The organism is Serpentinimonas raichei (assembly GCF_000828895.1).
Classification (GTDB): Bacteria; Pseudomonadota; Gammaproteobacteria; order Burkholderiales; family Burkholderiaceae_C; genus Serpentinimonas; species Serpentinimonas raichei.
In genome coordinates, this window is record NZ_AP014568.1 from 2,073,598 (window position 1) to 2,129,211 (window position 55,614).

Annotated in this window: 52 protein-coding genes, 4 tRNA genes and 1 riboswitch (2 of these 57 cut by a window edge); of the genes, 35 read left to right on the forward strand and 21 right to left on the reverse strand. The window is 65.7% G+C overall.

Annotated features, from left to right (window positions below; all coding sequences use genetic code 11):
- A protein-coding gene (locus SRAA_RS09660; protein WP_144318747.1) for a TonB-dependent receptor plug domain-containing protein crosses the window boundary here: on the reverse strand, window positions 1–276 show its start. Its footprint begins 1,815 nt before the window's first position; 276 of the gene's 2,091 nt are visible here — the first part of the coding sequence; the start codon lies at window positions 274–276; its stop codon lies off the left edge, out of view.
- A 201-nt stretch (window positions 277–477) separates the two neighbouring features.
- Between SRAA_RS09660 and SRAA_RS09665 the strand changes: the two genes are divergently transcribed.
- The 3 genes from SRAA_RS09665 to SRAA_RS09675 all read left to right on the forward strand — a co-directional run bounded on the left by SRAA_RS09665 (window position 478) and on the right by SRAA_RS09675 (window position 2,650).
- A complete protein-coding gene (locus tag SRAA_RS09665; RefSeq protein ID WP_045532379.1) occupies window positions 478–1,320 on the forward strand; it encodes an AAA family ATPase in 843 nt (280 codons plus the stop codon).
- A 25-nt stretch (window positions 1,321–1,345) separates the two neighbouring features.
- On the forward strand, window positions 1,346–2,536 hold the full coding sequence (locus SRAA_RS09670) for a vWA domain-containing protein (RefSeq protein WP_045532380.1): 1,191 nt from the start codon (window positions 1,346–1,348) through the stop codon (window positions 2,534–2,536).
- Between the two features lie 39 nt (window positions 2,537–2,575).
- Window positions 2,576–2,650: transfer RNA gene (locus SRAA_RS09675), tRNA-Arg, on the forward strand.
- A 6-nt stretch (window positions 2,651–2,656) separates the two neighbouring features.
- Here the strand turns inward: SRAA_RS09675 and SRAA_RS09680 are convergent.
- Both SRAA_RS09680 and SRAA_RS09685 read right to left on the reverse strand, forming a co-directional pair.
- Window positions 2,657–3,895, reverse strand: coding sequence for an HD-GYP domain-containing protein (locus SRAA_RS09680; RefSeq protein ID WP_045532381.1), 1,239 nt, complete (start codon window positions 3,893–3,895; stop codon window positions 2,657–2,659).
- A gap of 104 nt (window positions 3,896–3,999) precedes the next feature.
- The gene (locus tag SRAA_RS09685) at window positions 4,000–5,640 is read right to left on the reverse strand and encodes an ABC transporter permease (protein ID WP_045532382.1); all 1,641 of its coding nucleotides are present in this window, start codon (window positions 5,638–5,640) and stop codon (window positions 4,000–4,002) included.
- A 42-nt stretch (window positions 5,641–5,682) separates the two neighbouring features.
- Between SRAA_RS09685 and SRAA_RS09690 the strand changes: the two genes are divergently transcribed.
- Window positions 5,683–6,798 carry an ABC transporter ATP-binding protein gene (locus tag SRAA_RS09690; RefSeq protein WP_045532384.1) on the forward strand — a complete coding sequence of 372 codons (1,116 nt, stop codon included), beginning with the start codon at window positions 5,683–5,685 and terminating at the stop codon, window positions 6,796–6,798.
- Between the two features lie 165 nt (window positions 6,799–6,963).
- Window positions 6,964–7,794, forward strand: coding sequence for an urease accessory protein UreD (locus tag SRAA_RS09695; RefSeq protein WP_045532385.1), 831 nt, complete (start codon window positions 6,964–6,966; stop codon window positions 7,792–7,794).
- Between the two features lie 34 nt (window positions 7,795–7,828).
- On the opposite strand, the gene urtE is transcribed toward SRAA_RS09695, so the two are convergent.
- The 6 genes from urtE to SRAA_RS09725 form a co-directional block, all read right to left on the reverse strand.
- Complete coding sequence (urtE, locus tag SRAA_RS09700) at window positions 7,829–8,533, reverse strand: urea ABC transporter ATP-binding subunit UrtE (protein ID WP_045532387.1); 705 nt, start codon at window positions 8,531–8,533, stop codon at window positions 7,829–7,831.
- A 12-nt stretch (window positions 8,534–8,545) separates the two neighbouring features.
- Window positions 8,546–9,421: an urea ABC transporter ATP-binding protein UrtD gene (gene urtD / locus SRAA_RS09705; protein ID WP_045532389.1), complete on the reverse strand. Its 876-nt coding sequence runs from the start codon at window positions 9,419–9,421 to the stop codon at window positions 8,546–8,548.
- Window positions 9,418–10,557, reverse strand: a complete 1,140-nt coding sequence (gene urtC / locus SRAA_RS09710) for an urea ABC transporter permease subunit UrtC (RefSeq protein WP_045532391.1) — start codon at window positions 10,555–10,557, stop codon at window positions 9,418–9,420. Before urtC ends, urtD begins: the two co-directional genes overlap by 4 nt.
- 10 nt (window positions 10,558–10,567) lie before the next feature.
- Entirely contained in the window at window positions 10,568–12,190 is a 1,623-nt protein-coding gene (gene urtB / locus SRAA_RS09715) for an urea ABC transporter permease subunit UrtB (RefSeq protein WP_045532393.1), read from the reverse strand.
- An 18-nt stretch (window positions 12,191–12,208) separates the two neighbouring features.
- A complete protein-coding gene (gene urtA, locus SRAA_RS09720; protein WP_045533670.1) occupies window positions 12,209–13,492 on the reverse strand; it encodes an urea ABC transporter substrate-binding protein in 1,284 nt (427 codons plus the stop codon).
- A gap of 164 nt (window positions 13,493–13,656) precedes the next feature.
- The gene (locus SRAA_RS09725) at window positions 13,657–14,673 is read right to left on the reverse strand and encodes a LuxR C-terminal-related transcriptional regulator (protein ID WP_045532395.1); all 1,017 of its coding nucleotides are present in this window, start codon (window positions 14,671–14,673) and stop codon (window positions 13,657–13,659) included.
- 130 nt (window positions 14,674–14,803) lie between these two features.
- Here SRAA_RS09725 and SRAA_RS09730 point away from each other — a divergent pair, with 130 nt between their 5' ends.
- The 10 genes from SRAA_RS09730 to SRAA_RS09770 all read left to right on the forward strand — a co-directional run bounded on the left by SRAA_RS09730 (window position 14,804) and on the right by SRAA_RS09770 (window position 22,373).
- The gene (locus SRAA_RS09730) at window positions 14,804–15,106 is read left to right on the forward strand and encodes an urease subunit gamma (protein WP_034113608.1); all 303 of its coding nucleotides are present in this window, start codon (window positions 14,804–14,806) and stop codon (window positions 15,104–15,106) included.
- A 17-nt stretch (window positions 15,107–15,123) separates the two neighbouring features.
- Window positions 15,124–15,297 carry a hypothetical protein gene (locus SRAA_RS12615; protein ID WP_171820239.1) on the forward strand — a complete coding sequence of 58 codons (174 nt, stop codon included), beginning with the start codon at window positions 15,124–15,126 and terminating at the stop codon, window positions 15,295–15,297.
- 10 nt (window positions 15,298–15,307) lie between these two features.
- The gene (locus SRAA_RS09735; RefSeq protein WP_034113610.1) at window positions 15,308–15,613 is read left to right on the forward strand and encodes an urease subunit beta; all 306 of its coding nucleotides are present in this window, start codon (window positions 15,308–15,310) and stop codon (window positions 15,611–15,613) included.
- A 33-nt stretch (window positions 15,614–15,646) separates the two neighbouring features.
- Complete coding sequence (gene ureC, locus SRAA_RS09740) at window positions 15,647–17,392, forward strand: urease subunit alpha (RefSeq protein WP_045532396.1); 1,746 nt, start codon at window positions 15,647–15,649, stop codon at window positions 17,390–17,392.
- A 19-nt stretch (window positions 17,393–17,411) separates the two neighbouring features.
- Entirely contained in the window at window positions 17,412–17,927 is a 516-nt protein-coding gene (gene ureE / locus SRAA_RS09745) for an urease accessory protein UreE (protein WP_420834916.1), read from the forward strand.
- A gap of 12 nt (window positions 17,928–17,939) precedes the next feature.
- Window positions 17,940–18,659, forward strand: a complete 720-nt coding sequence (locus SRAA_RS09750) for an urease accessory protein UreF (RefSeq protein WP_045532399.1) — start codon at window positions 17,940–17,942, stop codon at window positions 18,657–18,659.
- Complete coding sequence (ureG, locus tag SRAA_RS09755; RefSeq protein WP_045532401.1) at window positions 18,656–19,312, forward strand: urease accessory protein UreG; 657 nt, start codon at window positions 18,656–18,658, stop codon at window positions 19,310–19,312. The genes SRAA_RS09750 and ureG overlap by 4 nt, the downstream gene beginning before the upstream one ends.
- An 89-nt stretch (window positions 19,313–19,401) precedes the next feature.
- Window positions 19,402–20,490 carry a DUF3616 domain-containing protein gene (locus SRAA_RS09760; RefSeq protein ID WP_045532402.1) on the forward strand — a complete coding sequence of 363 codons (1,089 nt, stop codon included), beginning with the start codon at window positions 19,402–19,404 and terminating at the stop codon, window positions 20,488–20,490.
- A gap of 40 nt (window positions 20,491–20,530) precedes the next feature.
- The gene (locus tag SRAA_RS09765; protein ID WP_231849279.1) at window positions 20,531–21,493 is read left to right on the forward strand and encodes a diacylglycerol/lipid kinase family protein; all 963 of its coding nucleotides are present in this window, start codon (window positions 20,531–20,533) and stop codon (window positions 21,491–21,493) included.
- Window positions 21,494–21,572: 79 nt separating this feature from the next.
- Window positions 21,573–22,373: a metallophosphoesterase family protein gene (locus tag SRAA_RS09770; RefSeq protein ID WP_045532404.1), complete on the forward strand. Its 801-nt coding sequence runs from the start codon at window positions 21,573–21,575 to the stop codon at window positions 22,371–22,373.
- Here SRAA_RS09770 and SRAA_RS09775 read toward each other — a convergent pair whose 3' ends face one another.
- On the reverse strand, window positions 22,374–23,726 hold the full coding sequence (locus SRAA_RS09775) for a glycerate kinase type-2 family protein (protein WP_082040013.1): 1,353 nt from the start codon (window positions 23,724–23,726) through the stop codon (window positions 22,374–22,376). It abuts the gene before it with no gap.
- A 384-nt stretch (window positions 23,727–24,110) separates the two neighbouring features.
- Here SRAA_RS09775 and SRAA_RS09780 point away from each other — a divergent pair, with 384 nt between their 5' ends.
- From SRAA_RS09780 to SRAA_RS09795, 4 genes are all read left to right on the forward strand, one after another.
- Window positions 24,111–24,347, forward strand: a complete 237-nt coding sequence (locus SRAA_RS09780) for a type II toxin-antitoxin system Phd/YefM family antitoxin (protein WP_045532406.1) — start codon at window positions 24,111–24,113, stop codon at window positions 24,345–24,347.
- A 3-nt stretch (window positions 24,348–24,350) separates the two neighbouring features.
- A complete protein-coding gene (locus tag SRAA_RS09785; protein WP_045532408.1) occupies window positions 24,351–24,794 on the forward strand; it encodes a PIN domain-containing protein in 444 nt (147 codons plus the stop codon).
- A gap of 108 nt (window positions 24,795–24,902) precedes the next feature.
- A complete protein-coding gene (locus tag SRAA_RS09790; RefSeq protein WP_045532410.1) occupies window positions 24,903–25,202 on the forward strand; it encodes a nucleotidyltransferase family protein in 300 nt (99 codons plus the stop codon).
- Window positions 25,199–25,516, forward strand: a complete 318-nt coding sequence (locus tag SRAA_RS09795) for a hypothetical protein (RefSeq protein ID WP_197538508.1) — start codon at window positions 25,199–25,201, stop codon at window positions 25,514–25,516. Before SRAA_RS09790 ends, SRAA_RS09795 begins: the two co-directional genes overlap by 4 nt.
- A gap of 78 nt (window positions 25,517–25,594) precedes the next feature.
- On the opposite strand, the gene SRAA_RS09800 is transcribed toward SRAA_RS09795, so the two are convergent.
- Both SRAA_RS09800 and glnK read right to left on the reverse strand, forming a co-directional pair.
- Window positions 25,595–27,028 carry an ammonium transporter gene (locus tag SRAA_RS09800; RefSeq protein ID WP_045532412.1) on the reverse strand — a complete coding sequence of 478 codons (1,434 nt, stop codon included), beginning with the start codon at window positions 27,026–27,028 and terminating at the stop codon, window positions 25,595–25,597.
- A 35-nt stretch (window positions 27,029–27,063) separates the two neighbouring features.
- A complete protein-coding gene (gene glnK / locus SRAA_RS09805) occupies window positions 27,064–27,402 on the reverse strand; it encodes a P-II family nitrogen regulator (protein WP_045532413.1) in 339 nt (112 codons plus the stop codon).
- Between the two features lie 302 nt (window positions 27,403–27,704).
- On the opposite strand from glnK, the gene SRAA_RS09810 reads away from it, so the two are divergent.
- Together SRAA_RS09810 and SRAA_RS09815 are read left to right on the forward strand one after the other, a co-directional pair.
- Window positions 27,705–29,252 (forward strand): YifB family Mg chelatase-like AAA ATPase, encoded by a 1,548-nt coding sequence (locus tag SRAA_RS09810; protein WP_045533676.1) that lies wholly within the window; start codon window positions 27,705–27,707, stop codon window positions 29,250–29,252.
- 62 nt (window positions 29,253–29,314) lie between these two features.
- The gene (locus tag SRAA_RS09815) at window positions 29,315–31,858 is read left to right on the forward strand and encodes a GspE/PulE family protein (protein WP_082040105.1); all 2,544 of its coding nucleotides are present in this window, start codon (window positions 29,315–29,317) and stop codon (window positions 31,856–31,858) included.
- 40 nt (window positions 31,859–31,898) lie between these two features.
- On the opposite strand, the gene metH is transcribed toward SRAA_RS09815, so the two are convergent.
- Both metH and tyrS read right to left on the reverse strand, forming a co-directional pair.
- Entirely contained in the window at window positions 31,899–34,646 is a 2,748-nt protein-coding gene (gene metH / locus SRAA_RS09820; protein WP_268747373.1) for a methionine synthase, read from the reverse strand.
- A gap of 41 nt (window positions 34,647–34,687) precedes the next feature.
- The gene (gene tyrS, locus SRAA_RS09825) at window positions 34,688–35,965 is read right to left on the reverse strand and encodes a tyrosine--tRNA ligase (RefSeq protein ID WP_082040014.1); all 1,278 of its coding nucleotides are present in this window, start codon (window positions 35,963–35,965) and stop codon (window positions 34,688–34,690) included.
- 227 nt (window positions 35,966–36,192) lie between these two features.
- Between tyrS and SRAA_RS09830 the strand changes: the two genes are divergently transcribed.
- Both SRAA_RS09830 and SRAA_RS09835 read left to right on the forward strand, forming a co-directional pair.
- Window positions 36,193–37,560, forward strand: a complete 1,368-nt coding sequence (locus SRAA_RS09830; RefSeq protein ID WP_045532417.1) for a M23 family metallopeptidase — start codon at window positions 36,193–36,195, stop codon at window positions 37,558–37,560.
- Between the two features lie 43 nt (window positions 37,561–37,603).
- The gene (locus SRAA_RS09835; RefSeq protein WP_045532419.1) at window positions 37,604–38,740 is read left to right on the forward strand and encodes an anhydro-N-acetylmuramic acid kinase; all 1,137 of its coding nucleotides are present in this window, start codon (window positions 37,604–37,606) and stop codon (window positions 38,738–38,740) included.
- Between the two features lie 25 nt (window positions 38,741–38,765).
- Here the strand turns inward: SRAA_RS09835 and erpA are convergent, their stop codons facing one another.
- The 3 genes from erpA to rplM all read right to left on the reverse strand — a co-directional run bounded on the left by erpA (window position 38,766) and on the right by rplM (window position 40,173).
- Entirely contained in the window at window positions 38,766–39,131 is a 366-nt protein-coding gene (erpA, locus tag SRAA_RS09840) for an iron-sulfur cluster insertion protein ErpA (protein WP_034112812.1), read from the reverse strand.
- Window positions 39,132–39,339: 208 nt separating this feature from the next.
- Window positions 39,340–39,732: a 30S ribosomal protein S9 gene (gene rpsI, locus SRAA_RS09845; RefSeq protein WP_045532422.1), complete on the reverse strand. Its 393-nt coding sequence runs from the start codon at window positions 39,730–39,732 to the stop codon at window positions 39,340–39,342.
- A 9-nt stretch (window positions 39,733–39,741) separates the two neighbouring features.
- Entirely contained in the window at window positions 39,742–40,173 is a 432-nt protein-coding gene (gene rplM / locus SRAA_RS09850; protein WP_029461849.1) for a 50S ribosomal protein L13, read from the reverse strand.
- Window positions 40,174–40,417: 244 nt separating this feature from the next.
- On the opposite strand from rplM, the gene SRAA_RS09855 reads away from it, so the two are divergent.
- Window positions 40,418–41,326 (forward strand): 23S rRNA (adenine(2030)-N(6))-methyltransferase RlmJ, encoded by a 909-nt coding sequence (locus SRAA_RS09855; RefSeq protein ID WP_045533681.1) that lies wholly within the window; start codon window positions 40,418–40,420, stop codon window positions 41,324–41,326.
- Window positions 41,327–41,405: 79 nt separating this feature from the next.
- Here the strand turns inward: SRAA_RS09855 and metF are convergent, their stop codons facing one another.
- Window positions 41,406–42,233 (reverse strand): methylenetetrahydrofolate reductase [NAD(P)H], encoded by an 828-nt coding sequence (gene metF / locus SRAA_RS09860; RefSeq protein WP_045532423.1) that lies wholly within the window; start codon window positions 42,231–42,233, stop codon window positions 41,406–41,408.
- Window positions 42,234–42,252: 19 nt separating this feature from the next.
- The gene (gene ahcY / locus SRAA_RS09865) at window positions 42,253–43,689 is read right to left on the reverse strand and encodes an adenosylhomocysteinase (protein WP_045532425.1); all 1,437 of its coding nucleotides are present in this window, start codon (window positions 43,687–43,689) and stop codon (window positions 42,253–42,255) included.
- A gap of 73 nt (window positions 43,690–43,762) precedes the next feature.
- A riboswitch (S-adenosyl-L-homocysteine riboswitch) is annotated at window positions 43,763–43,870 on the reverse strand.
- A gap of 269 nt (window positions 43,871–44,139) precedes the next feature.
- On the opposite strand from ahcY, the gene SRAA_RS09870 reads away from it, so the two are divergent.
- The 10 genes from SRAA_RS09870 (at window position 44,140) to SRAA_RS09915 (ending at window position 54,216) form a co-directional block, all read left to right on the forward strand.
- Window positions 44,140–45,069, forward strand: a complete 930-nt coding sequence (locus tag SRAA_RS09870; protein WP_045533683.1) for a polyprenyl synthetase family protein — start codon at window positions 44,140–44,142, stop codon at window positions 45,067–45,069.
- A gap of 27 nt (window positions 45,070–45,096) precedes the next feature.
- Window positions 45,097–45,173 (forward strand) — tRNA-Pro (locus tag SRAA_RS09875).
- 244 nt (window positions 45,174–45,417) lie between these two features.
- Window positions 45,418–46,656: a tyrosine-type recombinase/integrase gene (locus SRAA_RS09880; protein ID WP_045532427.1), complete on the forward strand. Its 1,239-nt coding sequence runs from the start codon at window positions 45,418–45,420 to the stop codon at window positions 46,654–46,656.
- Window positions 46,657–46,764: 108 nt separating this feature from the next.
- Window positions 46,765–47,493, forward strand: coding sequence for a hypothetical protein (locus tag SRAA_RS09885; protein ID WP_045532429.1), 729 nt, complete (start codon window positions 46,765–46,767; stop codon window positions 47,491–47,493).
- A 129-nt stretch (window positions 47,494–47,622) separates the two neighbouring features.
- Window positions 47,623–47,871: a helix-turn-helix transcriptional regulator gene (locus SRAA_RS12330; protein WP_082040015.1), complete on the forward strand. Its 249-nt coding sequence runs from the start codon at window positions 47,623–47,625 to the stop codon at window positions 47,869–47,871.
- Between the two features lie 12 nt (window positions 47,872–47,883).
- Entirely contained in the window at window positions 47,884–48,162 is a 279-nt protein-coding gene (locus SRAA_RS09890; RefSeq protein ID WP_045532430.1) for a hypothetical protein, read from the forward strand.
- Window positions 48,159–50,618: a DUF3987 domain-containing protein gene (locus SRAA_RS12335; protein ID WP_082040016.1), complete on the forward strand. Its 2,460-nt coding sequence runs from the start codon at window positions 48,159–48,161 to the stop codon at window positions 50,616–50,618. The genes SRAA_RS09890 and SRAA_RS12335 overlap by 4 nt, the downstream gene beginning before the upstream one ends.
- Before the next feature lie 128 nt (window positions 50,619–50,746).
- The gene (locus SRAA_RS09905) at window positions 50,747–51,469 is read left to right on the forward strand and encodes a hypothetical protein (RefSeq protein WP_045532432.1); all 723 of its coding nucleotides are present in this window, start codon (window positions 50,747–50,749) and stop codon (window positions 51,467–51,469) included.
- Window positions 51,462–51,857 (forward strand): single-stranded DNA-binding protein, encoded by a 396-nt coding sequence (locus SRAA_RS09910; protein WP_144318749.1) that lies wholly within the window; start codon window positions 51,462–51,464, stop codon window positions 51,855–51,857. The genes SRAA_RS09905 and SRAA_RS09910 overlap by 8 nt, the downstream gene beginning before the upstream one ends.
- 1,387 nt (window positions 51,858–53,244) lie before the next feature.
- A complete protein-coding gene (locus SRAA_RS09915; protein ID WP_045532433.1) occupies window positions 53,245–54,216 on the forward strand; it encodes a tripartite tricarboxylate transporter substrate-binding protein in 972 nt (323 codons plus the stop codon).
- A gap of 106 nt (window positions 54,217–54,322) precedes the next feature.
- Here the strand turns inward: SRAA_RS09915 and SRAA_RS09920 are convergent.
- Window positions 54,323–54,398 (reverse strand) — tRNA-Phe (locus SRAA_RS09920).
- 79 nt (window positions 54,399–54,477) lie between these two features.
- On the opposite strand from SRAA_RS09920, the gene SRAA_RS09925 reads away from it, so the two are divergent.
- A tRNA-Arg gene (locus tag SRAA_RS09925) sits at window positions 54,478–54,553 on the forward strand.
- Between the two features lie 46 nt (window positions 54,554–54,599).
- On the opposite strand, the gene purB is transcribed toward SRAA_RS09925, so the two are convergent.
- Window positions 54,600–55,614, reverse strand: partial view of an adenylosuccinate lyase gene (gene purB, locus SRAA_RS09930; RefSeq protein WP_045533691.1) — the 3' portion only. 455 nt of this gene lie beyond the right edge of the window; only the last 1,015 of its 1,470 coding nucleotides appear in the window; the start codon falls outside the window, past its right edge; it ends in the stop codon at window positions 54,600–54,602.

Consider the following 55,614-nt stretch of genomic DNA (forward strand, 5'->3'; position numbering starts at 1 on the left):
GGGTGCGTCGGCCAGCGGCTGCGCCAGCCGCGTCACCGACAACACCTGCTGCGGCGGCTGATCGGAAAAAAAATCGGGCTCGGCTTGCGCGAGCAGTTCCAACGGTGGCATGGGCTGGGCCTGCACCGCCCCACCCGCCAAACCCAGCAGGCCCAAACAGGCCAGCCAAGCCAGCGCATGCACCGGTGCGCGCAAAGCCGAACCGGTGCCCCCGCTGCGACGGCAAAGCCGCAGGCAGGCAGCGGCTGGCTGCGGTATGGGTTGGGTTGGCTCCATGGTGCGCACAGGCAAGTTAAAGGGTTGAATCTATCATTCTATGCCCTATCGGCGCTTAGGCGCTACGCTTAGGCGCTACCATAGCCCACCGTGCAACCTGCCTTAAGCTGGGTCGTGGCAAACTCCACCGCTTTCCTGCCTCACCTGCTCGGCGCCACCCGGCCCTCCCGCCCGCGCCCCCAAAACCCCTTTTGCCTTGCAATGAAATTCACCGGCTCCCCAAACTACGTCGCCACCTCCGATCTGATGCTGGCGGTGAATGCCGCCATCACCTTGCAGCGGCCCTTGCTGATCAAGGGCGAACCTGGCACCGGCAAAACCCTGCTGGCCGAAGAAGTGGCCGCCGCGCTCGGCCTGCCGCTGCTGCAATGGCACATCAAGAGCAGCACCAAGGCGCAGCAGGGCCTGTACGAATACGACGCCGTGAGCCGCTTGCGCGACTCGCAGCTCGGCAACGAGCGTGTGCACGACATCGGCAACTACATCGTGCAAGGCGTGCTGTGGCAGGCCTTCACGGCGGAGCAGCCGCTGGTGCTGCTGATCGACGAAATCGACAAGGCCGACATCGAATTCCCCAACGACTTGCTGCGCGAACTCGACCGCATGGAGTTCCACTGCTACGAAACGCGCCAGACCATCCGGGCGCGGCACCGGCCTCTGGTGTTCATCACCTCCAACAACGAAAAAGAGCTGCCCGACGCCTTTTTGCGGCGCTGCTTTTTCCACTACATCCAGTTCCCCGAACCGGCCACGCTGCGCCGCATCGTGGGCGTGCACTTCCCCGGCCTCAAAGACGAGCTGCTGACGGCGGCGCTCAAAGCCTTTCTGGAGCTGCGCCAACTGCCGGGCCTGAAGAAGAAGCCCAGCACCTCGGAACTGCTGGACTGGATCCGGCTGCTGCTGGCCGAAGACATTCCGCCCCAGGCGCTGCTGGGCAAAGAGCAGCAACTGGTGGTGCCGCCGCTGGTGGGGGCGCTGCTCAAAAATGAGCAAGACGCCGGTTTGCTGGAGCGGCTGGTGTTCATGAACCAGCGCCACCGCTAAGGCGGCCCCGCGGCGCCACCCGGCCATGCTGATCGATTTTTTCTACGCCCTGCGCGCGGCCAAGTTGCCGGTGTCGGTGCGCGAATACCTGACGCTGCTGCAGGCGCTGCAATCGGGCGTGGTCGGCCCTGCCAACCCCGAAGCCGGCTCGCTCGACGATTTCTACTATTTGGCGCGCACCACGCTGGTCAAGGACGAAACCCTGTTCGACCCCTTCGACCGCGCCTTCGCCGCCCACTTCAAAGGCGTGCAGGCGCTGACCAGCGAGGGCACGCGCGACATCCCGGCCGACTGGTTGCGCCAAGAACTCGAACGCTTGCTGAGCGACGAGCAAAAGGCCAACGCCCCCCGGCTCGACTGGGACGAGCTGATGCAGACGCTCAAAAAGCGCCTGGAAGAACAGCAAGGCCGCCACGCCGGCGGCAACAAGTGGATCGGCACCGGCGGCACCAGCCCCTTTGGCCACGGCGGCCACAACCCGCAGGGCGTCCGCATCGGCGGGGCTGGCGGCCAGCGCAGCGCGGTCAAGGTGTGGGAGCAGCGCCTCTGGCGCGACTACGACGACAGCGCCCCGCTGGGGCCGCGCCACCTCAAACTGGCGCTGCGCCGGCTGCGCAAGTTTGCGCGCCAAGGCAGCGCGCTCGAGCTCGACTTGCCCGACACCATCCGCGCCACCGCCGCCAACGCGGGCTGGCTCGAACTGCGCCAGGTGCCCGAACGCCACAACCTGGTCAAGGTGCTGCTGCTGCTCGACGTGGGCGGCAGCATGGACGAGCACGTGCAGCAGGTCGAGGCCCTGTTTGCGGCCGCCAAGGCCGAGTTCAAGCACCTCGAGATTTACTACTTCCACAACTGCGTCTACGACTTCGTCTGGAAGCACAACCAGCGCCGCCACCGCGAACGCACCGCCACCCTCGATTTGCTGCACACCTACAACCGCGACTACAAGCTGATTTTTGTCGGTGATGCCACCATGAGCCCCTACGAAATCCTGCAACCCGGGGGCAGCGTCGAATACGCCAACGCCGAGGCCGGGGCCGAGTGGTTGCAGCGTCTGACGCGCCACTACCCGCGCCACGCCTGGATCAACCCGCAGCCGTTGGGCCTGTGGCCCTACCAGCGCAGCATCGAGCTGATCCAGCAGCTCATGGCCCAGCGCATGTACCCGCTCACGCTGCGCGGGCTCGAAGAGGCGATGCGGGTGCTGTCGAAATAGCGCCCGCCAGCGGGCTTCGGGGATAATCCTTGCCGCACCCCCGCCGTAGTTCAATGGATAGAACGGCCGCCTCCTAAGCGGCAAATACAGGTTCGATTCCTGTCGGTGGGACCACCCAGATCAGGGCTGCGCCAACTCGTCCATCCAGAGCGCGTCGAGGTCGGGAATCTGCCAGTCTTTGGGGTTTTCGCGCTTTTCGATTTGCAAGCGGTTGCCCGGTGCCGAAAGGTCGATCCGTTGGGGGACCACCCGCTCGTGGCTGAGGGTCGAGTACACCGTTTTGACGATCGGCTTGAGCAAGGATGCGCCCGACTGCTCCACCACCAGCGCCAGCTTGCCGTTGCTAAGCCGCACCAGCGAACCCGTGGGGTAAATGCCGAGGCTGCGCACCAAGGCCTGAAAGATTGCGGGATCGAGGTGGCCGTTGGTCCACTGCGCCATTTTGGCCAGCGATTCGGCTGGGTCCCAGCCCTCTTTGTAGGGCCGGTTGGAAGTGATGGCGTCGTACACGTCGCACACCGCCCCCATGCGCGCCATGCGGCTGATGGCCTCGCCCGCGAGCTGCTTGGGGTAGCCCTTGCCATCGATGCGTTCGTGGTGGTGCAGGCAGACGTCGAGCGCAATCGGGTCATCGACTCCGGCGGCCAGCAAACGCCGGTGCCCGTGTTCCGGGTGCAGGCGCACCTGGGCAAACTCGTCTTCGGTCAGGCGGCCGGGTTTGTTGAGCATCTCCAAGGGCACGTCGGCCTTGCCCAGGTCGTGCATCAGGCCCGCAAAACCCGCTGCGCGCGTTTCGGCCTCGCTCAAGCCCAATTGGCGCGCCAAGGCCACCATCAGCGCGCACACCGCCACCGAGTGCATGTAGGTGTAGCCATCGGCGGTTTTCAGGCGCGCCAGGCTGATGAGGGCGCCGCCGTTGCGCAGCACCGAATCGGTGATCTCCTCGGCCACCTGGCGCGCCACCTCCTGGTCGATGGCGCGGCCCATGCGCACCTCGGCAAACATGTGGCGCACCGCCCCGGTGGCGGCTTTGCAGATGGCGGCGGCGCGCTGATACTCGGCGCGCATGGTGGCGGCCTCGGTGTCCGGGACCGGGGGCGGCTGGGGCACTGCCGGGGTCTGTGGCTGCCCGGCGGCCTCGGCGGTGGCGGGCGGCGCCAGCACATCGAGGCCCAGGCTGACGTCGATCAGCACCTCTGTGATCGCGCACTCGTGCACCAGGTGCAACTCGTGCGCGTCGGTGATGACGAACTTGCTGCGCCAAAAGGGGTGATCCATCCACGAGCCGCAAAAGGCCTCGATGTACATACCGAGGCGCACGTCGCGCACCGGAATTTTCTTGAGTTTGGGTTTGGGCATGTGCAACGGTGCCGGCCAACCGGCTTCCTCTCTGTTTCGCCTCAGTATAAGGGGCAAAACCGGGCCTTGGCACGGTGCGCTGATAGACACGTGCCTTGCCGGCCTCAGGTGCGGCGCAAGGTGCGGCTGAGCAAAATCACCGGCACCAGCCCCACCAGCACCAGCGCCAGCGAGGGCAAGGCGGCCTCGCCCAGGCGCTCGTCGCGCGCCAACTGGAACGCCACCACCGCCAGCGTGTCGCTGCCAAAGGGCCGCAGCACGAAGGTGGCGGGCAGCTCCTTCATCACATCCACAAACACCAACAGCGCGGCGGCGGCAATGGAGCGCAGCAGCAGCGGCCGGTGCACCCGCCACAGCAGCGCTGGGCCGGTGCTGCCGAGCATGCGCGCCGAGTCGTCGAGGCTGTTGGGGATGCGCGCGTAGCCGCTTTGCACCGATTGCAGCGCCACCGCCGTGAAGCGCACCAGGTAGGCCCAGACGATGCCCAGCACCGTGGCCGTGACCCAAAAACCCACCCCGCTGCCCGGTGCCGCCGCCTGCAACCAGCCCACCGGCAGCAAAATGCCGATCACGATCACCACCCCCGGCACCGCGTAGCCCAGGCTGACCACGCGCGTGACCAGGCCGCCGATGCGGCTGGGCTGGGCGCGCTGCATGAAGCTCAAGCCGAGCGCGATGGCGCTGGCCAGCAGCGCCGCCAGCCCCGAGAGCCACAGGCTGTTGTAGGCCCACTCCAGAAAGCCGCTCCAGGGCAAAACATCCCAGCCGCCAATAAGCGGGCGCAGCATGAACAGCACCGGCAGCACAAAGCCAAACAAAATCGGCAAACCGCACACCACCCACACCAGCCAGCGGCCCGCGCCCTGCAGGCGCACCGGCTGCGCCTCGGCCTGGCCACCCCGGCCCCCGCGCGGCGCGGCAAAGCGCATGCGCCGCTGCGCCCGCTGCTCCACCCACAGCAGCAGCGCCACCGTGAGCAGCAGCATGGTCGCCAGTTGGGCGGCGGCGTAGCGGTCGTCCATCACCTTCCAGGCGCTCACGATGCCGGTGCTAAAAGTCTGAATGCCGAAGTAAAACGTGACGCCGATATCGGCCAGCGTTTCCATCAGCGCCAGCGCGATGCCCGCCGCAATCGCCGGGCGTGCCAGCGGCAGCGCCACCTCGACGATGCGGCGCCGCATCGGGGCCCCGAGCAGGCGCGCCGCCTCCATCAACTGGGTGGCGCGCTCGCTCAGGGCGGTGCGCGCCAGCAGATAGACGTAGGGGTAGAGCGTGAAGATGAACACCCAGGCCGCGCCCCAGACGTTGCGGATTTCCGGGAACAAGCGCCCCTGCAGCCCGAAGGTGTCGCGCAAGAACACCTGCATCGGGCCCGAGAACTGCAAAAAATCGGTGTAAGCAAAAGCCACCACATAGGCCGGCGCTGCCAGCGGCAGCAGCAGCGCCCACTCAAAAAATCGCCGCCCAGGGAAGTCGTACAGCGTCACGGCGCAGGCTGTGGCCATGCCGATCAGCCCCGCGCCCAGCGCCACCAGCAGGCACAGCAGCAGGCTGGTGGCGATGTAGCGCGGCAGCACGGTATCGGCCAGGTGGCGCAGCAAGTCGATCGACTCGGCATCGAGCTGCCACCAAGCCATGGCCAGCGCCAGCACCGGCAGCGCCAACACCAAGCCCACCACCAGCAGCAGCATTTGCAACAGCGCAGCCGACAGGCGCGGCCAACGGGGGGAATGGGGTGCAGGCATGGGTGTTTGAATGAGAACGACAATTATCTACAATAAGGCACCATGTTTCTGCACCTAAACCAACTTTCCGTTCAGTACGCCCCATCCGCCCAGCCCGCGGTGCGCGAGGTGGCCTTCGGGCTCGAAGCGGGCCAGATCGGCGTGCTGATCGGGCCCTCGGGCTGCGGCAAGACCACCCTGCTGCGCGCCGTGGCCGGGCTGGAGCGCGCCAGCGGCGGCAGCATTGCGCTGGGCGGCGAGGTGGTGAGCAGCGCCGCGCTGCATGTGCCGGCTGAAGCGCGCCGCATCGGCATGGTGTTCCAGGATTACGCCCTGTTCCCGCACCTCGATGTGCGCGCCAACGTGGCCTTTGGCCTGCGCCACCTGCCCAAGCCCGCGCGCCTCGCCCGGGTGCAGGAGGTGCTGGAGTTGGTGGGATTGGAAGGGCTGCACGGGCGCTATCCGCACGAGCTTTCGGGCGGCCAGCAGCAGCGCGTGGCGCTGGCGCGTGCGCTGGCCCCCAGCCCGCGCCTGCTGCTGCTCGATGAGCCCTTTTCCAACCTCGACGTGGACCTGCGCGAGCGCTTGGCGCACGAGGTGCGCGCGATCCTCAAGGCCGCCGGTGCCACGGCGCTGCTGGTGACGCACGACCAGCTCGAAGCCTTTGCCATTGGCGACCTGATCGGCGTCATGCACCAGGGCCAGTTGCACCAGTGGGACAGCGCCTACACGCTCTACCACCGCCCGGCCACGCGCTTCGTGGCCGAGTTCATCGGGCATGGGGTGTTTGCGCCGGCGCAAATTTCGGGCCTAGGCCCCGAAATCATGGTGCTGACCCCGATGGGGGCGCTGCAAGACGTGTCCGAGTGCCCGCTGCCCAGCGCCTACCCCGACGGCCTGTGCGATGTGCTGCTGCGCGCCGACGACATCCTGCACGACGACGACGCACCGGTGAAAGCGCGCATCGTGCGCAAATCGTTTCGAGGCTCCGAATTCCTCTACACCCTGCAACTGCCCAGCGGCGAAACGGTGATGACGCACGTGCCCTCGCACCACGACCACGCCGTGGGCGAGTGGATCGGCATCAAGGCGGCGGTCGATCACGTCGTCACCTTCGAGCGCGGTTCCGCCGCCGGGGCACCGCCGGCGCAGGCGGTGGCCTGCAACAACGGCAACTGAGCCGCCTGTTCGGTGGGGGCGGCGGCGGTGGGCACATCAATTGAGCGCTGCTGCGTGCGGCAGCATGGATAAGCCAAATCCAAACTGGCACCAAAATTGCTTTCCTATAAGCGGGCTGTCCCAGCACAGAACCCATCCCGCGCAACCCTCCAAGCCCACACCCCTATGCCATGGAACGCCACGCTCGACTTGCGCTACCAGCGCCGCCACGAAACCACCACCGTGGCGCACAGGCATCTGGGGCCGTTGCGCATTTTTCACAGCCACTACCCGCAAGGGCCGGGCCTGTGCCACAACGTCTTGATCCATCCACCGGGTGGACTCGTGGGCGGCGACCGTCTGGATATTCGAATCCATGCCGAAGCCGATTGCCACGCTCTGCTGACCACCCCAGGAGCCACGCGCTTTTACCGCTCGCCAGGGCCAGTTGCCACGCAATCCGTCAGCATCCAACTCGAACCAGGGGCCAAGCTCGAATGGCTACCCATGGAAACCCTTGCCTACCCTGGCTGCAACGCCATCAACTCCTTGCGCGCCGAACTGGCACCCGATGCCCAACTGCTGGCATGGGAAGTCACGGCGCTGGGGCTGCCGGTCTCGGGCCAGCCCTTTGATACCGGCTGCCTGCAACAACGCATCGAAATCGTGGATTGCTGGCTCGATCAGGGCCGGCTTGATGCCCTCGACAAGCGCCTGCTCGACTCGCCCTTGGGGCTGGCGGGTTTGCGCTGTCTGGGTACCTTGGTGCTGGCCAGCGGCAGCCCTTGGCCATTGCAGGCGCGCGAGGCGCTGCTGCAAGCCGTGCGGGAGACGCCCGCCCAAAGCCCTGCCGCACCCCACTCTGGCGCCACCTTCCCGCATGACAGGGTGCTGGTGCTGCGGGCGCTGGGCCCGCTGGTAGAGCCGGTGATGCAAACCCTGAAAGCCGCTTGGCGCAGCGTGCGCACCAGCGCTTGGGGGGCGCAGGTGGCAGAGCCCCGCATCTGGCAGACCTGAGCCGGGCCGCCGAGGTCGGTGACGACTGGGCGCCTCAAATGGCCACCAATTTGCTGATGTTGGCCATCTCCATTTCCTCTCCGCTGCCTTGGGCCACCACTTCACCGCGCTGCATCACCACAAATTGGCTGGCCAGCGCCGCAGCAAAATCGTAGTACTGCTCGACCAGCAAGATTGCCATTGGCTGGCCGTCGAGTCCGTTTTTGGCCAAATGCTGCAGCACGCGGCCAATGTCTTTGATGATATTGGGCTGGATTCCTTCGGTGGGTTCGTCGAGCACCAGCAAGCCGGGCGCGGCAGCCAAGGCGCGGGCAATGGCCAATTGCTGCTGCTGCCCGCCCGACAGATCGCCCCCCCGACGCCCGCTCATTTGGGCCAACACCGGAAACAGCTCAAAAAGGACCGGCGGAATGGGTGTCTTGGCGCTTTTGGTTGCCAATCCCATGAGCAGGTTTTCCTGCACCGTCAGGCGGGAAAATATTTCTCGACCCTGCGGCACGTAACCAATACCCGCGCGGGCGCGTTGGTAGGGCGTGGCCTGCACCAGCGAATGGCCGTCGAATTCGATGCGGCCACTGCGGATCGGCACCAAGCCCATGAGAGATTTGAGCAAAGTGGTCTTGCCGACTCCGTTGCGCCCCAGCACCACAGTGATCTCACCCCGGCGCGCCTGCAGGCTGACGCCGCGCAAAATATGCGCGCCGCTGTAATACTGGTGCAATTGCTCAATGATCAACATGGCTGGCTTGCCTCATCGGCCCAGATAAACCTCGATTACGCGTTCATCGGCCTGCACTTCATCGAGCGTGCCCTCGGCCAGCAGCGCGCCCTCGCAAAGCACCGTGACTTTGGAGCAGATGGCGCGCACAAAACCCATGTCATGCTCCACCACGATCAAGGAGTGATGCTGCTTGAGCTTAGACAACAACTCTGCCGTGCGCTCGGTTTCGGAATCGGTCATGCCGGCCACCGGCTCGTCGAGCAACAGCAACTTGGGCTCTTGCATCAGCAGCATGCCGATTTCGAGCCACTGTTTCTGCCCGTGGCTCAAAGAACCCGCCAATGCGTGGCATTGCTGGGTGAGCTCGATCGTGTGCAGCACCTGAGCCAAGCGATCCCGCTGCTCGGCTTTCAATTTGAAGCGCATGCTAGCCCAGACCCCCTTGTGGCAGGCCAAGGCCAGTTCGAGGTTTTCAAACACCGTCAGGTTCTCGAACACTGTGGGTTTCTGGAACTTGCGGCCTATGCCCATGGCGGCGATTTCGGGCTCGCTGTGGCGCAGCAAATCAATGGTGGAGCCGAAATAGACCGTCCCCGCATCGGGCCGGGTTTTGCCGGTTATCACGTCCATCAAGGTGGTCTTGCCCGCCCCATTGGGGCCGATGATGCAGCGCAGTTCGCCGGGCGCAATATCCAGACTGAGCTGGTTGAGCGCCCGGAACCCGTCAAAGCTCACCGTCACGTCTTCGAGGTAGAGAATGCGCCCGTGGCTGACGTCCACCATGCCCGCTTGCAGGGGGTGGGCATAGCCCGCTGCGCGACCGCCCGAGCCACCCGGCTCGGTCTGCGTTCTCGCTTGGGCGGCCTGTATGCGCTGTGCGCCCAGTTCGAGCAAATCGGGGCTCAAGCGCGCACCCTCCTGAGCTTGCTCCAAGCCTGCTGCGCCAGGCCCGCCAGCCCGTTGGGCATGAACAGCGTCACCACGATAAACAAGGCACCCAAGAAAAAGAGCCAAAACTCGGGGAAACTCACGGTCAGTACGCTTTTGGCTCCGTTGACCACAAAAGCCCCCACGATCGGTCCTATCAGGCTGGCGCGGCCGCCGACAGCGGCCCAGATTGCCATCTCGATGCTGTTGGCAGGGCTCATTTCGCTGGGGTTGATGATCCCCACCTGCGGCACATAGAGCGCCCCCGCGACACCGCACATGGCGGCTGAAATGACCCAGATGCTGAGCTTGTAGGGCAAGGGGTTGTAGCCGCAAAACATGACACGGCTTTCGGCGTCGCGGATGGCATGCAAGACGCGGCCAAATTTTGACAGCAACAGCCAGCGTGCCAGCAGCACAAAGGCCAGCAGCACGATACCTGAAATCGCAAACAAAATCACGCGCATTTCGGCTGTGGCCAGCGGAAAGCCCAAAATGCGCCGAAAGTCGGTAAACCCGTTGTTTCCGCCAAAACCGGTTTCGTTGCGAAAAAACAGCAGCATGGCGGCCAAAGTCAGGGCCTGGGTGATGATCGAAAAATACACGCCCGTGATGCGCGAGCGAAACGCCAGATAGCCAAACACAAACGCCAGCGCCCCCGGCACCAGCACGACCAACAGCAGCGTGGCCAGGAAACTGTCCGACAGCGCCCAATACCACGGCAATTCGGTCCAGCCCAAAAACACCATGAAATCTGGCAGGGCGCTGCCGTAAACGCCATCGGCACCGATCTGGCGCATCAGGTGCATGCCCATTACGTAACCGCCCAAAGCAAAAAACAGGCCGTGTCCGAGCGAGAGGATGCCGGCTTGGCCCCAGATCATGCCGATGGCCAATGCGCAAATGGCGTAGGTCAAGATTTTGCCCAGCAGGCCCACCATAAAATCGCTCAAGTGCAGGGCATGGTCTGACGGCACCCACAAATTGAGCACCGGCACCACCACGCACACCAGCAGGGCAGCGCTCAGCAAAGCCGCCCAGCCGGCCCGGCCAAACAGGGGCTTGGAGGGCGGATGCAAGGGGCTGTATGCAGATGGGGGAGGCATGTCGGTCATGGCGCTTGCCCTATGCAGAGCGGCCCTTGAGCGCAAAGAGTCCTTGGGGGCGCTTTTGGATGATCAGGATGATCAACACCAGCACGGCAATTTTGGCCAGCACCGCACCGGCCCAACCTTCGATGAATTTATTGACCACCCCTACGCCAAGCGCGGCATAGACGGTTCCGGCCAATTGCCCCACCCCGCCCAGCACCACCACCATGAAGGAGTCGATGATGTATTGCTGCCCCAAATCGGGCGCCACGTTGCCAACCTGGCTGACTGCCACGCCCGCCAGCCCGGCGATGCCGGAACCAAAGGCAAATGCCAGGGTGTCTATTCGTGCCGTGTTGACGCCCATGCAGGCCGCCATGGACCGGTTTTGCGTCACGCCTCGCACAAACAGACCCATGCGGGTGCGCCCGATGAACAGCGCCACCCCGATCACCACCGCAGCGGCAAATGCAATGATGAAAATTCGGTTCCACGGCAAGGTCAAGCCGCTCATCACTTCAATGCCGCCGCTCATCCATTGCGGGCTCACCACGGCCACGTTTTGCGCCCCAAAGGTGCTGCGCACCAATTGAATCAAGATCAGGCTCAGGCCCCAAGTCGCCAGCAAGGTCTCAAGCGGGCGCCCATAGAGCCAGCGAATCACGCCGCGCTCCATCAGCGCCCCCACCAGCGCGGACGCCATGAATGCAATCGGCAGGGCCGCGAGCAAATACCACTCGAACCAACCCGGCAAAAACTGCTGAAACAAGGCATGCACCACAAAGGTGGCGTAAGCGCCGATCATGATCAGCTCACCGTGCGCCATATTGATGACGCCCAGCAGCCCGTAGGTGATGGCCAACCCAAGCGCCACCAGCAGCAAAATGGAGCCTAGGCTGATGCCTGCAAACACCTGACGCACCACCTCGGCCAGCGCCAGCGAACGGTCTATGGCTGCTACGGCCGTGCGCAAGGCCTGTTGCACCGCTGGGTCGCTCTCCCGCTCCAGTTGCTCGGCCAAGCGGTTGCGCACCAAGGGTTGCCCCAGTTCGGCCAAAACCTGTGCCGCCGCCAAGCGCTGCGGCGCGTCGCTGCTGCCAAGCCTAACCACGGCCTGCGCCTGCTCCAACACCAGCCGCGCCGGTGCCGCCAAGCGCTGCCCGTATGGGGGCGACAAGGCGCGCTCGATCTGTGCCGCCAGCACCGGATCGGGGCGCGTCAACTGGCTCTCGCGCAGCCGCTGCGCCGCCGCCTGCTGGCGCATGGGGTCGGGGTCGAACAGGTCCAGCACAGCCAGCGACTGCTCCAAGGCGTTGCGCAGCCGGTTGTTGAGCATCACCGCTACAGCCCCCGCACCGTCAACCGCCGCCCCGGTTGTGGCATCGATCCAGCGCCCGTTGTCCGCGATCAAAACCTGCTGCCCCTGCACCTGCACCGCTTCGCGCGCCAGCGCCCGGATCAAATCGTGTGCGCGCTGACTATCTGATAACGCCAGCCGATGCAGCGCTTCAATGCGCGTCGCGGTGTCGCCCTCGGCCAAAGCCCAAGCGTCTTCGGGGCTTAGCGCATGCGCCGCAGCCGACCACAGCGCACCGAGCAACAGCAGGCACCAGCCTATGTGCTTTCTGAATGCAAACGGTGTGGGCGTGCCTGACATCGCGGATTCCGACTCGGGTCAGCGGGTGCGCTGCGGGGTCTCGGGGCGGCGGTCGTTGCCCTCGATGAACGGGCTCCAAGGCTGTGCCCGCACCGTGGCGCGGGTGCGCCAGACCACGTTGAATTGCCCGTCGGCACGCACCTCACCAACGAAGACGGGCTTGTGCAGGTGGTGGTTGCGGTCGTCCATGCGCACCTGAAAACCGCTCGGGGCCTGAAAGGTCTGCCCGCGCATGGCCACACGCACCCGATCGACCTCGATCGAACGAGCCTGTTCCACCGCCTGCCGCCACATGTTGATGCCTATATAGGTGGCCTCCATCGGGTCGTTGGTGAGCGGGCGCTCACGGTGACCCGCGATATTGCGGGCGCGCGCAAAGGCCGTCCATTTGCGGATGAACTCGGCGTTGGCCGGGTTTTGCAGGCTCATGAAGTAGTTCCAAGCCGCCAAGTGCCCCACCAGCGGCCGGGTATCGACGCCGCGCAGCTCTTCTTCACCCACGCTAAAGGCCATCACCGGCACATCGGTGGCGCGCACGCCCTGATTGCCCAGCTCGCGGTAGAAAGGCACGTTGGAGTCGCCGTTGATGGTGGAAATGACCGTGGTTTTGACTCCTTGGCCTGCAAACTGCCGGATGCGGGCAATAATGGTCTGGTAGTCGCTGTGCCCAAAGGGCGTGTATTCCTCCATGATGTCGGCGCTGCCCACACCCCTAGTGCGCAAAAATGCGCGCAGGATGCGGTTGGTGGTGCGCGGATACACGTAGTCGGTGCCCAACAACACGAAGCGCCGCGCCGCGCCACCGTCCGGGCTCATGAGGTACTCCACGGCAGGAATGGCCTGCTGGTTGGGTGCAGCACCGGTGTAGAACACGTTCGGGCTCATTTCTTCGCCCTCGTATTGCACCGGGTAATACAGCAGCCCGTTGAGTTCTTCAAAAACCGGCAACACGGCCTTGCGACTCACCGAGGTCCAGCAACCAAACACGGCCGCCACCCGGTCTTGCGTCAGCAGTCGGCGCGCCAACTCCGCAAACAGCGGCCAATTGGAGGCGGGATCGACCACCACGGCCTCCAGCCTGCGGCCCAGCACCCCGCCGCGACCGTTGATTTCTTCGACCGCCATCAGCACGGTGTCTTTGAGCGCCGTCTCGGAAATGGCCATGGTGCCCGACAGGCTGTGCAGTACGCCGATTCGAATCGGCGCATTGGGGTTGGCAAGGGCTGCGCTGGCGCCCAGAGCGCCCACACTGCTGGCGGCCGCTGCGGCAGAAATTGCTTTCAAGGTGGTGCGTCGCTGCATCATTCAAAACTCCGGTTTGCAAGCCAAACATTTACGGCGCGCCTGCGCTGGTAGCAAAGGCAGATGAGCCGTGACCGAGACTTCATGGTAGGCAAGCCAAGGGCTGCTGTCTGTACGCCAGATGGCGTATGCAAATGGGGCTTGGGCTTGGACTGACCCACTTTTCAATGCAGCAATGAACCCGCCTGTCCGCGCCCGCCGCGGCCAAAGGCCATGGCCGCTGCCGCGGTCCGGGTTTCCACACCCAGCTTGGCATACAGCCTCTCGGTGTGCTTTTTCACCGTGGCTGGGCTGGAGCCCAGAATGTCGCCAATGTCGCGGTTGGTCTTGCCTTGCGTAACCCAGTACAGCACCTCGGCCTCGCGCGCGGTCAGGCCAAAGCACTTACCCAGACTTTGCTGCGTCACTGCGATCGATTGCTCAGCCATCACCACCAACCAGCCATCGCTTCGCCCGGGCTCTGGCGGCTCACCCTGCCCGTCCAAGCTGCCATGCAGGCGCAAACTCAAGCGGGAGCCGCCCCGGTCCACATGCAGTTGCGCGGGCTCACCCAGCCGGCCTGGCGCTGCGTCAGCACCCTGCAAGCTTCTTTTCATCCATCGCAGCACCGGCTCGGGCACTATGGGGGGCCGCGTGCCAAAGTAGCGCCACAGCAGGTCTTGCGCCAAGGGGGTTTGCCAGAGCAGGCAGGCATCAGGCAGGCGGATGGTCAGGCTGGCGTAGCCGAAGGCGTCGAGTGCCGACAGCGCCTGCCGGTTCATCTGCGCCTGCTCCCGAGCGGCCCGCGCCGCCCGGCAGTGCACCTGCAAGCGCGCCAGCAAATCGGTCATGCGGGCCGGCATCAGCAAATGATCCCAAGCGCCGGCCCGGTACGCGCTGGCCACGCTGGCCTCGCTTTCGTCGTTGAGCAACAGCAGCACGGGCAGGTGGCTGGTGGCACTGGACTGCCTGAGCCAGCGCACCCAGTCGAGTCCGCTGGCATCGGGCCAGTCGGCCGCCAACACGATCGCATCCGGCTGTGTCTGCGCCGCCCGCTGCGGCACCGAGCTGCCGTCGTGAACGAGGTCCACCTGATAGCCCGATTCTTCGAGCCCCTCCTGCATCGCTTGCAAGGGTTCGCAGGCAGGCGTGGCAAGCAGCAGCACGGGGGGGACACGGCGAGGGATGATCGGTTCTGACATAGCGGCTCCAGCAGAGGCGAATAGAATAGATCAATGCAAAAGTTGGGCCAAGGCCCGCCCGCACCGGCCCTGCGCCACGGCTTCGAGTCAATCGCCTTGGGCTTGGCATGCAGATTGCTAGGTATTGCGCATGGAACTCTCACCGCGTGAAAAAGACAAGCTGCTGATCTTTACCGCTGCCCTGCTGGCCGAACGCCGCCGTGCGCGCGGGCTGGCGCTGAACTACCCGGAGGCGGTGGCGCTGATCTCGGCCGCCGTCATGGAAGGTGCCCGCGATGGCAAAACGGTGGCCGAATTGATGAGCGAAGGCCGCACCATTTTGGGGCGCTCCGACGTGATGGAGGGCGTGCCCGAGATGATTCCCGAGATTCAAATCGAAGCCACCTTCCCGGACGGCACCAAATTGGTGACCGTGCACCAACCCATCACTTGATTGCAGGAGCGATACCGATGAAAACCTTGCGCACCCCGCTGCTGCTGGCGGCCTGTATGCCCCTGACCCCAGCCTGGGCCCATGAAGGCCATGGGCTGAATGGTCCGCACTGGCATGCCTCCGACCTGTTCGGGCTGCTGGCCGCGGCCGCTGTCGTGGTGGTGGCAGCCCTCTGTTGCTTGCGCAAATGAAAGGGCCACGATGATTCCCGGCCAATATTTCCTTGAGCCCGGCGAGATCGAACTCAACCCCGGTCGGCGCACCCTCACGTTGGCAGTGGGCAACAGCGCCGACCGCCCGATCCAGGTCGGTTCGCATTACCACTTTGCCGAAGTCAACCGGGCGCTGGTGTTCGACCGGGCGGCCGCTCGCGGCATGCGCCTGAATATTGCCAGCGGCACCGCCGTGCGCTTCGAGCCCGGCCAGCAACGCACGGTCGAGCTGGTCGATCTGGCCGGCGACCGGGTGGTGTACGGCTTTTTGGGCCAGGTTCAAGGCCCGCTCTGACACCCCCCAACCACCCTAGGAGCCCTTCGCAACATGGCAACCCTCTCTCGCACCGCCTACGCCGACATGCTGGGGCCCACCGTGGGCGACCGGGTGCGGCTGGCCGACACCGATTTGATCATCGAGGTCGAACACGACTGCACCCTGCGCGCCGGCGGCTATGGCGAGGAGGTCAAATTCGGGGGTGGCAAAACCATCCGCGACGGCATGGGCCAGAGCCAGCGCAGCCGGGCCGAAGGGGCGGTCGATCTGGTCATCACCAACGCGCTGATCGTTGACCACTGGGGCATCGTAAAAGCCGATATCGGCATTCGGGGCAGCCGCATCGTGGGCATTGGCAAGGCGGGCAATCCCGATATCCAGTCCGGCGTCGACATTCTCATCGGCCCCGGCACCGAGGTGCTGGCGGCCGAGGGCCTGATCGTCACCGCCGGCGGCTACGACAGCCACATCCACTTCATCTGCCCGCAGCAGATCGAGCACGCGCTGATGTCGGGCATCACCACCATGACCGGCGGCGGCACAGGTCCGAACACCGGCACCAACGCCACCACTTGCACGCCCGGCCCTTGGCACATGGAGCGCATGCTGCAGGCCGCCGATGCCTTTCCCATGAACCTGGGCTTTCTGGGCAAAGGCAACGCCAGCCAGCCGCGCGGCATACTCGAACAAATCGAGGCCGGCGCCATCGGCACCAAGCTGCACGAGGACTGGGGCAGCACCATGGCCGCCATCGACACCGCGCTCGATGTGGCCGAAGCCACCGACACGCAGGTGGCGATTCACACCGACACGCTCAACGAATCGGGCTTCGTCGAAGACTCGATTGCCGCCTTCAAGGGCCGCACCATCCATTCGTTCCACTGCGAGGGCGCCGGTGGCGGGCACGCACCCGACATCATGAAGGTGGTGGGCGAAGCCAACGTGCTGCCGTCCTCGACCAACCCGACCCGGCCCTACACCGTCAACACGCTCGACGAACACGTGGACATGCTGATGGTCTGTCACCACCTCGACCAATCGATCCCAGAGGATTTGGCTTTTGCCGAGAGCCGCATCCGCAAGGAAACCATAGCCGCCGAAGACATCTTGCACGACCTCGGGGCCATCAGCATCATGAGCAGCGACAGCCAAGCCATGGGGCGGGTGGGCGAGGTCATCACGCGCACGTGGCAGACGGCGCACAAAATGAAGCTGCAACGCGGCTGGCTCGCCCCCCCTTCGACAGAGCGCGGTGCGGCTCAGGCCAGCAGCCGCAACGACAACTTTCGCGTCAAACGCTACCTTGCAAAATACACCATCAACCCGGCCATCACCCACGGCGTCAGCCACGAAATCGGCTCGCTGGAGGTGGGCAAGTGGGCCGATCTGGTGCTCTGGAAACCGGCCTTCTTTGGCGTCAAGCCGGCCGTGATCCTCAAGGGTGGTTTGATCGCCGCCGCCGCCATGGGCGACCCGAACGCCTCGATCCCCACACCGCAACCGGTGCATTTCCAACCCATGTTTGCCGCCTACGGTCGCGCCATGCACCAAACCTCCCTGAGCTTTGTCTCGCAAGCCGCCCTGGCCGCCGATGTGGGTCGGCGTTATGGTTTGCAAAAACCGCTGGTGGCTGTTAAGGGCTGCCGAACGGCCACCAAACACTCCATGGTGCACAACGACTACCTGCCGGTGATGGAGATCGACCCCCAGACCTACGCCGTGCGCGCCGATGGCCTGCTCCTGACCTGCGAGCCGCTGCAGGTGCTGCCCATGGCGCAGCGCTATTTTTTGTTCTGAGCGCCAGATGCTGCAAGCCATGCGATGCATTCCCGCAGCCCAAGGGCTCGCGGCCCCTTTGCTCAAGCGTGCGGCCAGCCTCACGCTGGATTGGGACCTGCGCCAAAAGAGCCGCTTCGAATGCAGCGACTCGCAGGGCCGCTCGGTGGCGGTGTTCCTGCCGCGCGGACAGGTGCTGCGCGGCGGCGACGCGCTGCTCACCCAAGACGGCACCCTGTTGCGCGTACTGGCCGCGCCGCAGGCGGTGCTGCGCATCAGCGCCTGCCCACGGCAGGGCCAGCCGCTGGATTTGGCGCGCGCCGCCTACCATTTGGGCAACCGGCATGTGCCCACCGAACTGCAAGCGCAGTGGCTGCAAATAGAACCCGACCATGTGCTGGCCGAGATGTTGACGCAAATGGGCCTGCACCTTGTGGCTTTGCAGGCACCCTTCGAACCCGAGGCCGGCGCCTACGGGCACCCGACCCGCAGCGCTGCGGCGGTGCACACGCACGCCCATGCGCACCCCCACGATTGCGCGCACGACCACGGTTGAGGCGCAGCCGCCATGCCACCCTCCTCCCCAACCGCCCCCATGCACGACGACGACAGCTTGCTCGCGCTGCTTTGGATGGCCTCTCCGACTTTGCCGATTGGCGGCTTCTCTTACTCCGAAGGATTGGAAGCCGCGATCGATGCCGGACTGGTGCACGACGAAACCAGCGCCGCCGACTGGCTGTGCGATCAACTCTGGCTGACGCAAGCCCGCTCCGACTTGGTGGTGCTGGGGCAAGCCTTGGCTGCCTGGCGTGCCAGCGACTGGGAGCGCCTGCAAGCACTCGACCAATGGGTGCGCCTGACCCGAGAAAGCGCCGAGCTGCGGCTGCAAAGCGAGCAAATGGGACGCTCCTTGATGGAATGGGCCAAGTCCTTGCGCTTGCCGGACTGCCCCACCGCGCGGCTGCCTCCCGGGCTTGCCTCTCCCACCTACCCGGTGGCCTTTGCCTATGGCTTGTGGCTGCGCCTGCCACCCACCGCCCCGGTGCGGGCGGGCGTGCTGTGTGCAGCGTTCGCCTGGGCCGAAAACATGGTGCAGGCGGCCATCAAGGCCCTACCCTTGGGCCAAGGCGCAGGTCAACGTGTGCTGGCCAGGGTTTGCCTCTCGATCCCTCAGGCAGTCACCGAAGCCTTGCAAACCAGCGACGCGCAGCGCCAATCCTTTAGCCCCATGTGGGCCATCTTGTCGGCCCGTCACGAAACCCAATACTCTCGCCTGTTCAGATCATGAATCTTGCCGCATTGCACCACATACCGGGCCGCACCAAAACCCTGCCACCGCTGCGCGTGGGGATCGGGGGGCCGGTTGGCAGCGGCAAAACCACTTTGCTCGAAATGCTGTGCAAAGCCATGCGCGCACGCCACGATCTGGTAGCCATCACCAACGACATCTACACCAAGGAAGACCAGCGCCTGCTCACCCAGAGCGGCGCCTTGCCTGCCGAGCGCATCATGGGCGTAGAAACCGGCGGCTGCCCGCACACCGCGATTCGCGAAGACGCTTCGATCAACCTCGAAGCCATCGACCGCATGCTGGTGCAGTTTCCCAATGCCGATATCGTCTTCATCGAAAGCGGGGGCGACAACTTGGCCGCCACCTTCAGCCCCGAACTCAGCGACCTCACCTTGTATGTGATCGACGTGGCAGCCGGCGAAAAAATTCCCCGCAAAGGCGGGCCGGGGATCACCAAAAGCGATCTGCTGGTGATCAACAAAATCGACCTGGCCCCCCATGTGGGTGCCAGCCTCGAGGTGATGCAGGCCGACACTGCGCGGATGCGCCCAGATGCCGTGCGCCGCCCTTGGGTGATGACCAACCTCAAAACCTTGCAAGGCGTTGCCGACGTGGTCGCCTTCATCGAACAACGCGGGCTGCTGCGGTAAATGCGGGCGCCAGCGCCCGGGGCTGGCCGCCAATCTGTGCTATACCTAGCCGATTCGTGCGCCCGCACACCCTTTCAGGAGCCGCCCCCATGCCCAACACCCGAAGCGCCAACGCCGTGCGGCTGGAGTTCACGGCCGACTGTCTGGTCAAGTCCAACCTCTCCGGGGCGGCCTTTACGGGCGACTGGCTCTGGGTAGCGGGCGACGAAGCCTGCGGCGTGGACCGCCTGCGCCGGCTGGATGCGGTGGGGCGCGAGACCCTGCGCTTTGGCGAGCCGCGCGATTTTCCGCTGGCCGATTTGCTGGACCTGCCCGGCGCGCCCGATGAAGAGGCCGACCTCGAAGGCATGGCGGTGGTCGACGGCTATCTGTGGGTGGTGGGCTCGCACGGCCTCAAGCGCAAAAACGCCAAGCCCGAGCGCAGCCACGCCGACAACGCCAAGCGGCTGGCCAAGCTCTCGCTCGACGGCAACCGGCGCCTGCTGGCCTGCCTGCCGATCGAGCCCGATGCCGATGGCGAACCCTGCTTGGTGCGGCTGGCCGCCGATGGTCGCCGGGCCTTGCGCTTGAAGGGCGATGCCCAAAGCAACCTGCTCACCCGGGCGCTGGCCAACGACCCGCACTTTGGCCCTTACCTAGCCATTCCCGGCAAAGACAATGGCTTTGACATCGAAGGGCTGGCGGTGTGTGGGCGCCGGCTGCTGCTGGGCCTGCGCGGGCCGGTGCTGCGCGGTTGGTCGGCGCTGCTCGAAATCGAGGTCGAGGCGCGTGGCGACGAGCTGCGCCTGCTGCCGCTTGACGCCAGCGGCACGCTGTTGCGCAAGCACTTCTTGCAGCTCGATGGCTTGGGCGTGCGCGACCTGCATTTTTATGGCGAGGACCTCTACCTGCTGGCCGGCCCGACGATGGTGCTCAATGGCGAGATCCGCGTCTTCAAATGGCCCGGGGCCAAGGCGGTGCTGGCGGCCAACCAAGAGCCGGTGCGCTTCGAGTCTGCGCTGAGCGAATCGGTGGCGCTGCCGCACGGCCAAGGCAGCAACCGCGCCGAAGCGATCTGCGACCTGCCGCCCGCCTTGGCCGGGCGCAAGCCGAGCTGGCTGGTGCTCTACGACGCCCCGGGGGCCGATCGCCGGGAGGGCGAATACACCGTGTTTGGCGACCTGCTGCGCCACGATTGAACGCACTGGCCCGCACCCTGCGCCCGGCCGAGATGGCTACATGAAGGCCTGCCCCACCATCGACCCGGCCGCGCCGCTGCAGTTTGTCATCAACGCGGCCTCGGGCAGCAGCGCCGCCGACAGCAAGCGCGAGCTCATCGAAGGCGTGTTGCAGGCGGCTGGACGGCGTGGGGAGCTGCACTTTTGCCAGCCAGCCGATCTGCCCCAGGTGGCGCAGCAGGCCACCGCCACGGCTCTGGCCAGCGGCACGGCGGTGATTGGAGTAGGCGGCGACGGCACCATGAACACGGTGGCGCAGTTTGCCCACGCGGCGGGCTGCGCCATGGGGGTGGTGCCGCAGGGCACCTTCAACTACTTTGCGCGCACGCACGGCATCCCCGCCGACCCGGCCGAGGCCGTGCAGCAGTTGCTGGGCTGTGCACCGCAGCCGGTGCAGGTGGCGGCCATCAACCAGCGCGTGTTTCTGGTCAACGCCAGCATGGGCCTGTACCCCGAGCTGCTGGAAGACCGCGAGGCCTACAAGGCGCGCTTCGGGCGCAGCCGCTGGGTCGCGTTCTGGGCCGCCTGCGTCACGCTGCTGCGCGCGCAGCGCCAGTTGCGCCTGCACATCGAGCAGGGCGATTCGGCGCGCGACGTGCGCACGCTGATGCTGTTCGTGGGCAACAACCGGCTGCAATTGCAACATATTGGTGTGCATCCGCAGGAGAGCGCGGCGGAGAACCCACCCGCAGAACAGCCCGCCACTGCCCCTCTGCTCACCCCCAGCGCGGGCCGCATCACCGCGGTCATGTTGCGCCCGATCGGCACACTGGCCATGCTGCGCCTGATGCTGCACGGCGCCTTGGGCACACTGGGCGAGGCGCCGAGCGTGGAGCATTTCGAGTTCGAGCACTTGGTGGTGCGGCCCACGCTCACCCCCGGCCGCCGCGGCGTCAAGGTGGCCTACGACGGGGAAGTGGCCCGCTCGACTTTCGCGTGCTGGACCAGCCGCTGTTCCTGCTGAAACCGCCGCTGCTGGAAATGGCTGCAGACCCCGCGCCTATGCCGGCCGCCAAGGCCGCCGGGGCCGAGGTGTCTGCGGCATGAGCCTCGTGCTGCAAGTCTCGGACACCCACTTTGGCACCGAGCAGCCGCCGGTGGTGGAGGCGCTGGTGGCGCTGGCGCAGCAGCAGCGCCCGGACCTGCTGCTGCTCTCGGGCGACATCACGCAGCGTGCCCGGCCGGCGCAGTTCCGCGCCGCCCGCGCCTTCATGGAGCGCCTAGGCGCCCCGCTACTGGCCGTGCCCGGCAACCACGACATCCCGCTGCTCGACCTCTGGACGCGCCTGCGTCGCCCCTACGCCAGGTATCTGGCGGCCTTTGGGCCGGAACTCGAACCCCTGCACAGTTCGCCCGAGCTGCTGGTGCTGTGCCTCAACACCACACGGCCCTGGCGGCACAAGCATGGCGAGGTGTCGGCGGCACAGATCGAGCGCGTGGCCCAGCGGCTCGAAGCGGCCACTGCGGCGCAGTTGCGCGTGGTGGTGGTGCACCAGCCGGTGGCCGTGATCCGGAGCAGCGATGTGGTGAACCTTCTGCGCGGGCACGAAGCGGCGCTGCAGCGCTGGGCCGCCGCCGGTGCCGATCTGGTGCTGGGCGGACACATCCACCTGCCTTATGTGCGGGCCGTTGACGGGCTGGCGCGGCCGCTGTGGGCGGTGCAGGCGGGCACGGCGGTGTCGGCGCGGGTGCGCGAAGGCCTGCCCAATTCGGTCAATCTGCTGCGTTGGGGCGCACCGCATGCAAGCCCGGGCTGCTGCCAGATCGAGCAATGGGACTACGCCGCCGCGCAGCGCGCCTTTGTGCGCGCAGCCGTCACCGAAGTCCGGCCGGCGCGGGCCTGATCAGGGCGGAGCAATCAGCAGCGCCCGAAAGTCGTTCACATTGGTGCGCGTGGGGCCGCTGTGCAGCGCGTCGCCCAAGGCAGCGAAGCAGCCGTGCGCGTCGTGCTGGTCGAGCATTTGCTGCGCATTCAGCCCCAGGGCTTGCGCGCGCGCCAGCGTGTCGGGGCCGATCAGGGCCCCGGCGGCGGGGCCGTTGCCGTCGATGCCGTCGGTGTCGGCCATCAGGGCGTACACGCCGGGCTGGCCGTTTAGCTCCAGCGCGCAAGCCAGCAGGCATTCGACGTTGCGCCCGCCTTGGCCGGGGCTGGGGGTGCGCAGCGTGACGCTGGTCTCGCCGCCCGAGAGCAGCAGGCACGGCGCGGCAAAGGGCTGCTGGCGCTGCGCGATCTGGCGCGCCAGCGCCGCCAGCACCTGGCCCACTTCGCGCGCCTCGCCTTGCAGGGCGTCGCTCAGTATGTGCGCCTCAAAACCGGCGGCGCGCGCGGCGCTGGCCGCGGCTTCGAGCGCCATTTGCGGGGTGGCGAGCCAGCGCAGCTCGCTGCGCGCCAGCCGCGCAGCACCCGGTTTCAGCGTTTCGCCGCGCCCGCTGTGCAGCAGCTCCAGCGCCGCTGCGGGCAGGGGCAGGCGGTAGCGCTGCGCGATCGCCAGCGCATCGGCGCAGGTGCTGGGGTCGGGCACGGTGGGGCCGGAGGCGATGTCGGCCGGGTCGTCGCCGGGCACATCCGAGATCAGCAGTGTGAGCACGCGCGCCGGGTAGCAAGCCGCCGCCAGCCGCCCACCCTGCAGCGCCGAGAGGTGGCGGCGCAGGGAGTTGATCTCGCCGATGCGGGCCCCGCTGGCCAGCATCGCGCGCGCCAGCGCCTGCTGCTCGGCCAGCCCCAAGCCGGGCAGCGCCAGCGGCCACAGCGCCGAACCGCCGCCCGAGAGCAGGCACAGCACAGTATCGTCCGCGCCCAAACCCTGCACGCTGGCCAGCACGCGCTCGGCGGCGCGCCAGCCCGCCAGATCGGGCACCGGGTGCGCCGCCGCCACGATCTCGATGCGCGAGCACGGCGCTTCGTGGCCGTAGCGCGTCACCACTAGGCCGCCGAGCGCCTGCGGGTCGCCGTCCCAATGCGCCTCGACCGCCTGGGCCATCGCCGCCGAGGCCTTGCCCGCCCCCACCACCCACAAGCGCCCAGAGCCGATATCGGCCGCACGCGGCAGGTGCGGCGGCAGGCACAGCGCCGGTTGCGCGGCGGCCACGGCGGCGGCAAAGAGCTGGCGCAGCAGGGGGGCGGGGGCGCTGCCAAGGTGGTCGGTTGCAACATGCGCAGAATGCAGCAATGTTTCAGTGTGCGAAGTGGTGGTCATAGGCTGCGGGTGGGTTGGGTACACCGTTACTACTGTAGCCGAAAGCGCAGCGTGCTGTTAAGGTGTCGCATCCCGGACGATCGGATAGTCTCTGGGCCAAACCAGCCTGATGGCCTAGCCAGCCCCACTCTCGCCCAACTATGCGCGGGCCCCAACGGGGAACACCAGATGGACGTTTGCGGCGAAGGTCGCAACGTCGGGCGCGAGCAGCGGCATCCCATTCGGTCGGCAACGGTCAAGTCCATGGGCCATGCCGTCGAATCCAATCGCCGTCGGTCGGGCTGAAAGAGAAACGGAAATAGGGCGCAGACTTCGGTTTTTGGCTTGACAGTGCGCTTGGCAAACCGGACAATGTAGTGATGAGCACTACCTTATTGAGTCAAGATGAAGACCATTTCTGCCAGCGACGCCAACCGCCACTTTTCCAACGTGCTGCGCAGCGTTGCCGCCGGTGAAGTCGTTACGGTTTTGTCGCGGGGCAAGCCTGTGGCCACCATTGCTCCTGCCCGTTCCAGCGGCAGCGAGCGCGAGGCCGCCAAGCTCGATTTGCTTGGGCGACTGCGTCAGCAAAAGGCCAGCGGCGCTCGCAACTGGACACGCGACGAGTTGTACGAGGGTTGACCGGTGAGAGTCGCCCTCGACACCAACGTCTTGGCCTACGCCGAAGGTGTTGGCGATGAGCTGCGCTGCAGCGCGGCCATGCGATGGGTCGAGCGCCTGTCCAGCCATGAAGTGGTACTTCCGGCGCAAACCTTGGGAGAGCTTACCCGTGTCCTGACCGGCAAGGCCAAACGCTCTGCCGCGCAAACGCGCGCAGCGGTACTGAGTTGGGCTGACAGCTTTGAGGTGGCAGATTCGACTTGGTTTGCTTTTCAGTCGGCACTCGACTTGACCGTTGACCACCAGCTACCGATGTGGGATGCCTTGATTCTGGCCGTCGTCGCAGAAAACCACTGCCGTCTGCTGCTATCGGAAGATTTTCAGAATGGTTTTACTTGGCGTGGCGTGACCGTGGTCAACCCGTTTGTAGAGCCGCGTTCGCCGCTGCTGGCGGGGTTGCTGCGCTGAAGGGCCGGGTGCAACACAAGCCATGGTTTTCCCAACAGACTCAGGCTGTGTGTACCGTGCGCGCATTGCCTTTTGGAGTCCATGCCACTGGAAGTAAGGAACCGATCCATGCGTCTGACCGAGCATCAAGCCCAGCTCATCGCCCAGCTGGCGCATGAAATGGCCGGAGAGCAGGCCCGGGTGCGGGTTTTTGGCTCAAGGCTGGATGATGAGGCGCGCGGCGGCGATCTGGATCTCATGCTCGAATTGCCCGAGCCGGCCGACAACCCCACGCTGCTGGTGGCACGCTTCTCTGCCCGCGTCACCCGCCTGATGCAAGGCCGCAAGGTGGACGTTGTGCTGGCTGCACCCAACCTCATGCGCTTGCCCATCCACGAAGTGGCGTTCAGGGAAGGAAAAATCCTGTGACTGCTGTAAGCCCGAAAATTTTGCTGCGGCTGCAATTTCTGGTGCGCGTGGTGCGCAAGGAATGCCAGCACCTGGCCAGCACAGACCAGCGTCTGTTTGCCGAGCCCTTCAGCCCGCAGCGTGCCGCTCAACTCCAAACCGATCCGGATTTGGCAGAGCGGGTAGAAGCCTTTGTGGCCAGATTTGGGCGTTTGCAGGACACCCTCGGCGACAAGCTGCTGCCTGTGCTGCTGCTGGCGCTGGGTGAAACACCTGCGTGCGGGCAAAACAAACCCGCCAGCCGCTTAGCCAAGGCCGAGCACTCGCAGTTATAGCGAGCGCCCCCGTGCCGGACGCATAAAAAACCCGCCACGCACAAGGCGCGGCGGGCTCAAACCCCAGCCTTCAATGAATCAGCGGTTGTAGGCGCTCTCGCCGTGCGAGCTGATGTCGAGGCCCTCGCGCTCTTCTTCCTCGCTCACGCGCAGGCCCACCAGCAGGTCGGCCACTTTGAAGGCGATGAAAGCCACCACGCCCGACCAGACCACCACCACCAGCATGGCTTTGGCTTGCACGAACAGTTGGCTGGCGATGGAGAAGTCGGCTCCGCTCATGCCGCCCAGCATGGGAGCGGCAAACACTGCCGTCAACAGGCCGCCGGCGATGCCGCCGACGCCGTGCAGACCAAACACATCGAGCGTGTCGTCGGCACCCAGCATCTTCTTGAGGCCGTTCACGCCCCACAGGCACAGGAAGCCGCCGGCCAAGCCGATCACGATGGCGCCCATCGGCCCCACGTAGCCGCAAGCCGGGGTAATGGCCACCAAACCCGCCACAGCACCCGAGGCGGCACCCAACATCGAGGCCTTGCCCTTGATCAGCGCCTCACCCAAGCACCAGGCCAGCACGGCGGCGGCGGTGGCGATGAGGGTGTTGAGGAAGGCCAGCGCGGCGTTGCTGTTGGCTTCCAGTGCCGAACCGGCGTTGAAGCCAAACCAGCCCACCCACAGCAGCGCCGCCCCGACCATGGTCAAGGCCAGGCTGTGCGGGGCCATGGCTTCTTTGCCGTAGCCGATGCGCTTGCCGATCACGTAGGCACCCACCAAGGCCGCCACGGCTGCGCTCAGGTGCACCACGGTGCCGCCGGCAAAGTCCATTTTGCCCAGCCCGATCAGGAAGCCGCCGGAGCCCCAGACCATGTGCGCCACCGGGATGTAGCTGAAGGTGAACCAGATCGCGGTGAAGATCAGCACGGCGCTGAACTTGATGCGCTCGGCAAAGGCGCCGACGATGATGGCGCAGGTGATGCCGGCAAAGGTGGCTTGGAAGGCGACAAAGATCAGCTCCGGGATCACCACGCCGTCGGTGAAGGTGTTCGAGACCGAATCCATGGTGACGCCGGCCAGGAAGGCTTTGTCTAGGTTGGCAATGATCAGCCCCTCGCCCCCAAAAGCCAGGCTGTAGCCGTACACCGCCCACAGCACCATGACGAGCGAAAACACCACGGTGACTTGCATCAGCACCGAGAGCATGTTTTTGCTGCGCACCAAGCCGCCGTAGAACAGCGCCAAGCCGGGGATGACCATCATCACCACCAGCAAGGTGGCGACCAGCATCCACGCCACGTCGCCTTTGTTGGGTACGGGTTCGGCGGCAGCGGCCTCGGCAGCGGGTGCGGCAGCCACGGCCAGCGCGGCGGCATCGACCATCGGCGCGACCGCTGCAGGGGCTTCGGGTGCCATCATCGGGGCAACGGCGGGCGCGGCGTCGGTGACTTGGGCCATGGCCGCCGATGCGCCCAGCAGCAGCCCCAGGCCCACACACAAACTGAGCAGATACTTTTTCATGATTGGTACTCGGAGGTTGAAAAAGGGTTGATGGATCAAAGCGCTTGGGCGCCGGTCTCGCCGGTGCGAATGCGCACCACCTGCTCCAGTGGGAAGACGAAAATCTTGCCGTCGCCGATCTTGCCGGTGCGGGCTGCGCCCTCGATGACTTCGATTACGCGCTCGACCAAGTCGTCGCTCACGGCCGCATCGACCTTGACCTTGGGCAGGAAATCGACCACGTATTCGGCCCCGCGGTAGAGCTCGGTGTGGCCTTTTTGGCGCCCGAAGCCCTTGACTTCGGTGACGGTGATGCCCTGCACACCCAGACTGGAGAGCGCTTCGCGCACCTCGTCGAGCTTGAAGGGTTTGATGATCGCAGTGACCAGTTTCATATTCAACCTTTCTGCCTGAATCGATAAAAGGGCTGGACAGACTTGCGGCCTGACCAGCGGCGGGTGTTGCAGCCCGGGCCTTTGGGGGGCTGGGCCGTCTGCACGCCAACTCTCAAGCACATAGCGTGCCAACCCGGCAAACCGCCGCACAGCGATCTTTCGCACCGGTTGCACTGGGCAGCCGCTACACTGCGGCCACAAGGCTAGGCTGGCAGCGCACCAAATCGGTGCAGCCCGCGACAAGCAAGCCAAGCGACCAGGCACCGGCCCCGCGCTGTGGCCTACAACGGGAGGGTGTGAACGTGGGTTTGTGCGTGGTTCAAAGCCGCACACTGGTGGGGCTAGACGCTTTGCCGGTGAGCGTAGAAGTGCATCTGGCCAACGGCCTGCCCAGCCTGACGCTGGTGGGCTTGGCCGACACCGAGGTGAAGGAGGCGCGCGAGCGCGTGCGCTCGGCGATATTGAACGCTGGGCTGGATTGGCCGCACAACAAGCGCATTACGGTCAACCTGGCCCCGGCCGATCTGCCCAAAGAATCGGGGCGCTTTGATTTGCCGATCGCGCTTGGCATTCTGGCCGCCAGCGGCCAGATCGACGGCGCGGCGCTGGCCGGCTACGAGTTTGCCGGTGAGCTCTCGCTCAGTGGCGCCTTGCGCCCGGTCCGGGGCGCTTTGTGCATGGGCTTGGCTTTTTTGCGCGGCCATGGCGCGGGCCAACCCCCATGCACCGCTTTGGTGCTGCCCCCGGGCAGCGCCGAGGAAGCGGCCTTGGTGCGCCAGGCGCGGGTGTACCGGGCGCACCATTTGCTGGATGTGGTGCAGCGCTTTGCGCCCGCTGGTGCTGCGCTGCCCGAACCCCCGCACCCCGACGGCTGGGCCTTGTTGCAGGGCACGACGCAGGTGCAGCCACTCCATCTGCCCGATTTGGCCGATGTGAAGGGGCAAGCCGGGGCGCGGCGGGCGCTGGAGATCGCCGCCGCGGGCGCGCACAGCCTGCTGATGAGCGGCCCGCCGGGCTCGGGCAAGTCGATGCTGGCGCAGCGCCTGCCCGGCATCTTGCCGGCGCTGGACGACCAGCAGGCGCTGGAGGCGGCGGCGGTGGCTTCGCTGGCCGGGCGCTTTAGTCCCGAGCACTGGGGCCTACGGCCCTTTAGCGCACCGCACCACAGCGCCAGCGCCACCGCCTTGGTGGGCGGCGGCAACCCGCCCCGGCCGGGCGAGATTTCGCTGGCGCACCAAGGGGTGCTGTTCCTGGACGAACTGCCCGAGTTTCCGCGCGCCGCCCTCGAGGCCTTGCGCGAGCCGCTCGAGAGCGGGCAGATTCGCATCTCGCGTGCGGCGCGCCAGACCGATTTTCCGGCCCGCTTTCAACTGGTGGCGGCCATGAACCCCTGCCCCTGCGGCTACCTAGGGGCCAGCCACCGCAACTGCCGCTGCACCCCCGACCAGGTGCTGCGCTACCAAGGCAAGCTCAGCGGCCCCTTGCTGGACCGCATCGACCTGCACGTCGAGGTGCCGCTGCTGCCACCGCAGCAGTTGCTCGAACGCGCCGCAGCCGAGTCGAGCGCGGCGGTGCGCGAGCGCGTCGTGCAGGCGCGCCAACGGGCGTTGCAGCGCCAAGGCCACGCCAACCAAGCCCTGCACGGCCCCGAGCTGCAACGCCATGCGGCACTGGAACCTGCTGCCGACAAGCTGCTGCAACAAGCGGCCAGCCGACTCGGCTGGTCGGGCCGCGCCACCCACCGCGCGCTGCGGGTGGCGCGCACCATTGCCGACTTGGCCGCCAGCGAACGCATCCTGAGCGCGCATCTGGCGGAAGCGGTGCAGTACCGCCAGCCGGGACCGATTTGAAGTTGCCGCATAATTGCCGCGCGCAAGATGATAAACCCGACAAAACACCCGGAAACGTGACCATGGATCCCCTAGCCGCTGCATCAGCCGATCCCCTTGTGGTAGCACGGGAAGGCTTGTTGCCGCTGCGCTGGCCCACCCCACCCTACGCCAGCTACGGCGGTCATGAAAACGGCAGCAGCGAACCCGATGCCTCGGGCTTGGACTGCCAAGTCGAGGGCAGCAACGGCCAGGTGCGCCCTTGCCGGCTAATGGCGCTGGATCTGCCCGCTGGCATGGTCCACATCCAATTGCCGCCCTCGCGCGCCATCATGCCGCTGCGCTTTGGCATGTTTCGGCGCATCACCCTGACGCAGCCGCTGGCCCCGCTGCTGCAACGATCCCAAAGCACCCCTGCGGGGTCCCGCCCCAACAATGCGGCCGCCAGCGCCGACGATTTGCTCGATTTCCGCCCCCGACTGCCCTACGCCCTGGAACTGAGCGACGGCACCGCGCTGACCGGCACCACGATTGGGCACCTCGAGTCGGATGCAGGTGTGTTCCTGTTTGTGCCGCTGGACGAACACGACCGGGTGCAACGGGTTTTTTTGCCAGCGCACATGGTGCGCCGGATACGGGTCGGGGAGAGCATCGGGCAGGTGTTGGTCGAGCACCATGCCGTCACCACCGAGCAGGTCGAGCTGGCTGCGCGCGAGCAAGAGCTGTTGCGCAACCGCAAATTGGGCGACTACCTGGTGCTCAAGGAAATCGTCAAGCCCGAGCAATTGCTGCAGGCGCTAGAGGAGCAGTCGCGCATGCCCATGGTGCGCATCGGCGAGGCGCTGACCGCGCTCGGGCTCATCACCTCCGAGCAACTGCAAGACGCGCTGGAGCGCCAAAAAACCGAGCGCAGCGTGCCGCTGGGCGAGCTGCTGGTGCAGAGCGGACTGTTGTCGCGCGACGATTTGCGCCTCGCGCTGGCGCGCAAAATGGGCTACCCGGTGGTCGATCTGGCCAAGTTCCCCGTCGATCCCGAGGCGCTGCGCCGGGTGCCGATCGCGCTGGCACGCAAACACCGCGTGGTGCCCTTGTTGTGGCGCAACGGCACCGTGGTGGTGGCCGCCGAAGACCCGTCCCGGCGTGGCATGCTCGAAGAACTCGATTTCCTGTTGCAGGCCAAGGTGTTGTCGACGCTGACCAGCACCCCGCTCGGGCCGCAGAGCATCAACGAGGCCTATGCCCGTTTTGGCCTCGATGACGCCCTGACGGCGGTGGCGGCGGGCGGTGATTTTGCCGCCACCAGCTCCGACAAACTGCTGGAATCGCTGGAACAAGAGGCCCGCGATGAGGCCGACCCCAATGCCCCCGCCATCGAGCAGTCCGACAACTCGCTGGTCAAGCTGATCAACAGCATCATCATCGAGGCGCATGGCCAAGGGGCCTCCGACATCCACATCGAAACCTTTGTTGGCAAGCGCAAGGTGCGCATCCGCTTGCGCAAAGACGGGCGCCTGAGCCCCCTGATGGAGCTGCCGCCAGGCTACCGCAACGCCATCATCGGGCGCATCAAGATCATGTGCGACCTCGATATTTCGGAGCGCCGCAAACCCCAAGACGGCAAAATCGACTTTGCCAAGTTTTCGCCCGCGCACAAGCTGGAGCTGCGCGTGGCCACCATCCCCACCACCGGCGGCGCCGAGGACGTGGTGCTGCGCCTGCTCTCCTCGGCCAAGCCGCTGCCGGTCGAGCAACTGGGCCTCACGCCCGCCAACCTGCGCCAGTTGCAGGCGGCTGTGGTGCGCCCACACGGCATGGTGCTGTGCGTAGGCCCCACGGGTTCGGGCAAGACCACCACGCTGCACTCGCTGCTGCAGCACATCAACACGCCCGACCGCAAGATCTGGACCGCCGAAGACCCGGTGGAGATCAGCAACCCCGACCTGCGCCAGGTGCAGGTCAACCCCAAGATCGACTGGACTTTTGCCAAGGCGCTGCGCACCTTCCTGCGCGCCGACCCCGACATCATCATGGTGGGCGAGATCCGCGACGGCGAAACGGCGCAGATGGCGATCGAGGCCTCGCTCACCGGGCACTTGGTGTTTTCCACCCTGCACACCAACAGCGCGCCCGAGACCGTGGTGCGCCTGCTCGATATGGGGATGGATCCGTTCAACTTTGCCGATTCGCTCGCCGCCGTGCTGGCGCAGCGGCTGGTGCGGCGTTGGTGCAAAAGCTGCGTGCGCAGCACCCCGGCCGACGAGGCCTGGGTCAACGAGCTGCTGGAAGACTACCTGCACGTGCTGCCCGAGGCCCTGCGCCCCGACAAGGCCGCGCTGCGCGCGCAGTGGCTGCACGACTACGGGCTAGACGGCCACCTGCTCCAGCACCACGCCAGCGGCTGCTCGGCCTGCGATCAAACCGGCTACAAGGGCCGCGTGGGGGTGCACGAGCTGCTGCTGATCGACGGCCCCTTGCGCCGCCTGATCCAGCGCAGAGCGCCTTCGGAGGCGCTGCAGGAAGCGGCGCAGATCGGCGGCGGGCTGCGCACCCTGCGCCAAGACGGCATCCTCAAGGTGCTGCAGGGCCTGAGCAGCATCGACGAGGTGCGCGCCCACTGCACGCTTTGAGGCGGCTGCGGGGCGCCAGTTGCAAGGCCGTTTGGCGGTTTCACAGGTTCGGCGCCAGCCAGCGCGCCAGCTCGGCCTCGTTCAGGCCGCGGCGGCGCGCCTGCTCGGCTAGTTGGTCGCGCCCGATGGGCCCGACGTTGAAGTAGCCGCTTTGCGGGTGCGCCAGGTAAAAGCCGCAGACGCTGGCGGCGGGCGTCATGGCCAGGCTCTCGGTCAGGCCCAGGCCGATGTCCTCACTGCCCAAGAGCGCCAGCAGCTCGCGCTTGACGGTGTGATCGGGGCAGGCCGGGTAGCCAGGGGCCGGGCGGATGCCTTGGTACTGTTCGGCGATGAGCTGCGGCGGGCTCAAATCTTCACCAGCCGCGTAGCCCCAGAGCTCGGTGCGCACGCGCCGGTGCAGGTATTCGGCAGCGGCTTCGGCCAGCCGATCCGCCAGCGCCTTGAGCACGATGGCCTGGTAGTCGTCGTGCGCGGCCTCGAAGGCGGCGGCGCGCGCCTCGGCCCCGATGCCCGCCGTAACGGCAAAGGCGCCCACATAGTCGGCCACCCCGCTGCCCTGCGGGGCCACGAAATCGGCCAGGCAGCGGTTTGGGCGTGGCACCCCGTCGATCACCGGCTTGGCGCTCTGCTGGCGCAAGCCGTACCAGACCAAGGCCGGGTCGCGCCGCGCTTCGTCGGCGTAGAGCGCGATGTCGTCGTCGCCCAGCGCCTGCGCCGGGTACAGGCCCAGCACCGCGTTGGCCGTGAGCCAACGGCCTTCGACGATTTTTTTCAGCATGGCCTGCGCCTCGGCATAGACCTTGCGCGCCTGCTCGCCCACCACTTCATCGTCGAGGATGGCGGGGTAAGGGCCGGCCAAATCCCAAGTCTGGAAGTACGGGCCCCAGTCGATATAGCGCGCCAGCTCGGCCAGATCGAGGTTTTTGAACACGCGCCGGCCAATGAACTTGGGCCGCGCCGGGGTGTAGGCAGCCCAGTCGAGCGCGGCCTTGTTGGCACGCGCTTGCGCCAGCGACACCAGCGGGGTTTTCTTTTTGTTGGCGTGCTGCTGGCGCACGCGCTCGTAGTCGCTGCCGAGCTCGGCCACGAACGCGCTGCGCCCTTGGCCCAGCAGGTTCTGCGCCACGCCCACGCTGCGCGAGGCGTCGGGCACATAGACCACCGGGCCGCTGTAGTGCGGGGCAATTTTCACCGCCGTGTGGACCCGGCTGGTGGTGGCCCCGCCTATCATCAGCGCCACGCCGTGCTGTTCGAAATAGGCGTCTTTTTGCATTTCGGCCGCCACGTACTGCATTTCTTCTAGGCTGGGCGTGATCAGGCCCGACAAGCCCACGATCTCGGCCCCCACCTCTTTGGCCTTGGCCAGGATCTGGTGGCAGGGCACCATCACGCCCATGTTCACCACCTCGAAGTTGTTGCATTGCAGCACCACGGTGACGATGTTTTTGCCGATGTCGTGCACATCGCCCTTGACGGTGGCGATCACGATCTTGCCCTGGGCACGCGGCTCGGCGCCGCCAAGCGCCAGGGCCTGGCGTTTTTCTTCCTCGATTGCGGGCATCAGGTGCGCCACCGCCTGCTTCATCACGCGCGCGCTCTTGACCACCTGCGGCAGAAACATCTTGCCCGCGCCGAACAGGTCGCCGACCACGTTCATGCCGTCCATCAGCGGACCTTCGATCAGGTGCAGCGGCCGCAAACCCTCGGCGCGCATCTGCTGCCACAGGGCTTCGGTGTCGGCCTCGATGTGCTCGTTGAGGCCGTGCACCAGCGCGTGCGTGAGGCGCTCGCGCAGCGGCAGCGTGCGCCAGGCGTTTTTGGCGCTGTCGTCGCGCGCGGCACCGCGCACGCTGTCGGCGATTTCGAGCAGGCGCTCGGTGGCGTCAGAACGGCGGTTGAGCACCACGTCTTCGACGCGCTGGCGCAGCTCGGGGGCCAGCTCATCATAGACGCCGACCATGCCGGCGTTGACGATGCCCATGTCCATCCCGGCTTGAATGGCGTGGTATAAAAACACGGTGTGGATGGCCTCGCGCACCGGGTCGTTGCCGCGAAAGCTAAAGCTCACGTTGCTCACCCCGCCGCTGACCTTGGCCCCCGGCAGGTGCGCCTTGATCCAGCGCGTGGCCTCGATGAAATCGACCGCGTAGTTGTCGTGCTCGGCGATGCCGGTGGCCACGGCGAAGATGTTGGGGTCGAACACGATGTCTTCGGGCGGGAAACCCACCTCATCGACTAGGATGCGGTAGGCGCGGGCGCAGATTTCGCACTTGCGCGCCATGGTGTCGGCCTGGCCCTGTTCGTCGAAGGCCATCACCACCGTGGCGGCACCGTAGCGGCGGATCAGCCGCGCCTGGCGCTTGAACTCGGCCTCGCCCTCTTTGAGGCTGATCGAGTTCACGATGCCCTTGCCCTGCACGCACTTGAGCCCGGCCTCGATCACCTCCCACTTGGAGGAGTCGATCATCACCGGCACGCGGGCGATGTCGGGCTCGCCGGCCATGAGGTTCAAAAAGCGCACCATGGCGGCCCGGCTGTCGAGCATGGCTTCGTCCATGTTGACGTCGATGATCTGAGCCCCGTTTTCCACCTGCTGGCGCGCCACCGCCAGCGCCTGCTCGAATTGCCCTTCCAGAATCAGGCGCGCAAAGGCTTTGGAGCCGGTGACGTTGGTGCGCTCGCCGATGTTGACGAACAGCGAATGCTCGTCGATGCGCAGCAGCTCCAGCCCCGACAGCAGCATGGGGCCGGGTGGCGGATTGGCGGTAGGGGATTGTGTTTCGTTCACAGGGGGGCCAGTCAGAAGCAGGATGGAATTGCCAACAGGGTTCAAGAAAGCGTGACGCGGGCGAACTTGCGTTTGCCCACTTGCAGCACGTAGCAGCCCGGGCCCAGTCGCAGGCCCTTGTCGCTGACCACGGTGCCATCGACGCGCACCCCGGCGCCGTCGATCAGGCGGTTGGCTTCGCTGCTCGATGGCGCCAGCCCGGCGGCCTTGAGCAGCGCCGCCAGCCCCAGCGGTGCGCCGCCCAGCGCCAGCTCCGGGATTTGGTCCGGCACGCCGCCTTGGCTGCGGTTGATGAAGTCCTGCTGCGCCGCCGCCGCCGCCGCTGCGCTGTGAAAGCGCGTGGTGAGCTCCAGCGCCAGTTGCACCTTGGCGTCTTTGGGGTTGCGCCCGGCCGCCACCTCGGCGCGCAGCGCGGCGATCTGCGCCTCGGACTGGAACGACAGCAGGGTGAACCAGCGCCACATCAGCTCATCGGAAATGCTCAGCACCTTGGCGTACATGGTGTTGGCCGCTTCACCGATGCCGATGTAATTGCCCTTGGACTTGGACATCTTCTCCACCCCGTCCAGCCCTTCGAGCAGCGGCATGGTGAGGATGCACTGCGGCTCTTGGCCGTACTCGGCCTGCAAGTGGCGCCCCATGAGCAGGTTGAATTTTTGGTCGGTGCCACCCAGCTCCAGGTCGGCCTTGAGCGCCACCGAGTCGTAACCCTGCATCAGCGGGTACAAAAATTCATGCACGCTGATCGGGCTGCCCGCCGTGTAGCGCTGGTGAAAATCGTTGCGCTCCATCATGCGCGCCACGGTGTATTTGGCCGCCAGCTCGATCATGCCCATAGCGCCCAGCGCCAGGCTCCACTCGCTGTTGTAGCGGATTTCGGTTTTGGCCGGGTCCAGAACCAGGCTGGCCTGCTGGTAGTAGGTTTGGGCGTTGGCCTGGATTTGCTCGGGCGTGAGCGGCGGCCGGGTGCTGTTGCGCCCGGAAGGGTCGCCGATCAGGCTGGTGAAATCGCCGATCAGAAAGATCACCGTGTGCCCCAAATCCTGCAACTGGCGCAGCTTGTTGAGCACCACGGTGTGGCCGAAGTGGATGTCGGGCGCGGTTGGGTCCAGCCCGAGCTTGATGCGCAGCGGCTGCCCGCTGGCCTGGCTGCGCTGCAATTTTTGCACCCAGTCGGCCTCGGGGATGAGCTCCTCGCAGCCGCGCCGCGTCACGGCCAAGGCGTGCTGCACGGCTTCGCTCAGGGGCGCTGCGCGGGGTGCAGCAGGGGTTGCGCCAGTGCGCGGGGCCGCAGCGGTGGGGGGGGTGGCTTGGATCATTCGGGTTTCTACAGATGGCCGGACTCGGCCGGCGCGTTATACTGGCGCGCAATTCGTGGCCGGATTTTAGTCGGCGTGATGTGGCTTGGCTCCCGTTTTCAGTGGCAGCCCCATGGCACGACCTAAAAACCCGGCTTTCAGTTGCGCCACTTCATGGCGCCCTGCCCCTAGTCCGCCCAGTCTGTGCGCCCATTTTGCGCGCAGGCCGGCTCAGATCTTGACCCTGAATGAACGAACTGGCCCAGCAGATCAAATTTATCTTGCAACAATACCCCAAGCGTTTCGTGGCTGGCTTGGGTGCCATTTTGCTAGGCACCGGCGTCACCGCCTTTGGCGTGGCTCCGTTGGAGGCCCAAATCTCCGACCTGCCCGTGCAGCAAGTGGTCGAGCAGGTGCCGCACGCCGCACTGGCGGCGCAGCTTTCAGCGGCGCCAGCGGCAACCGGCTCCCCTGCCGAACTGCAAGCCCCCGTGCCCTTCGTGCTGTTTCGCACCGACGTCACGCGCCGCAACGACACCGTGCAAAGCCTGCTGCAGCGCTTGGGCGTGAGCGACAGCGCCGCGCTACAGTTCTTGCGCAGCCACCCCGACGCGGCGGTGCTGATGCGCGGCCCAGCGGGCAAGCTGGTGCGCGCCGAAACCGACGACGACCAGCGCCTGCTGCGCCTGAGCGTGCGCTGGCTGCCGAGCAACCAAGCCGACACCTACCAGCGCTTGCTGATCGAGCGCAGCGGCAACGGCTTTGTGGCCCGCATCGACCAAGGTCAATCGCAGCGCTCGGTCCGGGTAGCCAGTGGCGCCATCCGCAGCACGCTGTTTGCCGCCACCGAGGCGGCCGACCTGCCCGATCTGGTGGCCTCCCAACTGGCTGATATTTTTTCGGGCCAGATCGATTTTCGGCGCGACCTGCAACGCGGCGACTCCTTCCGCGTGGTCTATGAAGCGATCGAAGCCGAAGGCGAGTTGCTGCGTTACGGCCGCCTGCTGAGTGCCGAGTTCGTCAACAAGGGCCGCCCGCACCAGGTGCTGTGGTTCGAGGCGCCGGGCCAGCCCGGGGCCTACTTCACCTTTGACGGCGACAGCACGCGGCGCGCTTTCTTGGCCTCGCCGCTGGAGTTCTCGCGCATCAGCAGCGGCTTTGGCTTGCGCTTTCACCCCGTTACGGGCTTGCGCCGCCCGCACCTAGGCGTCGATTTCCCGGCCCCCATCGGCACCCCGGTGCGCAGCGTCGGCGACGGCGTCGTGAAGTTCGCCGGCAGCCAACGCGGTTTTGGCAACGTGGTGTTCATCCAGCACCGCAACAACATCGTCACGGTCTACGCCCACCTGCACCGCATCGACGTGCGCCAGGGGCAGAGCGTGGCCCAAAGCCAGTACATTGGCCAAGTGGGTTGCACCGGCGTCTGCACCGGGCCACACGTGCACTTTGAATACCGCCTGAACGGCATCCACCGCGACCCGCTGCTGCTGGTGGCCGAAGGCGGCGGCAGCGCGCCGCTGTCGGCTGCGGTGCGGCCGGCGTTCCAGCAAGCCGCTGCCGACATGAAGCAAAAACTCGCTGCCGCCTCGACCTTGGTGCAGGCCAGCGCCCAATAAGATCAGCCGGCCGGGGTTTGCGTCCTGGCCAGCGTTTTGCGGCATGAGCACCTACACCATCGGCCTGATGTCGGGCACCTCGCTCGACGGCATCGACGGGGTGTTGCTCGAATCGGGCGCCGACCACAGCCACCGCGTGCTGGCCGCAGCCAGTTCCGACCTGCCTAGTGGCTTGCGTCTAGCCTTTCTGGGCCTCAACCAAAGCGGCCCCAACGAGCTGCACCGCGCCGCCGTTGCCGCCTGCCAACTGGCTGAGCTCTACGCCCACGTGGTGGCGCAGTTGCTGCAATCCAGCGGCTTGGCCGCCGCACAGGTTCGCGCCATTGGGGCGCACGGCCAAACCGTGCGCCACCGCCCACCGGGGCCGGGCATTGCACACCCTTACACCTTGCAGATCAACCAGCCGGCGCTGCTGGCCGAGCGCAGCGGCATCGCCGTGGTGGCCGATTTTCGCAGCCGCGACGTGGCGGCCGGCGGTCAAGGCGCACCCTTGGTGCCGGCCTTTCACCAGCGTATTTTTGGGCGTGCCGGGCAGTCGGTGCTGGTGCTCAACCTGGGCGGCATTGCCAACCTGACCGCGCTGCCCGCCAGCGGCGCCGTATACGGGCTCGACAGCGGGCCCGGCAACGCGCTGCTCGACCTGTGGTGCCAGCGCCACACCGGTGCCTGGTTCGACCGCGACGGCGCCTGGGGCGCCAGTGGATGCGAGCAGCCCGACCTGTTGGCGCACTTGCTCGAAGAGCCGTATTTTCAGCAGCGCGGCTGCAAAAGCACGGGGCGCGACCTCTTTCATGCCGACTGGCTGGCCGAGCGCCTGCGCGGCTTTGCTGCGCTGCCCCCGGCCGACGTGCAAGCCACCCTGACGCGCCTGACGGCGCGCAGCATTGCTGGGGCGGTGCAGGGCGTGAATTGGGGTTGGGGCGACGAGCCCGCAGGGCCGCAGCAGGTCTGGGTCTGTGGCGGCGGCAGCCGCAATGGCTACCTGATGCGCCTGTTGGCAGAGGAACTGCCCGGCGCACCGGTGCAGCCCAGCGAGGCCGCCGGGTGGCCGGCGCATTGGGTCGAGCCAGCCGCCTTTGCGTGGCTGGCGCTGCAAGCCATCGAGGGGAAAACGGGCAATGTGCCGAGCGTCACCGGGGCCAGCGGGCCGCGTGTGCTGGGTGCGATCTACCCCGCCTAGCAGGCCCGCCCGCTGTGCGCTGCTTTTAGGTGCTGAAGCTCGAACCGCAACCGCAGGTGGTGCTGGCGTTGGGGTTTTTGATCACGAACTGCGCCCCTTGCAGGTCTTCTTTGTAGTCGATCTCGGCCCCCACCAGGTACTGGTAGCTCATGGCGTCGATGAGCAGGCTGACGCCGTTTTTGCTCATGGTGGTGTCGTCTTCGTTCACCACTTCGTCAAAGGTGAAGCCGTACTGGAAACCCGAGCAGCCGCCGCCTTGGACGAACACGCGCAGCTTCAAATCCGGGTTGCCTTCTTCGGCGATCAAGTCGGCGACCTTGGCCGCCGCGCTGTCGGTGAAGACGAAGGGGGCGGGCATTTCGGTGGCGGGGCGTTCTGCGACTTCACTCATGGTGCGTATTCCGATATAAAAACCTGTGGTGCAATACTAAAGCAAAAGACTCAAGATTGCACACAAAAGGGGATTGCCAGCGCTGTGGCCGTGGTTTTTGCTGACCCAGCCACCGCGTGGTGCAAGCGCAAAAAAACCGCCCCCGGCGTCTGGCCAAAGGGCGGTTTGATGCAGAACGCATGCAGCAAGGCATGCGTTTGAGCGCGTGTCAGCGCTTGGAGAACTGCTTGCGCCGGCGAGCCGAACGCAGACCGACCTTTTTGCGCTCCACTTCGCGCGCGTCGCGCGTCACGTAGCCGGCCGCACTCAGCACGGGCTTGAGCGTGGCGTCGTAGTCGATCAGGGCGCGGGTGATGCCGTGGCGCACCGCACCGGCTTGGCCAGACTCGCCGCCGCCGTGTACGTTGACCTGGATGTCGAACGCTTGCTCGTTGCCGGTCAGCAGCAACGGCTGACGGGCAATCATGATCGAGGTCTGACGGCCGAAGAAGGATTCGATGTCTTTGCCATTGACCGTGATCTGACCCGTGCCTTTTTTAAGGAACACGCGGGCGACGCTGGATTTGCGACGGCCGGTGCCATTGTTCCATTCACCTATCATGTGCGTTCCTTAAATGTCCAACACTTTGGGTTGCTGGGCGCTGTGGGGGTGTTCGGCACCGCCATAGACCTTGAGCTTTTTGATCATGGCGTAACCCAACGGACCTTTGGGCAGCATGCCCTTGACCGCTTTTTCCAGCGCGCGGCCAGGGTGCTTGGCCTGCATGTCGCGGAAGTTGGTGCCATAAATGCCGCCCGGAAAGCCCGAGTGGCGGTAATAGATTTTGTCGAGGGCCTTGTTGCCCGTGACTTTGAGTTTGGCTGCGTTGACGATGACGATGAAATCGCCCGTGTCCACGTGAGGGGTGTAAATGGCCTTGTGCTTGCCGCGCAACCGGAGTGCCACTTCGCTGGCAACACGTCCGAGCACCTTGTCGGTGGCGTCAATCACAAACCACTCGTGCACCACCTCGGCCGGTTTGGCGCTGAAGGTTTTGGTCATGAGTTTGCTCTGATAAAGCGGGTTTGGCAGGTGTCTTTTCCACGGTCGGTGCGGCTCTGTTGACCGCCTCTTAGGTGGGTTTGCAGCGCCGCAGCCCCACTAAGGAAAACCACGGCAACGCCTTCGCCGCGGACACCCAAAGCGCTGCGAAGCCCTCCATTCTAACGGCAAACATCAGTCCCATGCAAGCGAAATTCGCACCCAGTGCAGCCTGAGGGGCGCGCTGTGGTTTACCATGCAGCCCATGTTCAGTTACCGCCACGCCTTTCATGCCGGCAACCACGCCGATGTGCTCAAACACCTGACGCTGGTGGCCTGCCTGCAGTACCTTGCCCAAAAGGACGTGGGCCTGCTGGTGGCCGACACCCACGCCGGCACGGGCATCTACCGGCTCGACCAAGAACTGGCGCGCACCTCGGGCGAGTCCGAGCGCGGCATCGTGCGCCTGGCGGCAGCGGCGCGCCAAAAAGGCCAGCCGGTACCTGCTGCGGTGCAGGCCTACCTCAATGTGGTGCAATCCTACAACCTCGGCCACGACAGCCTGCGCCACTACCCCGGCTCGCCCTGGATTTGCCAAACGCTGCTGCGTGCGCAAGACCAACTCAAGTTGTTCGAGGTCCACCCCACCGACGCGCGGCTGCTGGAACGCAACGTGGCCGACCTGGGGCGGGGCAAGCAAATCGAGCTGCGGCGCAGCGACGGATTCACCGGCTTGCGCGCCCTGCTGCCGCCACCGACGCGGCGCGCGCTGGTGTTGATCGACCCCAGCTACGAGCTGAAAACCGACTACGCCGCCGTGCTCGACTGCCTCGAAGACGCGCTCGAGCGCTTTCCCACCGGCTGCTACGCCGTGTGGTACCCGGTGATTGCGCGCCCCGAGTCGCATTCCCTGGCGCGCAAACTCAAGACCCTGTGCGCACGCGTGCAGCGGCCATGGGCGCTGGCGCAACTCGATGTCGGGCAGACCGTGGCCAGCGGGCGCAGCGCCGAGGTGGCGCGCGGCCAAGCCCGCACGCCCTTGCACGCCAGCGCGGTGCACCTCATCAACCCCCCATACGCCATGGCCGAGCAGTGGCGCAATGCGCTGCCTTGGGTCTGCGCCGCCCTCAAAGAAGGCCCCGGCGCCCAATGGGTGGTCGAGCAAGGGCCATAAGCCTGACACACGGGCTTGGTGGGCTCTTGGCCCACGGGGGGGGGGCCACAAGCCGTGACCCGCAGCCCACCCCGCCCGCCTACAAACCCAGCCGCTCGCACAGCGCCAACGTGGGCGCGCTTTGGTTCATGGTGTAGAAGTGCAGCCCCGGCACCCCGGCTTGCTGCAACTGCTCGCACAAATCGCCCACCACCTCGCGCCCGAAGGCCTGGATGCTGGCCGTGTCGTCACCGAAACCCAGCAGCCGCAGCCGTATCCAGCGCGGCACCTCGGCCCCGCAGGCGTCAGAGAAGCGCAGCAACTGGCTGGCGTTGGTGATGGGCATGATGCCGGGCACGATCGGGATGTCGATGCCCAGCGCGTAGGCCTCATCGACGAAGCGAAAGTAGGCGTCGGTGTTGAAAAAGTACTGCGTGATGGCGCTGTCGGCGCCAGCGCGCACCTTGACCAGCAGGGCTTGCAAATCAGCCTGCGGCGAGCGCGCCTGCGGGTGCACCTCGGGGTAGGCGGCTACCTCGATCACAAAGGCGCTGCCAAACTCGGCCCGAATGAAGGCCACCAGGTCGCTGGCGTACTGGAACTCGCCGCCCAAGCCGTAGCCGCTCGGCATGTCGCCGCGCAAGGCCACCAGGCGGCGCACCCCCATGCCCTGCAACTGGCCAAGCTGCGCGCGCACCCCGGCCCGGGTCGCCCCGATGCACGAAAAATGCGCCGCCGCCGGCACCCCTTCGGCCAAAATTTCGGCCACCGTGGCAAAAGTGCCCTCTTGCGTCGAGCCCCCGGCGCCGTAGGTGACGGAGCAAAACTCGGGCTGGCGGGTGTAGAGCTGCTGGCGCACGGCGCGCAGCTTGAGCGCGCCCTCGGGCGTTTTGGGCGGAAAGAACTCGAAACTCAGCGGCAGTGCCATGGCGTACACCCGGCCCACTTCAGTAGCGGTAGCTGTCGGGCTTGTAGGGGCCGTTTTTGGGCACCCCGATGTAGGTTGCTTGATCGTCGCTGAGCTCGGTGAGTTGGGCCCCGACTTTTTTCAGGTGCAGGCGCGCCACCTTTTCGTCTAGGTGCTTGGGCAGCACATAGACCTTGCCGGCGTCGTAGCCGTCCGGGTGGCCGTAAAGCTCGATCTGGGCGATGGTCTGGTTGGCAAAGCTCGAGGACATGACAAAGCTCGGGTGCCCGGTGCCGCAACCCAGGTTCACCAGCCGCCCTTTAGCCAGCAGGATGATGCGCTTGCCGTCCGGGAAGATCACGTGGTCCACCTGTGGCTTGATCTCATCCCACTGGCAGCGCGATTCAATCTCGGTGACTTCGATCTCGTTGTCGAAGTGGCCGATGTTGCACACGATCGCCTGGTCTTTCATGCGCGCCATGTGCGCATACGTGATCACGCCCTTGTTGCCGGTGGCGGTGACGAAAATATCGGCGTGCTCAGCGGCGTAGTCCATCGTCACCACGCGGTAGCCTTCCATGGCCGCTTGCAGCGCGTTGATGGGGTCGATCTCGGTCACCCAGACCTGCGCCGAGAGCGCGCGCAGCGCCTGCGCCGAACCCTTGCCGACATCGCCGTAGCCGGCCACCACGGCCACTTTGCCGGCGATCATGACGTCGGTGGCGCGTTTGATGCCATCGACCAGCGACTCGCGGCAGCCATAGAGGTTGTCGAACTTGCTTTTGGTGACCGAGTCGTTGACGTTGATGGCGCGAAACAGCAGCGTGCCCTTGGCCGACATTTCCTTGAGCCGGTGCACGCCGGTGGTGGTCTCTTCGGTCACGCCGATGATCTGCGCACCCTTGCGGCTGTACCAGGTGGCGTCGCTGGCCAGCTTGGCGCGGATGGCGGCAAACAGAATGCGCTCCTCGTCGCTGCCGGGGTTGGCCAGCACCTCGGGGTGGCGCTCGGCCTGCTTGCCCAAGTGCATGAGCAGCGTGGCGTCGCCGCCGTCGTCGAGGATCATGTTCGGGCCTTCGCCCTCGCTGCCCGCTGGGCCAAAGTCAAAAATGCGGTGGGTGTAGTCCCAGTACTGCTCCAGCGTCTCGCCCTTGAAGGCAAACACCGGCGTGCCGCTGGCGGCAATGGCGGCGGCGGCGTGGTCTTGGGTGCTGAAGATGTTGCACGAGGCCCAACGCACCTGCGCGCCCAGCGCCTGCAGGGTCTCGATCAGCACGGCGGTCTGGATCGTCATGTGCAGGCTGCCGGTGATGCGCGCGCCCTTGAGCGGCTGGCGCGCGGCGTATTCTTCGCGTATGGCCATCAGGCCGGGCATTTCGGTTTCGGCAATGCGGATTTCTTTGCGCCCCCATTCGGCAAGGCCGATGTCGGCGATCACGCAATCGTCGAGGACGGGGGATTTCAAGGCAGCGTTCATGTAAGGCTCCGGCACAACAGGGTTGGGTTCAAACCACTGCTCGCGGCTGCCATACAGCGCTCACCGCACGAGGAGTGGGTGAGCGTCGTTGCGGGTGGGCCAACGGCGCGGGTGCCGTGACCGGTTTCGAGCCTCACACCGCCGCCGCATGGGGCTCGGTGCTGCAACGCTCCTCGAAACACGCGCAAATTATAGGCCAAACAAATCGGGCAGGCCCGAATGTCAGCCCAAAGCAGCAATGTCCCCTTTGCCCCAGATAAGAATGTCCCCTTTCATGTGTGAAGGGGCAGTAGATGGTGGGGCACGCAAGCGCTTCCCTATAATGCCGACTCATACTTCGCTACGCACAAGGCACCCGATCAATTGAGCGCCGCGCCCTCCTCCGCCACCGCCCCGTTTGCCACCGCCACCGCTTCTCCCGCCCCGGCCTTGGCGCTGGTCGTGGACGACATGCGCGTGGTCGATGGCGTGATCCGCCAGCAGTTGGGCAGCGAGGTGCTGCTGGTGGGCCAGGTGGCCGAATACATCATCGGCGCCGGCGGCAAACGGGTGCGCCCGGCGCTGCTGCTGCTGATGTGCCAAGCGCTGGGCTGCACCGACGCGCGCCGCCACAGCCTGGCGGCGGTGGTCGAGTTTATCCACACCGCCACCTTGCTGCACGACGACGTGGTCGACGAGTCGGCGCTGCGTCGCGGCCGCAACACCGCCAACCACCTGTTTGGCAACGCCGCCAGCGTGCTGGTGGGCGACTTCCTCTACTCGCGCGCCTTCCAGATGATGGTGCAGGCCGGGCTGATGCGCGTCATGGACGTGCTGGCCGACGCCACCAACGTGATCGCTGAAGGCGAGGTGCTGCAACTGATGCAGATGCACGACGCCGCACTCGACGAAGCCGCCTACCTGCGCGTGATCCGCGCCAAGACCGCCAAGCTGTTCGAAGCCAGCGCGCGCTTGGCTGCCATTTTGGCGGGCAGCGACGCCGCCACCGAAGCCCACTGCGCCGACTACGGCCAGTCGCTCGGGGCCGCCTTTCAGGTGATTGACGACGTGCTCGACTACGAGGGCGATGTGGCAGAAATGGGCAAGAGTCTGGGCGACGACCTGCGCGAAGGCAAGGTCACCTTGCCCCTGATCTGCACCTTGCAGCGCTGCAGCGCCGCCGACGCCACCCTGATCCGCACCGCCATCGAGCACGGCAACAGCGAACACCTGCCCCAGATCATCGAAATCGTGCGCCGCAGCGGCGGCTTGGCCGACGCCCGGCGCGCCGCCCAAGCGCAAGCGCAACGCGCCATGGCCGCCGCCCAAACCCTGCCGGCCAGCCCCAGCCGCGAGGCTTTGGTACAATGGGCAGCCGCGCTGCTGGAGCGCCGCTCCTAGCGCAAGCGCTGCTTGCACGGTGCATTTCGGGGTGTAGCTCAGCCTGGTGGAGCGCTACGTTCGGGACGTAGAGGCCGGAGGTTCGAATCCTCTCACCCCGACCAGCCACACATACAAAGGCCGCCAAGGACGTATCCTTGGTGGCCTTTTTCATTGGCAAACTAGGCACTTACAGAGCAGCAGCAGACAAAGGCAAACATTGACAGCCAAGGCGGCACCGGGGAAAATAACGGGGAGCAAAAACCCGTTTTACCCCGAACCGGGGAAAGCCCCTGCTGAGGCACCGGGGCAACCGGGGCAACCGGGGCAACCGGGGTAACCGATGGACAGCCAACCGAGGAACACGCCATGCTGACCGATGCCCAATGCCGCACCGCCACCTGCACCGAGGGCAAGCTGCGCGAGCGCCTGACCGATTCCGGGGGCTTGTATCTGGAAGTCACCCCCAATGGCCGCAAGCGCTGGTTCTGGAAGTTTTACCCCAACGGCAAAGAGTCACGCATGGCGCTGGGCACCTATCCGGCGGTGGGCCTGACGGCGGCACGCAAAGCCCGTGATGCCGCGAAGCTGAAAAAGGACGAAGGCTTCAACCCGGTTCACGCGCGCCAGCTAGACCGCATCAAGCAAGCCATGAACGAAGGCGAGAACTTCGAGCAAGTGGCGCGGGAGTGGTACGGCAAAAAGTCCCCCCTGTGGAGCCCGCACCACCAGACCCGCGAACTGCGCAACCTAGAAAAAGACCTGTTCCCCTGGATCGGCAAGCGGCGCATAGCCGAAATCGAGCCCGTGGAGCTGCTGCAGACCGTGCGGCGGGTGGAGGCGCGGGGTTCCCTAGACGTAGCCCACCGGGTTCTATCCACGGCGCGGGGCGTGTTTGCCTACGCAGTGGCCAGCGGCAAGGCAGGCCGCAACGTGGCCATCGACTTGAAGGGCGCGCTGACACCGCACAAAGCCCGCCACTTTGCAGCGATTACCGATCCGGCGCGGCTGGGCGAACTGCTGCGAGCGATCAAGGGCTACAAAGGCGGGCCAATCGTGCGGGCGGCGCTGCAACTGGCACCCATGCTGTTTCAACGACCGACCGAGCTACGGGCGGCAGAGTGGGCCGAATTCGACCTCGACGGCGCGCTGTGGTCGATCCAAGCCAAGCGGATGAAGCGCACCTATGACGGCAAGGAAAACGGCGCGCCGCACCTGGTGCCCCTGCCCACCCAGGCCGTGACCATCCTGCGCGAGTTGCACCACCTGACCGGCGACGGCGCGCTGCTGTTCCCCGGCGAGCGGGGCAAAGGCACCCCAATCAGCGACAACACCCTGCGCGCTGCGCTGCAAACGCTGGGCTACGGTTCCGAGGTGCAGTCCATTCACGGATTCCGGGCCACGGCGCGCACCTTGCTTGATGAATTGCTGGAATTCGATCCGCTGATGATCGAGGCGCAATTGGCCCATGCAGTCAAGGACGCCAACGGGCGCGCCTACAACCGCACCACGTACATAAAGCAGCGGCAGGAAATGATGCAGCGCTGGGCCGATTACTTGGACAAACTGGCCGCCGGAGCCGATGTAATCGAGTTGCGGCGCGCCTGATAGTTTGATGCCACGCCTAGCCCGAGGCTGATCCCCGAGGGCGAAAACCGGGAAGCCCCCCAACCCGGCGGCGCTGGCACTTTTTTGGGGGCTGGGGGAGCGTGAGAAATGGCTGATTTATCGCATTGGGACTTGGCAGAAATCTTCACCGGCAGAGACGCCGCGTATTTGATGATGGGGGTTGACCCTTCAGACCCGGAGGCCAGCAAGCGGAGCGCAGCGCATGTTCTAAGGCGAATGGAGACGGCGTTCGATGGTGCAATCGAACACGCAATGTTTGACCTTTACCATGATTCCGAAAGGGATGACGAAAGCGATTTGATGCCCTATCACGCCATTCTTGGAAGTGAGGCGCGACGGAAAAGCTATGGGCCATTTCGTAAATATGACGACCGCGAGCCACTTGAGAAATGGCTGAAAAGCAGTGAATCTGGCGTTCAAAATGAAGAATTTTCACGGGCCGAGCTTGCCCGCTGGGTGAGGGAAAACGGATTGAAGTCTGCTTATCAGTTTGACCTAGAGGCATCCGTTCCTGCCACCCAAAGCGCAAGCGGTGCCACCGTGCCACAGGCTGAAACCCCGGCGCAAGGCACGGCGGATGACACCCCGGCGGCGACCGCAGTACCCAACAGCAGGGAAAGAAACACCTTGCTGCGCATCATCGGGGGCTTGGCAATGGCAACGTATAAGATGAATATTCACGGGAGAATGGACGGCATTACAGAAATACTTGACGACCTTGCCCAACATGGCGTAACCGTGTCGGAGGAAACGCTGCGCGGCAAACTGCGCGAAGCCGCGAGGTTGATTGATCCACCAGCCGACAACAAGGGTTGAAACCCAAATTAGGGCCTTCAAACCCCAATTAGGGCCGGCCAAACCCGAATTAGAGGACGCAGCAGGCACAAGCGCTTGACACTTGCCCCATCGCAACAACGGCTACAAAGCCGGTCAACGAAGGGCAGTATGGCAATCTGGCGCATCGAAACCTGCAAAGCGGAGGCGGGGCACCCCTCCAACACATCCATTTACAGCCAAATCCGTGAGGGTCTTTGGACAAAGCCTGTTCGCATCGGACAGCGATCCGTCGGCTGGCCGGATTACGAAGTGCGGGCGCTGTGTGCGGCGCGCATCGCGGGCAAAACGGATGAGCAAATCCGGGAACTGGTCAAGCGGATGCACGCTGATCGGGCCGAACTGCTGGCTGTGGCTTGAAGGGGCGCAGCAATGGCGATCAACACCCCCCAAAAAGAAATGCCCACCGTGGGCAGCAATCCCACGGCAGGCGAAGCGATCAACGATCTGGATTATCCCACCGGGCAGCGCCCAAGTAAAGCCTTCGAGACCCTGCGAGCCGCATTTGCTCTGCGCGGCCACACCCTGCGGCGCACCGACCCGGCGACGGGGCCGGTTTCATATTGGGCGAGCCGCTGGGGCCTGGCCAAACACCTGCCCGACATTGACGCGGCGCAGCGGTTCCTAGAGCAAATCGGGGGGCGGCGATGAATGCAACAAGCCACCCCGCCGAACAATTCCGGGCCGCAATCGTGGCCGCTGGCCTGACCCCGCCGGAGGACATTCACGCCGACGGCAAACTGCACCGATTCCCCAGCAATGGCCAGCGCAGCGACGATTCCGGCTGGTACGTGCTGCACCCCGACGGCTTACCGGCTGGCGCATTTGGCTGCTGGCGCGAGGGGCTAAGGCAGCAGTGGTGCAGCAAGACCCCGGACACCATGACCCAAGCCGAGCGCGAGGCGCACCGGCAAAAGCTGGAGGCAATGCGCCAGCAAAGGCAGTCCGACACCGCCGAGCGCAATCAGCAGGCCGCAGCCGAGGCGGCGCAGCGCTGGCAGGCAGCCACCCCGGCAACCAGCCACCCCTACCTGAGCGCCAAGGGCGTGCAGGCCCACGGCGTGCGGCAGCAAGGCAAGGTGCTGCTGATCCCCATGCGCGACACGTCGGGCACCCTGCACAGCCTGCAAAACATCGACGGCGAGGGCAGCAAGCGCTTTCTACCCGGCGGGCTGGTCAAGGGCTGCTATCACGCCATCGGCACGCCTGAGCGCGCTCTGATCGTCTGCGAAGGCTACGCCACTGGCGCGAGCCTGAACGAAGCCACGGGGTGCGCTGTGGCGGTGGCATTCACCGCGGGCAACCTGCTGGAGGTGGCGAAAGCGCTGCGCCAGCAATACCCGGCGCTGCGCCTGATCGTGGCCGCTGATGACGACTGGCGCACCGAGGGCAACCCCGGCATGAGCAAGGCGCGCCAAGCTGCCCAGGCCGTGGCTGGCCTGCTGGCTGTTCCCCGGTTCCCTGCTGACCGGCCCGACAAGGCGACCGACTTCAACGACCTGCACCAGTTGGCCGGGCTGGAGGCGGTGCAGGCTTGCATCGAGGCGGCGCAAGCTGTGGCGGGCGGCCCGCTGTTCCCCGCCCTGCCCGAGCTTGGCGAGCCAACGGGCAGCCAATGGCCTGAGCCTGTTCCCCTGCCCGACGCCTTGCCCCCCGTGGCACCCTTTGACGACGAACTGCTGCCCGAAGCCTTGCGCGGCTGGGTGGCAGACATCGCCCACCGGATGCAGTGCCCCCCGGATTTTCTGGCGGTGGGCGCTGTGGTGGCGCTATCAAGCCTGATCGGTGCCCGTGCTGTGGTGGCACCCAAGGCGCGCGACGATTGGCGCGTGGTGCCCAACCTGTGGGGCCTGATCGTGGGCAGGCCGGGGGTGATGAAATCCCCGGCGCTGGGCGAAGTGCTCAAGCCCTTGCAACGGCTGGAGGCAACCGAGCGCGAACAGTGGCAGGCGGTGCATGATGAATGGGAGCTCGATTGCAAGGTAGCCGAACTGGCCGCCAAGCAAAACGAGAAACAGGCGGCGGCAGAGTCCAGCAAAAACCCGGCCAAGGCGCGCGCGCTGCTGAAGCCAGTGGACACCCCCACCGAACCCAAGGCGCGGCGCTACGTGGTCAACGATGCCACGGTGGAGAAGCTGGGGGAAATCCTAGAGGACAACCCATGGGGCACCCTGAGCTATCGCGACGAAATCCACGGGCTGCTGTGCAGCATGGATCGGCAAGGGCAAGAAGGGGCGCGGGCTTTCTACCTGCAAGCCTACGACGGCAATCAAGGCTACACGGTGGACAGGATCATCCGGGGCACCCGCCACATTCCCCGCGTATGCCTTGCCATGCTGGGAGGCATACAACCCGGCAAGGTGCAGGCCTACGTGCGCGACGCGGTGGCAGGTGGCACGGGTGATGACGGGCTGCTGCAGCGCTTTGGGCTGGCCGTGTGGCCCGACGTGAGCCGGGAATTCAAGCGGGTTGATCAATGGCCCGACACCCACGCCAAACAGGCCGCATGGGCCGTATTCGAGCGCCTGAATCAACTGCAACCGGCGAGCGAGACCGAGCCCCAAGAGTGGCGCTTTGACCCCGAGGCCCAGGCCATTTACTGGGAGTGGGCGCTACCGTTCGAGACCGAGATACGGGGCGAAGAACTGCACCCGGCGCTGGTTTCCCACCTGGCCAAATACCGCAAGCTGGTTCCGGCGCTGGCGCTGATCTTTGCCCTGGTGGACACACCGGACAGCGGGAACCTGATCCATGCGCGCGAACTGGCGCGGGCGCTGGAATGGGCCGAATACCTGCGCACCCATGCCGAGCGGCTGTATGCGGCGGCGGTGATCCCCGAAACCGCCGGGGCCAAGCAACTGCTGGACAAGATCAAAACGGGCAAGCTGTGCGACGGCGACGGCGTGCTGCTGGAATCGTTCACCCCCCGCCTAGTGGCCGTGAAACATTGGGCCGGACTGGGCAAGCCGGAGGACGTGCGCAAGGCGGCGGACTTGCTGGCCGATTATGGCTGGCTGGTGCGGGAGACTGCACCCACCGGCGCGGCGGGAGGCAGGCCCAGCGAGCGCTACCTGATCCACCCCATGCTGCTGAAGGGGGGTGCATGATGGGCAAGTGGCTTGATCGGCTGAAAAATGAAAAAGCCCCCGGCACCCCCGCTACAAAACCTACGAAACCCACCCAAGGCACCCACGAAGGGGGTTTTGTAGGTTCCGTAGCGTACCCCCCGGCCTGTTTGCAAAAAAACAATGGGGGCGACCAACCGGCGGCAGCGGCTGAAACCACCACCGAGGCCCTGCCCCAAGCCCACGAAGAACCGGCGGCAAGCATGGGGCACGCGCACGGGCTGGTGCGCATCGAGGCCGAACGGCTGGCAGCATTGCAGCCTTGGCCGCAGACCCAGGCCGACACCGACACCGTGAGCGCCTGGTGGCTGCTGCACTACCCCGACCGCGATCCGGTTCAACTGGTGAGCCACCCGCCTGCAACCTTGGCGCAAATTCTCCAGCAACACCCCGAGGCTATGGCCGCCGAACCGATGAGCGAGCCGCAGCGCTACGCGCCGAACCCGGCACCCCACCTAGCCGCCGAAGCTGATCTGGCCTGCTGGCCGCACACGTCGGCCATGAACTCGGTGGAAATCGACACCTTCACGGCGCGGCTGAGGCGGTTCACCGACAAGGGAATGGCCTATGACCAAGCCGAAGCGCTGGCCGATAAGCTGGTGCAGCGCGACCGCGAAGGCGACGACCGGCGGCTGTGCCTGGAGTGTCGGCACCTGCAAGGCGCTGGCCGCTGGCGCTGTGGCAACTGGCAGCAAGCCGACGTGGCCCGCGAAGGGCTGGCGCGTGACTTGGTGCTGATGCTGCAGCGCTGCGACGGCTACCACCCGGCGATGCAGGCCCAAGCCCTGAGCCAAACCCAGCAAGCCCAACCCAAGGAGCACCCGCATGATTGACGCCCTAATCACTGGCCGCCTGCACGGCAAGCCGACCCAGAAAACCGCCAAGACTGGCAAACCCTTCGCCACCGCCAAGCTGCGCGTACCCGCTGGCGACGAGGCCGCATTCATCAACGTGGTGGCCTTCGACGCCAAAGCCTGCGCTGGCCTGCTGGCGCTCGATGACGGCGACGCAGTGGCGCTATCCGGCCCGCTGACGGTCAAGGCATGGCTGGGCAAAGACGGCACGCCCAAGCCCAGCATTGACATGGTGGCCCATGCCCTGCTGACCGCCTACCACGTCACCCGCAAGCGCAAGGCCCAAGCCGACGCCCAGCAGGCCCAGCAGCGCCAGCGTGAGCCGCTGGACGCCTACACCGAGCGCGACGGGCTGGGCGACTGGTGAGCGCTGGCAGCGAGGCCGGGGGCCCTGTTTGAGCAGGCTGCACGTAGGGGCGCAAAGAGGCGCGGCCATCGCAAGTTTCTTGCTTTTCAGAACTTGATTCTCCCCAGCCCTTGCCCTTACCGCTGGTGCGCCAGCCACCCGCCCTGCACCTAGGCCCGCCATCGCCCAGACTGCACCAATCACCAGCAACCTAGCACCCTGCAACCCGGCTGGCCGCTGCTGAGCCAGACCGGCGGTGGCCAGTCAACGGAAAACAGCCTTGCAGCGCATGGAAAGCAGCTTGCCTGCAAACCAATCCGCCAAAAGCTGGCACGTGTTTTGCTTTTCTTTTTGATTCATGCACACGAATCAATGGTTTAGGCTGGCGTGGCGAATGGCATACTAGCTGGCTGTTTACCGGCAAGTGAACTGACTGCAAAGCAGATTGCCTGTTCAACCCCGAGCCGACCGGCCACCGCCGGGGCCGCAGCACGTACCCGGCAAGCGCTGCACCCACTGGCGCAGACGAAGGCCGAAGGCGGGATGGCCACAGGAAGCCGCGAACAATTGGCAGGCGAGTGGCGCGTAGTGCAGGCTGACCGGCGGGAGGCAGTCACTGGATACCATAATTGCGGCAAATAGAAAAAAGGTTGCAGGAAATTTTCCCACCTCCCAACCCGAAGCCGCTGCGGCGAAGCCGGCACCAGTCACCCGGCCTGCAACCCAGCGCCAAGCCATTGCAAGGCCGCTTGCAGCCACGGCTGGCACCCTTGGGCACACCGCAAGCGCTGCGAGGTTTGCAGGCCGTCATGCAAGGGGTAGCCGCCCCCCCAGCGCTTTTCGTGCAACCGGCACCCGCAAGAATCGAGCATCGAGGCACCGCGCCACAATTGGCAGGGGGGTGCGCGACCCCCCCTGGCGCTGGCGCAGCGGCTTGCGTGAACACGCGCAACCAAACGCGAGTGGCCGCTATCTACAGGGCGATCGGGGCTCGCATTACCCGCATTCCGGCACCCCCAGGAGTACCTTTGCCGGGGGGTGCTGCTGGAGCCGCGCCTGCTGACCCGGCGGGAGCCATGACCGACTGGCACCTAGGCACCGCAAGCTGTGGCGAGGCTGCAACAGTTGCGCATGGCCTGCACCACGGCGGGAGCTACCCGCCATAACCGGGGTATAGAGCGCGTCACCGGGGAACAAAACGGGGAACAAAATTTTAGGCGCGCTTTTTTTATCAGGTGGAATCAATCGCTTGCTTGCCTTAATCGAATCCTCTCACCCCGACCAGCCATCGAGTCACACGGCTTTCATGCTCGCGACATGAGTCCGTCATGGTGGCCGGCTAAGCTGAAAGCAGCTTGAGCGCCCATGCCGACACATCGGCTTCGCTCATGGCCACCAAGGATCGCTTATGAACCGCAGACTATGGCTGGCCAACCTCGGCGCGCTGGGTATGACCGCATCCCTGTCCTTGCCCACGCTGGCGCAGGGCAACAGCAGCCCGCTGCTGAACCTGGTGGTGCCGGTGCCGCCCGGCGGCTCGGTCGATCTGCTGGGGCGCTTGATCGCCGAGCACCTGCCGCGCACGCTCCAGCAAACCGTGGTGGTCGAGAACCGCCCGGGCGCCTCGGGCTCAATCGCGGCCGCGTCGGTAGCCCGTGCGGCGGGCGACCCAAACCAGTTGATGCTGGCGTTTGATTCGCATGTCACCAACCCACTGGTCTTTGCGCAACTGCCGTACACGCTCAACGACTTCACGCCGATCTCGCGCCTTGTGAGCTTCCCGCTGGTGTTCGCCGTGCCGGCCAGCCTGCCGGTGAGCAACATCGCCGAATTCATCACCTTGGCCCGCAGGCGGCCGGGTTCGCTGAACGTGTCCTCGGCTGGAATGGGTACGCTCAACCACTTGGCCGCCGAGCTGTTCAAAACGCGCACGCGCACACACATCGTGCACATCCCGTACCGCGGCGGCGTGGCGGCCTTGCAGGCGGTGATGAACAACGAGGTGCAGATGTTCATGGGCAGTTGGGTGGCCATCGGCCCGCATGTCAAAAGCGGGCGCGTCAAGGCGCTGGCGGTCACCTCGGCAAGGCGCTACTCGGTGGCGCCCGATATCCCGACCCTGATCGAAGCCGGTGTGGCCGACTTCGATGTGTCCACCTGGATCGGTGCCTTGGCACCCGCGCGCATCGGCGCGCAGCGACAGCAAGTCTTGCATACGGCCCTGATGGAGGCGCTGGGCCAACCAGCCGCGCGGCAGGTGCTGGCCACGCAAGGCCTCGAGTGGGTCGGCAGCACGGCGGCCGAATTCGATCTCTTCATCGCTGCCGAGGGGCGGCGCTGGAGTCAGCTGGTCAGGGATTTGCGGCTGAACTTGAGCTGACCGAAACCATGAAGACCGCGCTGGCGCAAGCCAAGGAGGACGGGATGGCGGCCTATCCTATGGACAGAAAAAAACGCCCAACCGAGGACAGTTGAGCGTTGAATGGTGGTGGCCTGGGGCAGAATCGAACTGCCGACACGCGGATTTTCAGTCCGCTGCTCTACCAACTGAGCTACCGGGCCACGGAGGGTATTCTAGCACAGGCGGGGGCACGATTTTCAAACAAGCACTGCCCGTGGCTGCTAGAATGCAAGGCTCTGCGCGGCTGTAGCTCAGTGGATAGAGTATCGGCCTCCGAAGCCGAGGGTCGTGGGTTCGATCCCCGCCAGCCGCACCATCACATCGCCCGCCTGTCAGGGCCACATCAGGCCCTTAGGCCCCCCTTAGGCCCGCCTTGCCAGCGCCTCGGCCAAGCCGGTGTAGTCGGCTGGCTTGAGCGCCAGCAGGCGCGCCTTGTCGGCTGCCGGAATGTCCAGCGTCTCGATCAATTGGTGCAGCGCCGCGCGCGTCACCGCTTGGCCGCGGGTGGCGGCCTTGAGCTTTTCGTAGGCCCCGGCGATGCCATGGCGGCGCATCACGGTCTGGATCGGCTCGGCCAGCACCTCCCAGGCCTGGTCTAGGTCGGCCGCCAGCGCCTGCGGGTTCAACTCCAGCTTGCCCAGCCCGGTGCGCAGCGACTGCTGCGCCAGCAGCGCATGGCCCAGCGCCACGCCCATGTTGCGCAGCACGGTGGAGTCGCTCAAATCGCGCTGCCAGCGGCTGATCGGCAGCTTTTCGCTCAGGTGGCGCAGCAGCGCATTGGCCAGCCCCAGGTTGCCCTCGGCGTTCTCGAAGTCGATCGGGTTCACCTTGTGCGGCATGGTGGAGGAGCCGATCTCGCCCGCCTTGAGCTTTTGCTTGAAATAGCCCAGGCTGATGTAGCCCCAGAGGTCGCGCGCCAGATCGATCAGGATGGTGTTGCTGCGCGCCACGGCGTCGAACAGCTCGGCCATGTAGTCGTGCGGCTCGATCTGGGTGCTGTAGGGCTGAAAGCTCAGGCCCAAGCCGATGGGTGCATCGAGTGCGCTGCCAGCACCGGCGGCCGGGGTTTCGACCACGCGGCGGGCCAAGGCCTCCCAGTCGAAATCCGGCCAGGCCGATAGGTGCGCGTTGTAGTTGCCCACGGCGCCGTTCATTTTGCCCAGCAGCGGCACCGCCGCGATGCGCTGGCGCGCCGTTTGCAGGCGCTGCAGGACGTTGGCCAGCTCCTTGCCCACTGTGCTCGGGCTGGCGGTCTGGCCGTGGGTGCGGCTGAGCATGGGCACCGCCGCCCAGCGCTGCGCCAGCTCGCGCAGTTGCGCGATGATGGCATCCAGCCCCGGCAGCAGCACCTGCTCGCGCGCCGCCTTGAGCTGCAGC

What these genes read in the sequence shown, in the direction of transcription:
- rplM (WP_029461849.1), bottom strand. Translation starts at nt 40,173, where the DNA reads ATGACCAAAACCTTCAGCGCCAAACCGGCCGAGGTGGTGCACGAGTGG.
- SRAA_RS09835 (WP_045532419.1), top strand. Translation starts at nt 37,604, where the DNA reads ATGAGCACCTACACCATCGGCCTGATGTCGGGCACCTCGCTCGACGGC.
- urtB (WP_045532393.1), bottom strand. Translation starts at nt 12,190, where the DNA reads ATGTCAGGCACGCCCACACCGTTTGCATTCAGAAAGCACATAGGCTGG.
- tyrS (WP_082040014.1), bottom strand. Translation starts at nt 35,965, where the DNA reads ATGATCCAAGCCACCCCCCCCACCGCTGCGGCCCCGCGCACTGGCGCA.
- SRAA_RS09760 (WP_045532402.1), top strand. Translation starts at nt 19,402, where the DNA reads ATGCCCAACACCCGAAGCGCCAACGCCGTGCGGCTGGAGTTCACGGCC.
- rpsI (WP_045532422.1), bottom strand. Translation starts at nt 39,732, where the DNA reads ATGATAGGTGAATGGAACAATGGCACCGGCCGTCGCAAATCCAGCGTC.
- SRAA_RS09670 (WP_045532380.1), top strand. Translation starts at nt 1,346, where the DNA reads ATGCTGATCGATTTTTTCTACGCCCTGCGCGCGGCCAAGTTGCCGGTG.
- SRAA_RS09830 (WP_045532417.1), top strand. Translation starts at nt 36,193, where the DNA reads ATGAACGAACTGGCCCAGCAGATCAAATTTATCTTGCAACAATACCCC.
- SRAA_RS12615 (WP_171820239.1), top strand. Translation starts at nt 15,124, where the DNA reads ATGAAAACCTTGCGCACCCCGCTGCTGCTGGCGGCCTGTATGCCCCTG.
- SRAA_RS12335 (WP_082040016.1), top strand. Translation starts at nt 48,159, where the DNA reads ATGAATGCAACAAGCCACCCCGCCGAACAATTCCGGGCCGCAATCGTG.
- SRAA_RS09735 (WP_034113610.1), top strand. Translation starts at nt 15,308, where the DNA reads ATGATTCCCGGCCAATATTTCCTTGAGCCCGGCGAGATCGAACTCAAC.
- SRAA_RS09800 (WP_045532412.1), bottom strand. Translation starts at nt 27,028, where the DNA reads ATGAAAAAGTATCTGCTCAGTTTGTGTGTGGGCCTGGGGCTGCTGCTG.
- SRAA_RS09725 (WP_045532395.1), bottom strand. Translation starts at nt 14,673, where the DNA reads ATGTCAGAACCGATCATCCCTCGCCGTGTCCCCCCCGTGCTGCTGCTT.
- urtE (WP_045532387.1), bottom strand. Translation starts at nt 8,533, where the DNA reads ATGTTGATCATTGAGCAATTGCACCAGTATTACAGCGGCGCGCATATT.
- SRAA_RS09690 (WP_045532384.1), top strand. Translation starts at nt 5,683, where the DNA reads ATGTTTCTGCACCTAAACCAACTTTCCGTTCAGTACGCCCCATCCGCC.
- urtC (WP_045532391.1), bottom strand. Translation starts at nt 10,557, where the DNA reads ATGACCGACATGCCTCCCCCATCTGCATACAGCCCCTTGCATCCGCCC.
- ahcY (WP_045532425.1), bottom strand. Translation starts at nt 43,689, where the DNA reads ATGAACGCTGCCTTGAAATCCCCCGTCCTCGACGATTGCGTGATCGCC.
- SRAA_RS09750 (WP_045532399.1), top strand. Translation starts at nt 17,940, where the DNA reads ATGCCACCCTCCTCCCCAACCGCCCCCATGCACGACGACGACAGCTTG.
- erpA (WP_034112812.1), bottom strand. Translation starts at nt 39,131, where the DNA reads ATGAGTGAAGTCGCAGAACGCCCCGCCACCGAAATGCCCGCCCCCTTC.
- ureE (WP_420834916.1), top strand. Translation starts at nt 17,412, where the DNA reads ATGCGATGCATTCCCGCAGCCCAAGGGCTCGCGGCCCCTTTGCTCAAG.
- SRAA_RS09780 (WP_045532406.1), top strand. Translation starts at nt 24,111, where the DNA reads ATGAAGACCATTTCTGCCAGCGACGCCAACCGCCACTTTTCCAACGTG.
- SRAA_RS09680 (WP_045532381.1), bottom strand. Translation starts at nt 3,895, where the DNA reads ATGCCCAAACCCAAACTCAAGAAAATTCCGGTGCGCGACGTGCGCCTC.
- SRAA_RS09685 (WP_045532382.1), bottom strand. Translation starts at nt 5,640, where the DNA reads ATGCCTGCACCCCATTCCCCCCGTTGGCCGCGCCTGTCGGCTGCGCTG.
- SRAA_RS09885 (WP_045532429.1), top strand. Translation starts at nt 46,765, where the DNA reads ATGGCTGATTTATCGCATTGGGACTTGGCAGAAATCTTCACCGGCAGA.
- SRAA_RS09695 (WP_045532385.1), top strand. Translation starts at nt 6,964, where the DNA reads ATGCCATGGAACGCCACGCTCGACTTGCGCTACCAGCGCCGCCACGAA.
- urtA (WP_045533670.1), bottom strand. Translation starts at nt 13,492, where the DNA reads ATGCAGCGACGCACCACCTTGAAAGCAATTTCTGCCGCAGCGGCCGCC.
- SRAA_RS09915 (WP_045532433.1), top strand. Translation starts at nt 53,245, where the DNA reads ATGAACCGCAGACTATGGCTGGCCAACCTCGGCGCGCTGGGTATGACC.
- glnK (WP_045532413.1), bottom strand. Translation starts at nt 27,402, where the DNA reads ATGAAACTGGTCACTGCGATCATCAAACCCTTCAAGCTCGACGAGGTG.
- SRAA_RS09815 (WP_082040105.1), top strand. Translation starts at nt 29,315, where the DNA reads ATGGATCCCCTAGCCGCTGCATCAGCCGATCCCCTTGTGGTAGCACGG.
- SRAA_RS09665 (WP_045532379.1), top strand. Translation starts at nt 478, where the DNA reads ATGAAATTCACCGGCTCCCCAAACTACGTCGCCACCTCCGATCTGATG.
- SRAA_RS09730 (WP_034113608.1), top strand. Translation starts at nt 14,804, where the DNA reads ATGGAACTCTCACCGCGTGAAAAAGACAAGCTGCTGATCTTTACCGCT.
- SRAA_RS09770 (WP_045532404.1), top strand. Translation starts at nt 21,573, where the DNA reads ATGAGCCTCGTGCTGCAAGTCTCGGACACCCACTTTGGCACCGAGCAG.
- SRAA_RS09790 (WP_045532410.1), top strand. Translation starts at nt 24,903, where the DNA reads ATGCGTCTGACCGAGCATCAAGCCCAGCTCATCGCCCAGCTGGCGCAT.
- SRAA_RS09775 (WP_082040013.1), bottom strand. Translation starts at nt 23,726, where the DNA reads ATGACCACCACTTCGCACACTGAAACATTGCTGCATTCTGCGCATGTT.
- SRAA_RS09880 (WP_045532427.1), top strand. Translation starts at nt 45,418, where the DNA reads ATGCTGACCGATGCCCAATGCCGCACCGCCACCTGCACCGAGGGCAAG.
- SRAA_RS09890 (WP_045532430.1), top strand. Translation starts at nt 47,884, where the DNA reads ATGGCGATCAACACCCCCCAAAAAGAAATGCCCACCGTGGGCAGCAAT.
- SRAA_RS09870 (WP_045533683.1), top strand. Translation starts at nt 44,140, where the DNA reads ATGCGCGTGGTCGATGGCGTGATCCGCCAGCAGTTGGGCAGCGAGGTG.
- ureC (WP_045532396.1), top strand. Translation starts at nt 15,647, where the DNA reads ATGGCAACCCTCTCTCGCACCGCCTACGCCGACATGCTGGGGCCCACC.
- SRAA_RS12330 (WP_082040015.1), top strand. Translation starts at nt 47,623, where the DNA reads ATGGCAATCTGGCGCATCGAAACCTGCAAAGCGGAGGCGGGGCACCCC.
- SRAA_RS09765 (WP_231849279.1), top strand. Translation starts at nt 20,531, where the DNA reads ATGAAGGCCTGCCCCACCATCGACCCGGCCGCGCCGCTGCAGTTTGTC.
- SRAA_RS09910 (WP_144318749.1), top strand. Translation starts at nt 51,462, where the DNA reads ATGATTGACGCCCTAATCACTGGCCGCCTGCACGGCAAGCCGACCCAG.
- SRAA_RS09855 (WP_045533681.1), top strand. Translation starts at nt 40,418, where the DNA reads ATGTTCAGTTACCGCCACGCCTTTCATGCCGGCAACCACGCCGATGTG.
- ureG (WP_045532401.1), top strand. Translation starts at nt 18,656, where the DNA reads ATGAATCTTGCCGCATTGCACCACATACCGGGCCGCACCAAAACCCTG.
- metF (WP_045532423.1), bottom strand. Translation starts at nt 42,233, where the DNA reads ATGGCACTGCCGCTGAGTTTCGAGTTCTTTCCGCCCAAAACGCCCGAG.